Source organism: Nocardioides sp. (assembly GCF_964228225.1).
Taxonomy (GTDB): Bacteria; Actinomycetota; Actinomycetes; order Propionibacteriales; family Nocardioidaceae; genus Nocardioides.
In genome coordinates this window covers 1-41,441 of sequence record NZ_CAXQZB010000041.1, presented here as the reverse complement: position 1 = coordinate 41,441, position 41,441 = coordinate 1, and the positions used below count along the sequence as shown (strand labels likewise).

Sequence of the window (41,441 nt, the reverse complement as noted above, 5' to 3'; positions counted from 1 at the left end):
GGAGTTCAGACGTGTGCTCTTCCGATCTATGCACCGGTCAACAGCGTTGACCGGTGCATTCCGCTGGTGACAACGGGAGACGGCGAGCCTCAGCGGGCGTGGAAGTCGCGGGCGCGGGCGGCCACGGTGGTGGTGGCCTCCATCAGGGCCGGCACGAAGCGCTCGGAGGCGAGCACGCAGGCGGCGTGCCCGGCGTCGACGTCGTGCAGCGTGGCGCCGGGGATCGCCCGCGCCAGCCCGACCTGGCGGGCCGGCGGGATCACCTTGTCGCGGGTGGTGACCACCACCGCCGTGGGGGCGTCGATGCGGCCCAGCCACGGCCGGGAGTGGTGACGGCCCAGGGCGGCCCGGGCCTGGCCGACCGCCCACGGGCTGGTGGAGCGCAGCTCGGCCAGCGCCCAGGCCTCGATCCCGCTCGGCTCCAGCGGGGCGGCGGCCACCGCGGCCATCCGGCGTCCGGCGGCGGTGGCGGAGACGCCCCGCAGCGCGGCCATGCCCGTGCCCATGCCGGTGAAGAAGGTGCGCTCCAGCGGCGTGAGCTGGAAGCGGTCGGTGGTGGCGGCGAGCACCAGTCCGGCCACGCGCCGCGGGTGCTGGCGCCACACGCGCTGCGCGATCACCCCGCCCATGGAGTAGCCCACCACCAGGGCCCGCTCGACCTCGAGCACGTCGAGCAGCGCGGCGACGTCGTCGGCGGCCTCGTGCAGCGAGAAGTCCCCGCTGCGGATGCCCTGGCCGTGCCAGCGCTGGTCCAGGGTGATCACACGGAAGCGGGTGCTCAGGGCGGGCAGGGCGGGGAACCAGGTGAGCAGGCCGGTGCAGCCCAGGGCGTGCAGCAGGACGACCGTCGGGCTGTGCGGATCGGGCCCCGGGGTGTCGGTGACGTAGGTGGAGCCCCGACCGGGCAGCTCCACGCGCCGCCCCTCGGGCAGGCGCACGAAGGGCACGTAGACGCGGTTGCGCAGCGGCGCCAGGGCCAGGGACAGCGGGGTCACGGGGCCACCCTGACGGGTGACGGGCCCGGGCGCCTCACCGTCTCGCATGAAGAGGCGACCACGATCCGGGGCGGTCCATCGCCTTACGGGCAGGACTAGAACACGTTACAGTTTCGCCCATGGACGGCTTCCTCCCTCCCGACCCCGAGTCCCTCGACGCGGTCCGCGCGGTGGTGCGCGAGGCGCTCGACCGTGACGCCGACTGGGCGGCCCTGGCGGCCGCCGGCCTGCTCGCCCTCCCCGTGCCGACCGCCCAGGGCGGCGAGGGCCTGGGCCTCCCCGAGACCGCGGCCCTGCTGCGCGAGATCGGCGTCCGCGCCCGGCACCTGCCGGTGTGGGAGACCCTGATGACGGCCGTGCCCGTGCTCGCCGCCCACGGCGACGCCACGCAGCAGGAGCTGCTCGCCGGCGTCGCCACCGGCGACGTCGTGCTCACGCCGGCGCTGCGCGAGCCGGGTCGTGGTCCGGCCCAGCCGCCGACGACCCGCGTCGTCGAGGGCCGGGTGAGCGGCCGCAAGATCGGTGTCACCCATGCCGCCGAGGCCGCGCGGCTGCTCGTGACCGCCGTCGACGCCGAGGGTGCGGAGGTCGTGGCGCTCGTCGACCCGCACGGTCCCGGCGTCACCCTCGTGGAGTCGGGCTCCTCGGCGCGGCTCGTGCAGCACACGGTCGTGCTCGACGGTGCGCCCGCCGAGCTGCTCGGCGCCGGTGCGGCCCGCGCCCTCGTGCAGCACCACCTCGCCGGTGCCGCGGTGCTGGCCGCCGGGCTCGTGCGCGGCGCGGTGGACCTCACCGCCTCCTACATCAAGACCCGCGAGCAGTTCGGCCGCGCCCTGGCGCAGTTCCAGGCCGTCGCGATGCAGGCCGCCGACCTCTACATCGCCTCCCGCACGCTGGACCTGGTGGCCGACAACGCCGTGTGGCGGGTCGGTGCCGGGCTGCCGGCCGAGGACGACCTCGCCGTCGCCGCCTACTGGGTGTGCCAGGAGGCGCCGCAGGCGCTGCGCACCTGCCACCACCTCCACGGCGGCATGGGGGTCGACGAGACCTACCCGCTGCACCACTACTTCTCCTGGATCACCGACCTCGACCACGCCCTGGGCATGCGTGCCGAGGACGTGCCGGTGGAGGACCCCACCGCCAAGAACCTCGAGCTCTCGGCCTCCCAGCGCGCCCTCAAGGCCGAGGTGCGCAGCTACTTCCACGGCCTGGCCTCTCACGACGAGCACCTCGACATGGGCAAGGACCGCCACGGCCCCACCTACCAGCGCATCATCCGGCAGATGGGCGCCGACGGCTGGATGGGCGTGGGCTGGCCGCAGGAGTACGGCGGCCACGGCCTGGGCGAGATCGAGCAGACGATCTTCGCCAACGAGGCCCAGCACGCCGACGTGCACCTGCCCGCGGTCACGCTGCAGACCGTCGGTCCGACGCTGATCCGCTACGGCACCCAGAAGCAGAAGGACATGTTCCTCTCCCGGATCCTGGCCGGGGACGTGCACTTCGCGATCGGTTACTCCGAGCCCGACGCCGGCACCGACCTCGCCGCGCTGCGCACCACCGCACGCCGCGAGGGCGACCACTACATCGTCAACGGCCAGAAGATGTGGACCACCGGGGGCCACCAGGCCGACTACGTGTGGCTGGCCGTGCGCACCGACCCCGACGCCCCCAAGCACAAGGGCATCTCGATCCTCATCGTCGACACCCGCGACCCCGGCTACTCCTCGACGCCGATCATCACCGCCGACGGCTCCCACCACACCAACGCGACGTTCTTCTCCGACGTCAAGGTGCCGGTGGACATGCTGGTGGGGGAGGAGAACGAGGGCTGGCGGCTGATCACCACCCAGCTCAACCACGAGCGGGTCATGCTCGGCCCGGCCGGGCGCATCGAGGGCCTGCGCGACCGGGTCCTGGACTGGACGCTCAAGGCCGGGGTGGCCGAGCGCCCCGAGGTGCGCGAGGTGATGGGCCGGGTGACCGCGGCGTTCCGGGTCAACGAGCTGCTCAACTGGGAGGTCGCGCGCGCCGCGGCCGACGGCGACCCCTCGGTGGGCGACGCGTCGTCCTCGAAGGTCTTCGCCGCCGACCAGGTGCAGCACCTGCTGGCCGACCTCACCCGGCTCGTGCAGCGCTTCGGCGACCCCGCCGACGCCGAGACCCGCACGCTGCTGCAGTACCTCGACGACCAGGCCAAGCGGAACCTCGTGCTGACCTTCGGCGGAGGCGTGCAGGAGGTGCAGCGCGAGCTGATCGCGATGTTCGGCCTCGGCCTGCCGCGGGTGCCCCGCTGATGTCGACCCCGGCACCCGGGGCCGCCCCCGAGGCACCGCTCGTCGACCCCGCGGTGCACGAGGCCGTGATGGCGGCCGCCGACCGGATCCGCGCGCAGGGCGAGGGCGCGGAGCGCTACGCCCGCGACGAGGTGAACCAGCCGACCATCAACAACTGGCTCGAGGCGATGGGCATCGACAACCCGCGCTGGCGTGCGGGCGAGGCGCCGCCGGCGATGGCGCAGGTCTGGACGATGTACGGCCTGGGCGGCAGGCCCCCGGCCGACGACCCGTTGCACGGCATGATGCGCGAGCTCACCGACGCCGGCTTCACCGCGGTGCTCGGCACCAACTGCGAGCAGGAGTACCGGCGCCCGTTGCGGGTCGGGGAGCGGGTGCGCGTCACCACCGCGCTGGAGTCGGTCGTGGGCCCCAAGGCCACGGGCATGGGCGTGGGGTACTTCGTGACCTCCCGCAACACCTGGTACGTCGACCACGACGACACCGGCCCCGGGGCCGGTCGAGAGGGGGGCCCCGAGGTGGTGGCCACCATGCTGTTCCGGGTCCTCAAGTTCGTGCCCCGATCGCGGGAGGCCTCCTGATGGCCGTGCGCCCGATGGTCAACCGCGACAACGCCTACTTCTGGGAGGGCACGCTCGCCGGCGAGCTGCGGCTGCAGCGCTGCAACGCCTGCGAGGCGCTGCGTCACCCGCCGGGCCCGGCGTGCCCGGAGTGCGGCGCGCTGGACCGCGGCCACGTCGTGGCCTCCGGGCGCGGCACCGTCTTCAGCTACGTGATCCACCGCCACCCGCCCGTGCCGGGCAAGGAGCTGCCGATCCTGCTGGCCGTCATCGACCTCGACGAGGGGTTGCGGATGGTCGGGGAGATCGTCGACCTCCCCGAGGAGGAGCTGGAGATCGGTCTGCGCGTGCAGGTCGACTTCGCCCCCGTCGACGACGAGCTGTCCCTCCCGATCTGGCGAAAGGCCGCCTCATGACCGCCCGCTCCGGCGCGACCGAGCTCGAGGTCGGCACGGCGCTGCCGCCCTGGGAGCTGCCGCTCACCCCGACGATCATCGTGTCCACGGCCATCGCGACCCGCGACTTCCAGGACGTGCACCACGACCGCGACATCGCGCAGGCCGCGGGCTCGCAGGACATCTTCATGAACATCCTCACCTCCACCGCGCTGTGCCAGCGCTACGTCGAGGACACCCTCGGCCACGACGTCGAGATCCGCGGCATCGCGATCCGGCTGGGTGCTCCGGCCTACCCCTACGACACCCTCACGTTCTCCGGGGAGGTCACCGAGGTGGGCGAGGACGAGGTCGTGCTGAAGGTGACCGGCGCCGTGGCGCTCGGCGCGCACGTGATCGGCACCGTCCGGCTGGGGCGGCCGGCCGGAGCAGCCGAGGTGGCACGGTGAGCGCCCGGACGCTGTCGGGTGCGGCGGCGATCGTCGGCATCGGGCAGACGGAGTTCTCCAAGGAGTCCGGCCGCTCCGAGCTGCAGCTCTCGGTCGAGGCCGTGCAGCACGCGCTGCGCGACGCCGGCCTGACGCCCGCCGACGTCGACGGCCTGGTGACGTTCACGATGGACACCTCCTCCGAGATCGCGGTGGCCCGCGAGCTCGGGGTGCCGGAGCTGCGGTTCTTCAGCCGCATCAACTACGGCGGCGGTGCGGCCTGCGGCACGATCCAGCAGGCCGCCATGGCGGTCGCCACGGGCGTGGCCGACGTCGTCGTCGCCTACCGCGGGTTCAACGAGCGCTCGGGCAACCGGTTCGGGCAGTTCTCCACCGCCGTGGCCCAGCAGGTGAACACCAACGGTCTGGACAACGCCTGGACCTATCCGTTCGGTCTCGGCACGCCGGCGGCCACGGTCGCGATGCAGGCGCGGCGTTACATGCACGAGTACGGCGCCACGTCGCAGGACTTCGGCCGGGTGGCCGTGGCGGACCGGCGGCACGCGGCCACCAACCCCGACGCCTTCTTCTACGGCAGGCCGATCACGCTCGAGGACCACCAGGCCTCCCGGATGATCGCCGACCCGCTGCACCTGCTCGACTGCTGCCAGGAGTCCGACGGCGCCGTCGCGCTGGTCGTGGTCTCGGCCGAGCGGGCGCGCGACCTGCCCCAACCCCCGGCCAGCATCCTGGCCGCGGCCCAGGGCAGCGGTCGCGACCAGTTCGTGATGACCTCCTACTACCGCGACGACATCGGCATCCCGGAGATGGGCGTGGTCGGCCGCGAGCTGTGGCGGCAGTCCGGGCTGAGCCCGGCCGACATGCCCATGGCCGTGCTCTACGACCACTTCACCCCGTACGTGCTGATGCAGCTGGAGGAGCTCGGCTTCTGCGGGCGCGGTGAGGCGCCGGGGTTCATCGCCGACGGTGCGATCGAGATCGGCGGCCGGCTGCCGCTCAACACCCACGGCGGTCAGCTGGGCGAGGCCTACATCCACGGCATGAACGGCATCGCCGAGGCGGTGCGGCAGGTGCGCGGCACCGCGGTGAACCAGGTGGCGGCCGCGCAGGGCGGCCCGGTCCTGGTGACGGCCGGCACCGGGGTGCCGACGAGCGGTCTGATCCTCGGAGCCGCTGACTGACCCCGAGCCACCAATGAAGCTATGATCTTCAGATGGAGGAAATGAAGCATCTGGCTTCATGGGTCGTGATCGGTGACGTCGTCGCGAGCCGACGTCAGTCCGACCGCGCCGGACTGCACGCGCGGCTCGTCGCGCTCCTGGAGGAGTCGAACCGGCGGTGGGGCACCGACCTGCGCCTCACGGTGGGTGACGAGTACCAGGGCACCGTGCCCGGTCTCGGCGTGGCCTGTGCCCTCACCCTGCACCTGCGCCTGGCCCTGCTGCCCGACGTCGACGTGCGGCACGGCATCGGGTGGGGCGCCACGGCGGTGCTCGACCCCGGTGCCGGCATCGAGGACGGCCCGGGCTGGTGGGCCGCGCGCGCGGCGATCGAGGAGGTCGCGACCGCGCAGCGCACCCCCGCCACCCGGGCGGTGCGCACCGCCGTCCGTGCCGCCGAGGCGCAGGGGGCACCGCCGGCGGCCCTGCTGGCTGCGGTGTCCGCGGCGCTCCTCGGCCGCGACGCCCTGCTGGACGGCCTGGACGCCCGCGGGCTGTCGGTCGTGCGTGGTCTACTGCGCGGCATGACCCAGCAGGAGATCGCGGCCCAGGAGGGCGTCTCGGCCTCGGCCGTGTCGCAGCGGGTCCGCCGCGACCGGACGGGTCTGCTCGTCGCCGCCGCGCGGCAGCTGGAGGCGCTGTGACCTGGTGCGCGCTGCTGCTGCTCGGGTGGGCCGCCACCGACCTGGCGTTCTCGGCCACCCGGCGTCCCCGGCTCGCGGAGGCGCTCGGCGCCGCCACCGTGCTGGGCGGTGCCGCCCTGATCGGCATCGGCCCCGACTCCTCGGGCCCGCAGGTGGTCGCCGTGATCGTGCTCGCGGTGCTCGTCGTGGCGTGGGGTGAGTCGGTGACCCTCGGCTTCGGACGCCGCCGTCCGCTGCTGCCCCTCGCCGTCGCCGGTGGCTCGCTGCTCGGCGTGCTGCTGGTCGCCGGGCACGCCCCCGACGCCGGCGGCCCCTGGCGCACCTGGGTGCTCGACGCCGCTCCCCGGGTGATCGCCGACCTGGGCCCGGACCGGGCCCTGGCGGTGCTCGGCGCGGTCGCGGTGCAGTTCGCCACCGGCAACGTGCTGGTGCGCCTGGTGTTGGCGGTCTCGGGCACCACCCACCCGTTGCGCTCGGCCCACCACCCGCTGCCGGCGTCCCCGCTCAAGGGCGGACGCCTCCTCGGCCCGCTGGAGCGGGTCTTCCTGCTCGGCCTGGGCCTGGCGGGCGACCTCACCGCCGCCGGCGTCGTCATCGCGGCCAAGGGTCTGCTGCGCTTCCCCGAGCTCCAGGCCGCCCGCCGCCCGGCCCGCGGCAGGACCACCCCCGACATCCACGAGATCACCGAGTACTTCCTCGTCGGCAGCTTCGTCAGCTGGTCGGTGGCCTTCACCGCCCTGGTGCTCGTGGCCTGAGCCTCGCCCGCGCGCCCGCCCTCCTGCGACGAACCCCCGACGGCTCCGGTCACACTGGTGCCATGAGCTTGTCTGACCGAGCGGACGCACGACCGGGTGCCGTCCTGGGCCGGGTGGTGTCGCTGCACGTCGCCCCGGCGACGCGGTTGCCGATGCGGGAGGTGGCCGAGGTCGTCACCGAGACCGGCCGCGGCATCGTGGGGGACCGCTACCACGGCGCCCGGCACCGTCACGTCACCGTGCAGTCGGCGACGGCGCTCGCAGCGGCCGAGCGCGCGTGGGGCCGCCCGGTGCCCGCCGGGCTGACCCGCCGCAACATCACCCTCGACGACGGCGACGTCCCCACCACCCCCGGGGTGCGGCTCCGGCTCGGGGAGGCGCTGCTGGAGGTCGTGCGGGTCGCCGCGCCCTGCAAGCTGCTCGACGACACGATCGGGGTCGGGGCGCAGGAGGTGCTGCGACGCCGGGCCGGGACGGTGTTCCGTGTCTTGGAGGGCGGGGCGATCCGGATCGGCGACGCCGCCGTGGTCCTCGGCCCGTCCGACTGAGTCCGACTGAGTCCGCCCGATCAGGCCTCGCGCAGCCGCGCGGCGAAGAAGTCGAGGACGGCGTCGACGCCGGCCTGCTGCCGGTGGGTGGTCACCGTGGAGTGCTGGCGACCGGGGAACTCCACGCGGACGAAGCCGTCGCCGAGCTCGCGGGTGAGGGTCTCGAACCGCGTGCCGACCAGCTTGTCGCCGGTGTAGCGCAGCCCCAGGACGGCGCAGCCGTCGGCGACCCGCTGCTTGACGACGTCGAGGTCGGCGGGGGAGAGGCCGACGTCGGCGCCGAGGCGCGGCGTGACGGGGAAGGGCAGTGACGGCTGGCAGAGGACCGGGGCGGCCACGGCGTCGTCGAGCATCATCGCCAGCGCGAACCCGCCGGTGAAGCACATGCCGAGCGCCCCGACGCCCGGCCCGCCGAGCTCGGCGTGGAGGTCGCGCGCGAGCGCGCGCAGCCAGTCGGTGACCGCGGAGCGGCGGCCCGCGTGGAGGGTGGTGAACTCCTTGCTCACGCACCCCTTCGCGATCGCGCTGACCACCGGCCCGGGGCGCAGCCGCGTGGTGCCGCGCGGGCCGATGACCTGGGCCAGCACCACCGTGTAGCCCGCCGCCACGACCTCCTCGGCGAAGCCCATCACCTGCGGCGTGAGCCCAGGTACCTCCGGCATGATCACCACGCCGGGGCCGCTGCCCTTGCGGTGCGTCGGGTGCGTGACGCCGTCGTAGGTGAGGTCGCGTGCCACCCAGCCCTCGAGCAGATCCATGACCGCACGCTAGCCGCGATCCGGGTCGGTCGGACAGGGGTCCGCAGGGGTGAGTCGGGGCGCCGTAGCGTCGAGCCATGCCGCCCGCCGAGCCCGCCGACCCCGCCGGTTCCGCCGCACCGGTACGACTCGTCCTGCCCCACCAGCTGTTCGCGGAGCACCTGCAGGCGGCCCCCGGCACCCGGTTCGTGCTGGTGGAGCACGACCTGTTCTACCGCCAGTACCCCTTCCACCAGCAGAAGCTGGTGCTGCACCGCGCGGGCCTGCGCCGTCTCGCGACCCGGCTGGAGGAGGCCGGCTTCGAGGTGCACCACGTCCTCTCCGACGCCGCGGTGCCCACGCGCGAGGCGCTGGGCACCGTGCTGCGCGACCTCGGGGTGGGCCCCGAGCCCGGGGCGGTGGAGGTCTACGACGTCGTCGACGACTGGCTCGCGCGCGACCTCACCGCCACCCTGGCCGACGTCGGGCACGACCTGGTGGCCGCGGAGGTGCGGGAGAGCCCGAACTTCCTCACCACCCGGGCGCAGATCCGTGAGGTGTTCGGCAGCGGCAAGGCACCCCGGATGCAGCACTTCTACGCCTGGCAGCGGCGCCGCCTCGACGTGCTGATGGAGGGCGAGGAGCCGCGTGGCGGTCAGTGGAGCTTCGACGCCGACAACCGCCGCAAGCTGCCGAGGAACCACCCCGTGCCCGACCCGTGGTGGCCGCAGCGGCACGCCGAGGTGGAGGCCGCCGTCGCCTGGGTGCGCGCGGAGTTCCCCGACAACCCCGGCGACGCCGACGCGTTCCGCTGGCCCACCGCACCCGAGGAGGCCGAGGCCATGCTCGCCGACTTCCTCGACCACCGGTTCGGGGAGTTCGGTCCCTACGAGGACGCCCTCAGCGCCCGGCACCCGTTCGTCTTCCACTCCCTGCTGACCCCCGCGCTCAACGTCGGGCTGATCGATCCGCGCGTGGTCCTGGAGCGTGCCCTGGAGGTGGGGGAGCGCGACGACATCGCCCTGCCGAGCCTCGAGGGCTTCGTGCGCCAGGTGATCGGGTGGCGCGAGTACATGCGCGCCACCTACGTGCTGCACGGCCGCCGGATGCGCACCCACAACCGTCTCGAGCACGGCCGCGAGCTGCCCGAGGGCTGGTGGACCGGCCGCACCGGCCTGGCGCCGGTGGACCTCGCCGTCGAGCGGGTGCTCGCCCACGGTTACAGCCACCACATCGAACGGCTGATGGTGCTCGGCAACGCGATGTGCCTGCTGCGCATCGACCCCGACGCCGTCTACGAGTGGTTCATGGCGATGTACGTCGACGCCTACGACTGGGTGATGGTCCCCAACGTCTACGCCATGAGCCAGTTCGCCGCCGGGGAGGCCATCACCACCAAGCCCTACGTGTCGGGCAGCAACTACCTGCGCAAGATGGGCGACCTCCCCACCGGCGAGTGGACGGCCGACTGGGACGCGCTCTACTGGACCTTCGTGCGCGACCACCGCGACGTGTTCACGCGCAACCCGCGCTCCAGCATGATCGCGCGGCTCTACGACAAGCTCGGCGAGGACAAGCAGGCCGCCCACGCCGCGCGTGCCGCCCGCTGGTTGGGCTGAGCGGAGGCACCCGCGCTCAGTGCTCGAGGGCGGAGGAGCCGGTGAGACGGTGCAGCTCCCACACCCACGCCCGCGTCGGGGCGAGGTCGGGGAGCCGGTCCCGGGCCCAGGCGAGCGCCCGGTCGTCGGCGACCGCGACGGCGAGCTCGGCCTGGTGCCACCACCGGCACAGGGCGGCCAGGACGGCGGGGGTGGGGCGCGCCTCGTGCCGTTCGGCGAGCCGCCGCGCCTGCCCCAGCGCCTCGGCGCGCAGCGCCCCAGGCTCGGGGTCCGGGCACCACGTGGCGGCCGGGGGACCGGCCACGACCCGCGCCTCGTGCACCAGGCGCCAGCGCAGCGCCAGGGAGTTGACGGCGTCGTCGCTCACGAGGTCGCCCTCCGGGCTCAGGCCCCACCAGCGGCGCCCGAGCGTCATGGGCGAGCCGAGGTCGCCGCGCGGGGCGTACCAACGCCAGGCGTCGGCGTCGTCGCGACGCCGGGGTGCGGCGGTGCCGGCCACGACGACGACGTCGTGCTCGGGCAGCGCGTAGTGCCCCAGGGTGTCGTCGTGCCCCGGGGGGTCGGGGGTGGGCGTGGAACGGGCCGGGTGGTCGATCGCCACCCGGCCCATCCTGCTCGGCCGCCCGGTGGCGGCCCACACCCCGAGAGCGGGTCCGATCAGGACTCGAGCGCAGCGTCGAGGGTGATCTCGACCCCGGTGAGCGCCTTGCTGACCGGGCAGCCGGCCTTGGCGGCCTCCGCGGCGGCGGCGAAGCCGTCGGCGTCCAGGCCCTCGACCTCGCCGCGCACGGTGAGGGTGATCCCGGTGAGGCGGAAGCCACCGGCCGGGTCCGGGCCGAGCGAGACGTCGGCGGTCACGTCGAGGGCGATCGGCGTGCCGCCCGCCTCGGCGATCAGCGCGGAGAACTGCATCGCGTAGCAGGAGGAGTGGGCGGCGGCGATGAGCTCCTCGGGGGAGGTCGTCCCGTCGGCGTCGTCGGCGGCGCGCTTGGGGAAGGAGACGCTGTAGGTGCCGACGCCGGAACTGGTGAGCTCGACCTGGCCGGAGCCCTCGGTGAGCGTGCCGTTCCAGGCGGTGCGGGCGGTACGAGTAGGCATGGTGGGCCTTTCCTTAGGGTGGACTTGAGGTTACCTCGTGCTCAACTTAATCGTGCGCTAGTAATATTTCCACCGTGACCACCCCCGCAGATGGAGCGCCCGAGCTCGACCGGCTCGTGTGCTTCGACCTCTACGCCGCCTCGCGCGCCGTGACCGCCGCCTACCGTCCGATCCTCGGCAGGCTCGGACTCACCTACCCCCAGTACCTGGTGGTGATGGTCGCGGGAGCCCGTGGCGAGGTCACCATCAAGGGCCTGGCCGACGCCCTGCACCTCGACCACGCCACGCTCACCCCGCTGCTGCGGCGCCTGGAGCAGCACGGGCTGCTCACCCGCTCCCGCTCGGCTCAGGACGAGCGCGTGGTGCTGGTCCGCCTCACCGAGAAGGGCGAGGCGGTGCGCGCCGAGTTCGGCGACGTGCAGTGCCGCATCGAGGACGCCTTCGGTCCGATGCTCGAGCAGGCCGCGCAGCTGCAGACCCTGCTGCGCGACCTGGTCGGTCAGCTGGTCCCCTCGCGGGCCGGCTGACCCCCTGACGCCGGCGCCTGCGCGCGCCGGCGGGATCGTCCGTCGCTCGTCCCGCGGAGGGAGCCGGGCGAGCGACGGGCCACCACCCCGGACGGCCCCCGGCCCGAGCCGGGCACCGGACGCGCGGAGGGGACGCGCCCGGTGCCCGAGGCGGTCGTCGGGACGGCGGTGCGGCGTGGGCCGTGGTTCCCGGGGCGCGGGGATGGGAGGGTCGGGTGATGGACCACGAGGACCCCACCCCCCGCCCCGGCGAGCCCGACCCGGTGACCGACCCGGTGGCCAGCCGCCTGCTCGTCGACGCCGACCTGTCCGGCGGACGCTGGACCCGGGTCGACCTGCGCGGCGTCGTCGGACGCGGAGTCGACCTCGAGGGTGCCGACCTCGACAGCCCCTGGCTCGCCGACGGCGGCCCGGTGCTGATCAACGGCGTCGACGTCGTCGGCCTGGTGGAGGCCGAGCTCGACCGGCGCTTCCCCGGGCGCGCGCTGCGACGCGCCAGGGCGCTGGAGGGTCCGGACGGCCTGCGCGCGGCGTGGGCGGCCGTCGAGGCGGCCTGGGCCGACCTCGGGCGGCGCGCCGACGCCCTGCCGCTGACCGCGCTGGCGGAGTCGGTGGACGGGGAGTGGTCCTTCACCCAGACCCTGCGACACCTGGTGATGGCCACCGACGTCTGGCTCGGCCGGGGCATCCGCGGCCTGGGCGACGAGGCCTACCACCCGCTGGGCCTCCCGAACGCCGAGTTCGCCACCGACGGCTACGACCTCTCCGTGTTCGTCACCCATCCGCCGGCCCACGCCGACGTGCTCGCCGCCCGCGCCGACCGGCAGCGCCAGGTGCGCGAGTTCCTCGCTGAGGCGGACGAGGCCGACCTCGAGCAGGAGCGTCGCAACCCGTGGGCGCCGTCCCATCCCGAGACGGTGCGCTCGTGCCTGCACGTGATCCTCCAGGAGGAGTGGCAGCACCTGCGCTACGCCGCCCGCGACCTCGCCGTCGTGGCCGCGGCGCTCGAGGCGGGCTCAGGCCAGGTCGACGACGCAGTCGGCCAGCACGGGTGAGCCGTCGCGCGGCCCGCCGCTGATCACGGCCTCGGCCACGATCCGACCCTCCTCGCGCCACCCGCGCACCCCGATCGTCTCGCCGGGGAAGACGACGCCGGCGAACCGGGCCCCGAAACCGCGCACGCGCGCGGCGTCGGACTCGAGGAGGTGGTCGGTGAGCTCGCGCAGCACGAGGCCGTAGGAGCACAGGCCGTGCAGGATCGGTCCGGGGAAGCCTGCCGCCCGCGCGAACGCAGGATCGGCGTGCAGCGGGTTGCGGTCGCCGCACAGCCGGTAGAGCAGCGCCTGCTGCTCGGTCACGGTGTGGCTGCTGGTCGCGTCGGGGTCGCGATCGGGCAGCACCACCGCGCTGGAGGTGCCGCGGTCGCCGCCCCAGCCGCCCTCGCCGCGCACGAAGATCGAGGAGCGCACCCGCCACAGCTCGGTGCCGTCGGGGGCGGAGGCCACGCCCTCCTGCCAGATGACGGCCGCCTTCCCCTTGTCCCACACGTCGGTGAGGGTGGTGCGCAGCGCGGCGCTGCCGCTCGTCGGCACCGGCCCGGTCACGGTGATGGACTGCGAGCCGTGCACCACCTGGGCCAGGTTGATGTCGCAGCCGGGCAGGTCCAGCGGCGGCGGGTCGGTCTCGTGGAAGGTCGGGGCCACGACCGCGAACGAGGGCAGCACCTGCTGCCGGTCGTCGTCGAGGGTGTAGCGCAGCGCCACCGGGTCCAGGTGGTCGCCCGGACGGGTGCCGGCGCCGATGCCGAGGTGGTAGAGCAGGGCGTCGCTGGCGGACCAGGAGAACTCGCGGACGCCGAGGTCGGCGCCGATCGCGATCGCAGGATCGATGGGCATCAGGCGGCTCCGCTCGCGTCGGTCGTGGCCGGGGTGCCGGCGGCGGCCTGCGCGAGGTCCTCGGCGGCGAGGTAGCCGAAGACGAGCGCGGGTCCGATGGTGCCGCCGGGGCCGGGGTAGGTGCGCCCCATCACGGCGGAGGAGACGTTGCCCGCCGCGTACAGGCCGGGGATCACGGTGCCGTCCTCGCGCAGCACGCGCGCGCGGGGGTCGGTCACCAGCCCGCCCTTGGTGCCGAGGTCGCCCGGCACGATCTTGACGCCGTAGAACGGGCCCTTGGCGATCGGGGCGAGCGAGCAGTTCGGGGTGACCGTGGGGTCGGAGTAGTACTTGTCGTAGGCCGACTCGCCGCGGTGGAAGTCCTCGTCGACGCCGGTGGCGGCGAAGCCGTTGAAGCGCTCCACGGTGCCGGCGAGCGCCTCGGCGGGCACCCCGATCTTCTCGGCGAGGCCGGCCAGGGTGTCGGCGCGCATGACGACGCCCTCCTTGTACCAGCGGCCCGGGAAGGGCTGGCGGCCCGCGACGCCGGCGAACAGGTAGCGGTTGCGGTAGGTCTGGTCGAACACCATCCAGGCCGGCACGTGGCTGACGCCGGTGGCCTCGCCCTTGTAGATCTCGTGGGTGGCCTCGATGTAGGGCAGCGCCTCGTTCATGAACCGGCGACCTGCCGAGTTCACGATGATCGAGCCGGGCAGGTTGCGCTCGGCGAGGCAGAACCAGGAGCGGCCCGGCAGCGGGATCGTGGGTCCCCACCAGGCCTCGTCGAGCAGGTCGGTCGCGGCCCCGGCCGCGGTCCCGGCGAGCAGCCCCGCCCCGGTGTTGGAGGGTGCGGCGGTGGACCACTCGGTGGAGGTCGGCAGCGGCAGGAACTTCTCGCGCAGCTCGGCGTTGTGCTCGAAGCCGCCGGAGCCGAGGATCACGCCGCGGCGGGCGCGCACCTCGTGGCGGGCGCCGTCGCGCTCGACGACCACCCCGGTCACGCGGCCGTCCTCGACCAGCAGGTCGGTCAGCGGCGTCTCGTAGTGCACCGGCACGCCGGCGTCGCGCAGGCCCTGGCGCAGCGACACGGCGATGGCGTTGCCCATCGCGACCATCTTCCGGCCCAGCGCCATGGCGATCAGGCGCTTGACCAGCACCCGCGCCATCGTCAAGGGGCCCTTGAGGGTGCGCAGGCCCAGGCTGATCTTGCGGAAGTCGGCCTGGGTGACGATCAGGTTGGCCGGCGCCTTGGTGTACGGCGGGTGCAGCCGCTCCAGCTCGGCGCCGAGGAAGCGTGCGTCCAGCGGCACGGGCTCCACGGTGCGGCCCTTCGCGCGCCCACCGGGCTGCTCGGGGAGGTAGTCGGCGTAGTCGGGCACCCACACGAAGCGCAGCGGGGTCTTCTCGCGCAGGAACTCCAGCACCTCCGGGCCGCGGGCCAGGTAGGTGTCGCGCCGCTCCTTGGGCACCAGGTCGCCCACGATGGAGTCGAGGTAGAGCCGGGACGCCGCCTCGTCGCCGTCGTCGATCTGCCGCGCGGCCGCGAGGGCGTAGTTGCCCGGCACCCACACCCCGCCGCCGCTGCGCGCGGTGGAGCCGCCGAAGTAGGGGCTCTTCTCCAGCAGCACCGTCTCGAGGCCGTGGTGGGCGGCCGCGAGCGCGGCGGACATGCCGGCGCCGCCGGCACCGACCACGACGACGTCGACCTCGATGGGCAGCGTGTCCGTTGATGCACCCGTCATGGCGCAAAACTGTAACAGGTTCTAGTATCTCCGTGTGAGCTCCACGACCCCCACCGTCGCCCCGGATCTGATCGCCGCCGCGGTCGATCGCCTGGCCGACGCCGCCGCCCGCCGCACCCCGTGCGATCCCGTGCGCGACCTGATCGGCACCGACGACCTGCCGGCCGCCTACGCGGTGCAGCAGGGCCTGGTGCAGCGCCGGCTCGCCGCGGGCGCCCGGGTGGTCGGACGCAAGATCGGGGCGACCTCGGTCGCGGTGCAGCAGCAGCTCGGCGTCGACCAGCCCGACTTCGGCTACCTGCTCGACGAGATGGACGTCAGCGCCCAGGAGCCGATCTCGATGCGCACCCTCGTGCAGCCGCGCGTGGAGGCCGAGGTCGCCTTCGTGCTGGGCGCCGACCTCGACACCGCCACCGAGGAGGAGCTCACGATCGACGCCGTCCGGGCGGCGGTCGCGCAGGTGCTGCCCGCGCTGGAGATCGTCGACTCCCGCATCGAGGCCTGGAACATCGCGTTCACCGACACCGTCGCCGACAACGCCTCCAGCGGCCTCTACGTCGTCGGCACGCAGGGCCGTCCGCTGAGCGAGGTCGAGCCGGTGGACGTGGTCATGTCGCTGACCATCAACGACGACGAGCGCTCCAGCGGCACCGGCGCCGCCTGCCTGGGCGACCCGCTCGAGGCGCTGCGCTGGCTCGCCGTGCAGGCCCGTCGCTTCGGTGACCCGCTGCGCGCGGGCCACCTCATCCTGTCCGGGGCCCTGGGCCCGTTCGTGCCGTTCGCCCCGGGGGACCGGGTGACGGCGTCCATCAGCGGGTTCGCGCCCCTGAGCGTCAGCTTCGAGGAGTAGACCCGTGTCAGCACCCACCGGCCCCACCCCGTCAGCCAGCACCGGCCGCAAGGTCACCGCCGCCATCGTCGGCCCCGGCAACATCGGCACCGACCTGATGTACAAGCTGCTGCGCAGCGACGTCATCGAGCCGCGCTGGATGATCGGCGTCGACCCCGCCTCCGAGGGGCTGCGGCTCGCCACCGAGCGGGGCCTCACGGCCTCCCACGAGGGCGTCGACTGGCTGCTCAAGCAGGATGAGCTGCCCGACCTCATCTTCGAGGCCACCTCCGCCTACGTGCACCGCGAGTACGCGCCGCGCTACCAGGAGGCCGGCATCCGGGCCGTCGACCTCACGCCCGCCGCGGTCGGGCCGGCCGTGATCCCGCCGGTCAACGGCGAGGAGCACGTCGCTGCCTGGAACGTCAACATGATCACCTGCGGCGGTCAGGCCACCATCCCGATGGTCGCCGCGGTCTCGCGCGCCGCGGCGGTGTCCTACGCCGAGATCGTCGCCTCGGTCTCCAGCGTGTCGGCCGGCCCCGGCACCCGCGCCAACATCGACGAGTTCACCCGCACCACCAGCCGCGGCGTCACCGAGATCGGGGGCGCGGCGCAGGGCAAGGCGATCATCATCCTCAACCCGGCCGAGCCGCCGATGATCATGCGCGACACGATCTTCTGCGCGGTCTCGCCCGACGCCGACCGCGACGCCATCCTCACCTCGGTGTTCGCGATGGAGAAGGCCGTGCAGGAGTACGTGCCCGGCTACCGGCTGCTGCAGGAGCCCCAGCTCGACGAGCCCTCCGAGGCCACCCGTGGCCAGCTGAAGGTCTCGATCTTCGTGGAGGTCGAGGGGGCGGGCGACTTCCTGCCGCCCTACGCCGGCAACCTCGACATCATGACCGCCGCGGCGACCCAGGTGGGTCAGCACATCGCCCGCTCGATCCTGGCTGGAGCCTGATCCATGACCGACACCAACGCCCTGTCCCGCACCTGGTCGGCCACCCACGGCACCGAGCCGTTCGGCGACCTCGACCTGCGCCTGACCGACACCTGCCTGCGCGACGGCTCGCACCACAAGCGCCACCAGTTCACCGCCACCGAGGTCGAGGACATCGTGCGGGCCCTGGACGCCTCCGGCATCCCCGTGATCGAGGTGACCCACGGCGACGGCCTGGGGGGCTCCTCGTTCAACTACGGCTTCTCCCGCACCCCCGAGCAGGAGCTCATCAGGATCGCCGCCGAGACCGCGACCCGCGCCAAGATCGCGTTCCTGATGCTGCCCGGGGTGGGTACCAAGGAGGACATCCGCGCGGCGCAGGACAACGGCGGCCAGATCTGCCGGATCGCCACCCACTGCACCGAGGCCGACGTCTCGATCCAGCACTTCGGCCTGGCGCGCGAGCTCGGCCTGGAGACCGTCGGATTCCTCATGATGAGCCACACCCAGCCGCCCGAGGTGCTGGCCCGGCAGGCCCGGATCATGGTCGACGCCGGCTGCCAGTGCGTCTACGTCGTCGACTCCGCGGGCGCGCTGGTCATGGAGCAGACCGCCGACCGCGTCTCCGCCGTCGTCGCCGAGATCGGCCACCAGGCCGACGTCGGGTTCCACGGCCACGAGAACCTCGGCCTGGGCGTGGCCAACACCGTGATCGCCGCACGGGCGGGCGCCACCCAGATCGACGGCTCGGTGCGCCGCTTCGGCGCCGGCGCCGGCAACACCCCGCTCGAGGCGTTCATCGGCGTCTGCGACAAGCTCGGCTGGCGCACCGGCGTGGACTTCCTGCAGATCGTCGACGCCGCCGAGGACGTCATCGCCCCCGCCATGCCGGAGGAGTGCAAGCTCGACCGGATGACGCTGATGATGGGCTACGCCGGCGTCTACTCCTCCTTCCTCAAGCACGCGGGCAACGCCGCCGAGCGCTACGGCGTCTCCGGCGCCCAGATCCTGCTCGAGGCGGGCCGCCGCAAGCTGATCGGCGGCCAGGAGGACCAGCTCATCGACATCGCCCTGCGGCTGCGGGCCGAGCAGGACAAGGCGGCCGCCGACGCCGGCTGAGCCCCGCGCTCACACCGGCGGCGGGAGGCTCGCGAGCAGGGCCCGCGACTCCTCCCGGCCGTCCAGTGGTCGGGTCGTGCGGGCGGCGATGCGCCAGCCCGCCCCGGTGCGCACCAGGTCGATGCGGTTGGCGGCGGCGCGCCACACCTCGAACCCACCCTCGCGGTGGCGGAGGAGCAGGGAGTGGCACACGGCCACCGCGGTGTCCCCGTCGACCGTGACGGCCGGTGCCCCGAGCAGGTGGACGGCGCCGGTGGCGATGAGCCCCTGGTGGGCGGGGGAGGCGATCATGGCGGCGACGTCGGCCTGCGACCCCATGGCCCACCCCTCGACGTCGTAGCGGCCGTCCTCGGCCCACACCTGTGCGGCCCGCAGGTCGCCCGCGTCCACGAGCGGACCGTAGGAGGCCAGCAGGCCGACGATGGCGGCGTGGTCCTCCAGGTGGCGCACCCGGTCCTCGAGGGCGGTGAGGCGCTCCTGCAGCGGGGTCGGGTCGGCGGTTCCGGGGTCGACGGTCACGTCGTCGTCCTCTCCCGTCGTGGGCGTGCAGGGCCACCGGCGCGACCACGGACCGGGCGGGTGGGCCGCGCGACACCCCCGGGGCATCACTTCCCTGACGCACTGTCCGGGGGTTGCTTGCCAGCTGCTTGCAGAGTTTGCGCAAGATCGTTCCACCGGGGCCCCGGACGCGCTACTGTGACGCCGTGTCGCAGACAAAGACGTCCCGCCACGGGGCTCCCGCCACCTATCTCCGCGCCGGCCAGATCGGGCGCGGGGAGCCGGTGCTGCTGATCCACCCCTTCACCACCTCCCGCCACGTGTGGGACGAGGTCGTGCCCGGTCTCACCGACCGCTACGACGTCGTGGCCCCCACGCTGGCGGGCCACTGGGGCGGGCCGCAGGTGCGACGTCGCGACGTCTCGCTGCGCACCTACGCCGACGGCCTGGAGGCCGTGCTCGACGAGCTGGGCTGGGAGACCGCCCACCTCGTGGGCAACTCCATCGGCGGCTGGTTGTCCTTCGAGCTGGCCCGGCGCGGCCGGGCCCGCAGCATCACCGCCATCGCGCCGGCCGGCAGCTGGGACCGCTTCTCGCTGGCCAAGCTCGAGATCGCCACCCGGTTCCTGGCGATCTACCCCTTCGCGCTGCTCGGCCACGCCCTGGACGCGCGCGTGCTGTCCTCGCTGCCCGTGCGCCGCGGTGCCCTGGCGATCGTGAGCAGGCGCACCGGCCGGGTGTCGAAGGAGCAGGGCGCGGCGTTCGTCGCCGCCTCCACCCACTGCCCCTCGTTCTTCCCCTTCCTCGTCTCCGAGCTGCACCAGGACGCCGACCACCTCGACGTGGCGGGCCTGGACGAGCAGGTGCCGGTGCGCCTGGTGCTGTGCGAGCACGACCGGATCCTGCCGGTGGCGCGCTTCGGCGAGCCGTACGTGCGTGCGCTCCCGCACGCTGACGTCGTCCGGCTGCCGGGGGTGGGCCACATCCCGATGTTCGAGGACCCCGAGCTGGTCGTCGACGTGGTCCGCGAGCACCTCGACGCCGTCACTGCGCGCGGTGCCTCGCTGCCGGGCCGGGCCCGGCGCTCGCGCTCGGCCTGAGCCCTGGCCCGCCCCGGCGGGGGATCGCGGCGCGCCGCCGTTGCGGCAGAAATAGAACGTGTTCTAGTCTGATCTCCTGACCCCCCAGGAGGCCCGATGTCCGACCACGCCACCCGAGCCGGCGCCGCCGTGCTCGACGCGGTCCGCGACCTGCTCCCGACCCTGCGCGAGCGGGCCGACGAGTGCGAGCGGCTGCGCGTCGTGCCGGACGCCTCCATGAAGGAGCTGGGCGAGACCGGGTTCTTCCGGATGCTGCAGCCGGCCCGCTTCGGCGGTCTCGAGGCCGACCCCGTGGACTACTACACCGCCGTGCGCGACCTCGCCTCGGCCTGCGGGTCCACCGGCTGGGTGGCCAGCGTCGTCGGCGTCCACCCCTGGCAGCTCGCGCTGTTCACCGACGAGGCCCAGCAGGCGGTCTGGGGGGAGGACCCCACCACCCTGGTCAGCTCCTCCTACGCCCCCACGGGCAAGGCCACGGTGGCCGAGGGCGGCTTCGTGCTCTCCGGGCGCTGGAGCTTCTCCTCCGGCGCCGACCACTGCGCGTGGGTGCTGCTCGGCGCCCTGGTGCTCAACGCCGCCGGGCAGGTGGTCGACTTCCGCACCTTCCTGCTGCCCCGCAGCCAGTACGTCGTCCAGGACGTGTGGCACATGGTCGGCCTGGCCGGCACCGGCTCGAACGACATCGTCGTGGAGGACGTGTTCGTGCCCACCGCGTTCACGCTCTCGATGGGGGAGACCGGGCAGTGCAAGGGACCCGGTCAGGCGCAGAACACCGCCGAGCTCTACAAGCTGCCCTTCCACTCGATCTTCACCGGCACCATCACCACCCCGATCATCGGGATGGCGATGGGGGCCTACGACGAGCACGTCGAGCAGCAGACCCGTCGCACCCGCGCGGCCTACCTGGGGGAGAAGGCCTCCCTCGACCCCTTCGCCGCGGTGCGCATCGCCCGTGCCTCCTCCGACATCGACGCCGCCTGGGCGCTGCTCGTGGCCAACCTGCGCGAGGCGCAGGGCTACGTCGCGCGGGGGGAGCAGATCCCGCTGCGCACGCGGTTGAAGATCCGCCGCGACCAGGTGCTCGGCTCCCAGCGCGCCCTCGACGCCCTCGACAGCCTCTTCGAGGCCTCGGGCGGGCGCGCGCTGGCCAAGGGCACCGTCCTCCAGCGCGCCTGGCGTGACGCCCACGCCGGCCGAGTCCACGCCGCCAACGACCCCGAGCGCGCCCTGCAGATGTTCGGCGCCCACGAGTTCGGCCACAAGATCGATCCCGGGATGTACTGATGACCCAGACCAGCGAGCCCCTCCTGACCCGCGACGGCACGCGCCGCACGGCGTCCGCCAAGGACGTCACCCTCACCTACTACGAGGCCGGGGAGTCGCGCCCCGACGTCGGCGGCGGCCTGCCGCTCGTGATGCTCCACGGCGGTGGCCCGGGCGCCAGCGCCTGGTCGAACTTCGGACCCGCCCTCCCGCACTTCGCCCGGAGCTTCCGCACCCTGCTGGTCGACCAGCCGGGCTTCGGCTCCTCCGACAAGCCCGACGTCGTCGGCAACTACTACCGCCACGCCGCCGACCACGTCGTCGCGCTGCTCGACACCCTCGGCATCGAGCGCATCCACCTGCTCGGCAACAGCCTGGGCGGCGGCACGGCGATGCGCCTGGCGCTGGAGCACCCCGACCGCGTCGGCCGGCTGGTGCTGATGGGGCCCGGCGGACTGAGCCTCAACCTCTTCCACGCCGATCCCACCGAGGGCGTCAAGCGCCTCATGGAGTTCAGCGCCGACCCCAGCCGCGAGACGCTGCGCGCCTTCATCTCGACCATGGTCGTGAACCAGGCCCTGGTCACCGACGAGCTCGTGGAGGAGCGGTTCGCCGACGCCACCGCTCCCGGCGCCCAGGACGCCATGCGCCAGATGGGGTGGAGCTTCTTCAACCCCGAGACCGCCGAGGACGGCATGCTCTGGCGCGAGGCCCACCGGTTGCGCAAGCACACCCTGCTCACCTGGGGTCGCGAGGACCGCGTCAACCCGCTCGACGGCGCCATGGTGGCGCTCAAGCTGATCCCCAAGGCGCAGCTCCACGTCTTCCCGAACTGCGGCCACTGGGCCCAGATCGAGGCGGCGGAGGAGTTCGCCGAGATCACCACCGCCTTCCTGGCGCGCCACGTGGAGAGGTCCCGCGCATGATCGACATCAGGTCCATGGGCTACGTCCGCGTGTCCTCCACCGACCCCGAGGCCTGGCGCACGTTCGCCGGCAAGGTGCTCGGCCTCGCCGAGGGACGCGGCCCGAACCCCGCCCACCAGTACTGGCGCATCGACGCCGTGTCCGCCCGGCTCGTGATCGTGCCCGGCGAGCGCGACGAGCTGAGCGCCACGGGCTGGGAGCTGGCCGACCACGCCGCCCTGCAGGCGGCTCGCGAGCACCTCGCCAAGGCCGGGGTGGCCTTCGAGGAGGGCACCCGCGAGGAGGTCGACGAGCGCCGCGTGCAGGAGCTGGTGCGCTTCAGCGACCCGTGGGGCAACGTCTTCGAGCTCTTCCACGGCATCACCTACGAGGCCCGGCCGATCATCACCCCCTACGGTGCGCGGTTCGTCACCGCCGAGCAGGGCATGGGCCACATCGTCGTGCCGGTGCTCGACGACGTCGAGGCGCTGCGCTTCTACCGCGACGTGCTCGGCTTCCGGCTGCGCGACTCGATGAGCATGCCCGGCGAGTTCGTCGGCAAGGAGCCCGGCTCGAAGGTGTGGCTGCGCTTCCTCGGGGTCAACCCGCGCCACCACTCGCTGGCGTTCCTGCCGATGCCCAACCCCGCCAAGTGCGTGCACATCATGCTCGAGGTCGACAGCCTCGACCACGTCGGCCGGGCCCTGGAGCGGGTCCGCAAGCACGGCGCCCCGCTCTCGGCCACCCTCGGGCGGCACATGAACGACGAGATGGTCTCCTTCTACGTCCGCAGCCCCGGCGGGTTCGACGTCGAGTTCGGCACCGACGGCCTCACCGTCGAGGACCGCAGCTGGGTCGCGCGGGAGTCCACCGCGGTCTCGTACTGGGGTCACGACTTCAGCGGCGGGAAGTAGTCACTACCGTGAGCGCCGTGACCACCAGCGGCCCGGGACCCGAGGTCCCCGAGGGGATGCGGCCCGACGCGGCCGCCACGTGGCCGAGCCCGGACCTGATCCAGGACTGGCTCGGCGACGTCGATCTGGACCTGGACCTGGAGTGGCGGCCGGGCGAGAGCACCGGCATTCCCTCCGACGACCCCGAGGCGATGGCCGCCGCCCGCCGGTTCCGCGACGTGCTGGGGCGCTTCGCCTCCGGCGTGTGCGTGGTCACCGCGCTCTCGCACGACACGCCGGTCGGGCTGACCTGCCAGTCCTTCTCCAGCGTGTCCCTGGACCCGCCGCTGGTGCTGTTCATCCCGGCCAAGACCTCGCGCGCCTGGCCGCTGATCCAGCGCGCCGGCCGGTTCTGCGTCAACTTCCTCGCCGACGGCCAGGCCGAGCTGTCCAACCAGATGGCCAGCCGGGGCGGTGACAAGTTCGCCGGTGTCGACTGGACCCCGGCGGCCGTCACCGGATCGCCGGTCCTGCCGGGCACGCTGGGCCACGTCGACTGCACCGTGGAGGCCGTGCACGAGGCCGGCGACCACTGGGTCGTGATCGGCCGGGTCCAGCACCTCGAGGCTGCCGACGGCGACGTCCCCGAGGACCCGCTGCTGTTCTACCGGGGTCAGTACCGCACCACCCGATAGGGCCAGATCGACCCCAGGAACCGTCGGAGCGGCCCCCGGACCACCGGTCGCGCTCCTAGGCTCGGCCCACGCCCGGCCACCGCGGGCGCACGACCTGGGGAGGGGTGACGGCGATGACGCCGTGGGGAGGTCCGGCACGCCTGATCACGGGAGCGGTCGCGCTCCTCCTGGCCACCGGGGCGGTCCTCTCCCCGGTCCGGCCCGCGCGCGCCGCGGACGCCGGCGACCGGGCCGCCCCGGGACCTCCGCCGATCCCGGCGCCCGTCGTCCTGTCCGCGGCCCGGGCGCGGGCGTCGGGCCACGACGTCGCTGGGCCGGGCGGGTCGGGCGGGTCGGGGGACGTCACGACCCTGCACTCCCGTCCCGGCGCCCCGGTCACCGTGCTGCTCGACCTCGGCGGGGCCACGGTCAGCGGCACCGCCTACAACACCTGGGTCGGCGTGGATCCGCTGGTCGCGACCGGGTACGACCGTGACGGCGACCCGAGCACCCTCGACGAGCGCGAGCAGGACGAGGTGCGGCGCGCCTGGCGCTACGTCGCCGACAAGCTCGCGCCCTTCGAGGTCGACGTCACCACCGAGGAGCCCGCTCCGGAGGCGATGCGCCAGAGCGGTCCCGAGGACCCCACCTGGGGGCTGCGGGTCCTGTTCAGCGACCGCAACGAGCTCTGGTCCACGTGCGGGCCGTGCAGCGGCGTGTCGTACCTCGGCGTCGCCGGCCCGGCGGCCGGCCTGCAGGAGCTGCGCGACTCCTACGGCCTGTCCTGGGTGTTCGTGCCGGACGCCGCCACGGCCGAGGACCTCGGGGCGGTGGCCACGATCGACGTCGGTCATGCCGCGGGCCTGCGCGACCGCGGCTGTGTCACCCCCGAGGTCAGCGCACCCGTCTACGCCGGGACCGAGCTGTGGGCGCCGCTGATGGGCAACCCCTACCGCGCCGCGACGGCCACCTGGTCCGACGGGTCCTATCCCGGGGCGACCCCGGTCGGGCAGGACGACCTCGCCCTGCTCGACGTCGCCCTCGGCCGCCGACCCGACGACCTGCCCGACGCCCCGGGCCCCGGGACGCCCGCCGTCACCCCGGACTCCTCGGTGCTCGGCGACATCGGCGACGCCGACGACGTCGACGTCGTCACCGCGCGCCTGGCGGGGCCGGTGACCGTCACCGTCGCGCCGGTCTCGCCCACCTCCATGCTCGACGTCGACCTCGTCGTGCGCGACGCCGACACCGGGGCCGTGCTCGGCCGGGCGGCGCCGCCGACGGTCATGGCCGCGTCCTGGGCCGCGGTCGGGACCGGGGCCAGCGTGGACGTCGCGGCCGGCCCGACCTCTCCGCGCGAGGTCGTGATCGAGGTCCGTGGCGACGGCAACGCCGACCCGCGTCCGGCGGGCCGGACCGGCCCCTACAGTGCGCTCGGGCGCTACCGGGTGAGCCTCACCCCGGCCGAGGACCCGCAGCTGCTGCGGGTCGGGCGCGAGACCCCGCTGACCGCGGCCGCGGGGACGTCGGTGGTGGCGGAGGTGCACGGCGTGACCGGCGGCGTGGCGCCCGTGCGCACCGGAGCGCTCGAGACCCCGCCCGGGACGTCCTTCGACCCCTACTCCGGCTCCCTGATCGGGGTCGCCCCGACCGTGCCCGGCCGCTACCCGCTGCGGCTGGTCGTCGGCGACGCCGCCGGCACGACCCGGGTGCTCGAGACCGCGCTGGAGGTCACCCCCGGCCCCGGGGCCGGCCCGCCCCAGGTGCTGCCGCACGACCCCGAGGTGCTCGAGGTCGGGGTCCCGGTGCACGTGCAGGTCGGCGCGACCGGCGGCACGGGGGCCATCACCTGGTCGGCGGGCGTCCTGCCGCCCGGGCTGAGCCTGCGCCCCGACGGCGTGTTCACCGGGAGTCCGCAGGCGCCGGGGGAGTCCACCGTCTCGGTGCTCGCCACCGACGAGGCCGGCGCCCAGGGCAGCGGCACCCTCGCCCTGCGGATCGAGCCCCGGCTGCGCGCCGTCACGGCGGCGACGCTGCCCGCGGGGCGTGCGGGCCGGGTCTACCGCGCCACCCTCGCCGTCGACGGCGGCGTCGGGCCGCTCGTGTGGAGCCTGCGGAAGGCCGATCCCGGCGTGCGACTGCTGCCGGGCGCCACGCCCGCCCAGCGGGTCCTCACGCTGCGCCTGCCGGCCCGGACCCGCCGCCAGGGCGCCGGCACCGTGGGGGTCGGCGTCAGCGTCGTCGACCGCTGGGGGGTGAGCGTGGTGCGACGGTTCACCATCCGCGTCGTCCCCGCCGGTGCCGGGTGAGCCGTCTACACTGGCGGGGTGACCCAGGTACAGCCCGAGCGCCCCGCCGTCGGCGCGCACGAGCCCGACCCCGTCGGTGCGATGTTCGCGAGCCGCTCCCTGGCCGTGCACTACGCCCGGGGCGTGGTGGGCGCCGTGCTGCTGGTCCTCGCGCTCGCGCTGGTGCACCGCTCGGCGGCCTGGTTGCTGCTCGCCGTCGGCAGCGTCGTGGCCTGGCGGGGCTGTGTGTCCTGCTGGACGATCGGCCTCATGGCCACCCGGGCGGCGCGCCGCGACCCCGCAGCGCCCTGACCCGGACCGGAGGGGTCAGGCCTCGTCGGCGCGCAGCGCGGCGGTGAACGCCTGCAGGCGGCTGCGCAGGTCGGCGATCTCCGGGCCGGTCATGCCGGTGGCGCGCTCGACCCCGGTCTGCACCTCGCGCGTGCGCTCGCGCAGGGCCCGCCCCGCGTCGGTGAGGACGACGTCGACCTGGCGCTCGTCGTCGGAGCGGCGCCGCTTCTCCACCACTCCCATGGCCGTGAGGCGCTTGACCACCGGGGAGACGGTGGCGCTGTCCTGGCTCAACCGGCGGCACAGGTCGCCGAAGCTGACCTCCTCGGCCTCCCACAGGACGAGCATGACGGTGTACTGGGGGTAGGTCAGCCCGAGCTCGGCCAGCCCCGCACGGTAGGACGCCACCACCGCCCGCGCGGCGTCCTGCAGCGCGAAGCAGAGCTGGTCCTCCAGCACGAAACGGGTCAGCGGTGCACTCACATCACCGATCTTACGTCCACGAGGCATCTCCCCGGGGGCACCGACCGCTGCACGGCGTGGCCGTGGCACGCACGTCCCGGCAGCCGACCAGCAGCCGGGCGCGCGCACCGGAGCGCCGCCGGGGACTGCTAGGGTCCTCGGCAGCCCGAACGTCCTTTAAGCACCGTCCCGTGAGGCGGAGAAGGAGGTCGGCGTGCAGCCGCATGCCTCGACAGTCGACGCACCCACCGCCGCCGGAGGATCCCCCCTCCGCCGCTCGGCGATCCTGGTCCTGGAGGACGGCCGCACCTTCCGCGGCGAGTCCTACGGTGCGCCCGGGGAGACCTTCGGGGAGGCCGTCTTCAACACCGGGATGACCGGCTACCAGGAGACCCTCACCGATCCCTCCTACCACCGTCAGGTGGTGGTGATGACCGCCCCGCACATCGGCAACACCGGGGTGAACCTCGAGGACGACGAGTCCCGTCGGATCTGGGTGGCCGGCTACGTCGTGCGCGACCCCGCGCGCCGGTCCTCGAACTGGCGCGCCACCGGCGACCTCGACGACGCCCTGCGCGCGCAGGGGGTCGTGGGCATCAGCGGGGTCGACACCCGCGCCCTCACCCGGCACCTGCGCGAGCGCGGGTCGATGCGCTGCGGCATCTCCAGCACCGAGACCGACCCGGCGGCCCTGCTGGCCCGGGTGCTCGAGCAGCCCTCGATGAAGGGCGCCGACCTCGCCGGCCAGGTGAGCGCCGAGCAGGCCTACGTCGTGCCCGCCGAGCCGGGGGAGTGGGGCGCCAAGCGCTTCACCGTCGCCGCGCTCGACCTCGGCATCAAGGGCATGACGCCGGCCCTGATGGCCCGGCGCGGGATCGAGGTCCACGTGCTGCCCGCCACCGCCACGCTCGCCGACATCGAGGCCACCGGCGCCGACGGGGTGTTCTTCTCCAACGGGCCGGGCGACCCCGGCACCGCCGACGTCAGCACCCTGCAGGCGGTGCTGGAGCGCGGCCTGCCCTACTTCGGCATCTGCTTCGGCAACCAGCTGTTCGGGCGCGCGCTGGGCTTCGGCACCTACAAGCTCAAGTACGGCCACCGCGGGATCAACCAGCCCGTGATGGACCGCACCACCGGGAAGGTCGAGGTCACCGCCCACAACCACGGCTTCGCCGTCGACGCGCCGCTCGACCGCGCGACCACGACCCCCTACGGCGAGGCCACCGTGAGCCACGTCTGCCTCAACGACGACGTCGTCGAAGGCCTGGAGCTGCGCGACACGACCGGTGCCCTCAAGGCCTTCTCCGTGCAGTACCACCCCGAGGCCGCGGCCGGTCCGCACGACGCCGCCTACCTCTTCGACCGTTTCGTCGCCCTCATGGCAGGAGAGCTCTGATGCCCAAGCGCGAGGACATCACGTCCGTCCTGGTGATCGGCTCGGGGCCCATCATCATCGGCCAGGCCTGCGAGTTCGACTACTCCGGCACCCAGGCCTGCCGGGTGCTCAAGGCCGAGGGCCTGCGGGTCATCCTGATCAACTCCAACCCGGCCACGATCATGACCGACCCGGAGTTCGCCGACGCCACCTACGTCGAGCCGATCACCCCCGAGTACGTCGAGAAGGTCATCGCCAAGGAGCGCCCCGACGCCATCCTGCCGACCCTGGGCGGTCAGACGGCGCTCAACGCGGCCATCGCGATGCACGAGGCCGGCGTGCTGGAGAAGTACGGCGTGGAGATGATCGGCGCCAACTTCGAGGCCATCCACCGCGGCGAGAACCGCGAGCTGTTCAACGCCATCGTGCACAAGGTGGGCGGCGAGGTCGCCCGCTCGGTCATCTGCAACGCCGAGGACCTCCCGGCCGGCGACGAGCGCGCGCGCGTCGCGCACGCGCTGCAGAAGTGCCGCGACGCCGTCGAGCAGCTGGGCGGCTTCCCGGTCGTGATCCGACCCTCCTTCACCATGGGCGGCACCGGCTCCGGCATCGCCTACGACGCCGACGACCTCGAGCGGATCGCCGGCGCCGGTCTGGCCGCCAGCCCCACCACCGAGGTGCTGATCGAGGAGTCGATCATCGGGTGGAAGGAGTACGAGCTGGAGGTGATGCGCGACCGCAAGGACAACGTCGTCATCATCTGCTCGATCGAGAACCTCGACCCGATGGGCGTGCACACCGGCGACTCGATCACCGTGGCGCCCGCGATGACCCTCACCGACCGCGAGTACCAGCACCTGCGCGACCTCGCCATCGGCATCATCCGCGAGGTCGGCGTCGACACCGGCGGCTGCAACATCCAGTACGCCGTGAACCCCGTCGACGGCCGGGTGATCGTGATCGAGATGAACCCGCGGGTCTCGCGCTCCAGCGCGCTGGCCTCCAAGGCCACCGGCTTCCCGATCGCCAAGATCGCGGCGAAGGTCGCCATCGGCTACACCCTGGACGAGATCCCCAACGACATCACCGCCGGTCCCCACGGCGTCACCCCGGCGGCCTTCGAGCCGACCCTGGACTACGTCGTGGTCAAGGTGCCGCGGTTCGCCTTCGAGAAGTTCCCCGGGGCCGACCCCGTGCTCACCACCCACATGAAGTCGGTGGGCGAGGCGATGGCGATCGGGCGCAACTTCACCGAGGCGCTGCAGAAGGCGCTGCGCTCCCTGGAGAGCAAGGACGCCCCCTTCGACTGGTCCCACGAGGTCGTCGAGCTCGACAAGGCCGCGCTGCTCGCCGAGATCGTCAAGCCGCACGACGGCCGGCTGAAGAAGGTCATGGACGCCCTGCGCGCCGGGGCCACCGCCGAGGAGGTCTTCGACGCGACCCGGATCGACCCCTGGTTCGTCGACCAGCTGAGCCTGATCAACGAGATCGCCCAGGAGCTCATCGCCGCCCCCGAGCTGACGCCGGACCTGCTGCGCCTGGCCAAGCGGCACGGGTTCTCCGACGTCCAACTGGGCCGGATCCGGGGGATCACCCCCGAGGTCGTGCGCGGGGTGCGTCACGCCCTCGGCATCCGGCCGGTCTACAAGACCGTCGACACCTGCGCGGCGGAGTTCGCGGCGAAGACGCCCTACCACTACAGCTCCTACGACGAGGAGACCGAGGTGGCCCCGCGCGAGCGGCCGGCCGTGATCATCCTCGGCTCCGGCCCCAACCGCATCGGCCAGGGCATCGAGTTCGACTACTCCTGCGTGCACGCCTCCCTCGCGCTCTCGGCGTCCAAGGGCGGGGCGGGCTACGACACGGTGATGGTCAACTGCAACCCCGAGACCGTCTCCACCGACTACGACACCTCCGACCGGCTCTACTTCGAGCCGCTCACGCTCGAGGACGTGCTCGAGATCGTGCACGCCGAGCAGCAGGCCGGCCCCGTGGCCGGTGTCATCTGCCAGCTCGGAGGCCAGACGCCGCTCGGGCTCGCCCAGGGTCTGGCGGCCGCCGGCGTGCCGATCGTGGGCACCTCCCCGGACGCCATCGACCTGGCCGAGGACCGCGGCGCCTTCGGCCGTGTGCTGGCCGAGGCCGGGCTGGTGGCGCCCAAGCACGGCACCGCCACCTCCTACCCCGAGGCCCGGCGCATCGCCGGCGAGATCGGCTACCCGGTCCTGGTGCGTCCCTCCTACGTCCTCGGCGGGCGCGGCATGGAGATCGTCTACGGCGACGACGCGCTGGAGACCTACCTGGAGAAGTACGTCGCCGCGGGGCTGATCAGCCACGAGGCGCCGGTGCTGGTCGACCGGTTCGTCGACGACGCCGTCGAGGTCGACGTCGACGCACTCTTCGACGGCGAGGAGCTGTTCCTCGGCGGGGTCATGGAGCACATCGAAGAGGCCGGCATCCACTCCGGCGACTCCTCCTGCGCGCTGCCGCCGATCACTCTCGGCGCCCACGAGATCCAGCGCATCCGCGAGGCCACCCTGGCCATCGCCCGGGGCGTCGGCGTGCGCGGCCTGCTCAACATCCAGTTCGCTCTCGGCTCCGACATCCTCTACGTGCTCGAGGCCAACCCGCGTGCCTCCCGCACGGTGCCGTTCGTCTCCAAGGCCACCGCCACGCCGCTGGCCAAGGCCGCGGCCCGGGTGATGCTCGGGGAGTCGATCGCGCAGCTGCGCGCGGCCGGCGTGCTGCCGGCCACCGGCGACGGCGGCGTGCTGCCCCCGGACCAGCCGATCGCGGTCAAGGAGGCCGTGATGCCCTTCAACCGGTTCCGCACCCCCGACGGCCAGCAGGTCGACACCGTGCTCGGCCCGGAGATGAAGAGCACCGGCGAGGTCATGGGCTTCGACCGCGACTTCGGCCGGGCGTTCTCCAAGTCCCAGGCCGCCGCCTTCGGCGCGCTGCCGCTGGAGGGCCGGGTGTTCGTGTCGATGGCCAACCGCGACAAGCGCTCGATGATCTTCCCGGTCAAGGTGCTGGCCGACCTCGGCTTCGAGATCCTCGCCACCCAGGGCACCGCCGAGGTGCTGCGCCGCAACGGCGTGCCCGCCAGCGTGGTGCGCAAGCACCACGAGGGTCCGGGCCCGAACGGCGAGAAGACCACCGTGCAGCTGATCGGCGACGGCGAGGTGGACCTCATCGTCAACACGCCCTACGGGGCCGGCGTGGGGTCGGGCAGCGTGCGCCTGGACGGCTACGAGATCCGCACCGCCGCGGTGAAGGCCAACGTCCCGTGCATCACCACCGTGCAGGGGCTCGGCGCCGCCGTGCAGGGCATCGAGGCGCGCCGGCGCGGCGAACTCGACGTGCGCAGCCTGCAGGACTGGGCGCGCGTCATCACCGGCGCGGGTCCCTCCGCCGCCCGCGGCGACTGAGCCGGTCCACGATGGCACGCGACACGGGCCGGGCCTACCAGCAGCTGTTCCGCCACGGCTTCCGCCGCCTCGACGCCGAGCGGGCCCACCACCTGGGCTTCGCGGCGGTGCGGGCGGCGGGGCCGGTGCTGCGGTGGCGGCGCCCGGTCGGCACCCCGGTCGAGGCGCTCGGACTGCGGTTCCCGCACCCGCTGGGCCTCGCCGCCGGGTTCGACAAGAACGGCGTCGGCATCGACGCCCTCGGGGCGCTGGGCTTCGGCCACGTCGAGAGCGGCACGGTCACCGGGCAGGCCCAGCCGGGCAACCCCCGGCCCCGGCTGTTCCGGCTGGTCGAGGACCACGCCGTCGTCAACCGGATGGGGTTCAACAACGAGGGTGCCGCCGCGGTCGCCGCCCGGCTCGCCGCGCGTGGCCGTCCGGCAGGCGCCCCGGTGCTCGGCATCAACATCGGCAAGACCAAGGTCGTGCCCGAGGACGACGAGGCCGCGGTGCTCGCCGACTACGGCGTCTCGGCGCGCCTGCTGGCCCCCCACGCCGACTACCTCGTGGTCAACGTGTCCTCGCCGAACACCACGGGCCTGCGCTCGCTGCAGGCCGTGGAGCGGTTGGAGCCGCTGCTCGAGCACGTGCGCGCCACCGCCGACGCCGCCGCCGCGCGCCACGTGCCGCTGCTGGTGAAGATCGCCCCGGACCTGGCCGACGAGGACGTCGTCGACGTCGCCGCCATGGCGCGGCGGATCGGTCTGGACGGACTCATCGCCACCAACACCACCATCGCGCGCGACGGCCTGCGCAGCGCCCCGGCGGAGGTCGAGCGGATCGGTGCCGGCGGTCTCTCCGGGCGGCCGCTCACGCACCGTGCCACCGAGGTGCTGCGGCTGGTGCGCGCGGAGGTCGGGGCCGACCTGGTGCTCATCGGCGTCGGCGGCATCACCACCCCGGAGGAGGCCCGTGAGAGGCTCGCCGCCGGGGCCACCCTCGTGCAGGGGTACACCGCCTTCATCTACGAGGGCCCCGGCTGGCCGCGACGCGTGGCCGCCGGCCTGGCCTGAGCACCGTCCCACCGCCCCGAGGAGGCACCCGCATGGCGTTCGGCGACTACCAGATCGAGCTGTACCTGGGCGCGTTGGGCGGTGTCCTGCCGGCCCACCCCTTCGACCACGCCGAGCGGGAGCGCGTCGCCCTCGCCACGCTGCCGCCCGAGCTGCGCACCTACGTCGCCGGCGGGAGCGGCACCGAGGGCACCCAGCGGGCCAACGCCGAGGCGTTCGCCCGCTACGCCCTGATCCCGCGGATGCTGCGGGCCACCACCGAGCGGGACCTGTCGGTCGAGCTGTTCGGGCGCCGGCTGCCCTCGCCCCTGCTGATGGCACCCGTCGGCGTGCTCGGCCTGTGCACCCCCGACCAGCACGGCGACATCCACGGGGCGGAGGTGGCCGCGGCCACCGGAGTGCCGTTCATCGGCTCCACCTTGATGAGCGACCCCCTGGAGGACGTCGCGGCGGCCCGCGGCGACACCCCCGCGTGGTTCCAGCTCTACACGCCCAAGGACCGCGCGCTGGCCGAGAGCTTCGTGCACCGCGCCGAGGCCGCCGGCTACGAGGCGCTCGTGGTCACCCTCGACACCTGGGTGCCCGGCTGGCGCCCGCGCGACCTCGCCAGCGGCAACTTCCCGCAGCTGCGCGGCAAGGCCCTGGCCAACTACACCTCCGACCCGCGCTTCGCCGAGATGACCGGCCCCGACCCCGACCCGGGCACGACCGTGATGACCTGGGTCGGCACCTTCGGCCACCCGGTCACCTGGGACGACCTGCCCTGGCTGCGCTCGCTCACCGACCTGCCGATCGTCCTCAAGGGCATCTGCCACCCCGAGGACGCCCGCCGGGCGCTGGACGCGGGCGCCGACGGCATCTACGTCTCCAACCACGGCGGCCGGCAGGCCGACGGCGGGGGAGCGGCGCTGGAGTGGCTGCCCGACGTCGCGGCCGCGGTGGACGGCCGGGCCCCGGTGATCTTCGACTCCGGGGTGCGCACCGGCTCCGACGTCCTCAAGGCGCTCGCGCTGGGTGCCGACGCGGTCGCGATCGGCCGTCCCTACGTCTACGGCCTGGCCCACGGCGGCGTGCCGGGTGCGGTGCACGTGCTGCGCTCGCTGCTGGCCGAGACCGACCTGATCATGGCCGTCGACGGGTATCCCACGCTCGCCGACCTCACGCCCGAGGCGCTGCGGAGGCTCGCGTGAGCACGACCGGCTTCGGGGCGCGCCTCGCGGCCGCCACCGCCACGCACGGCCCGCTGTGCGTGGGCATCGACCCCCACGCCTCGCTGCTCGCCGCCTGGGGCCTGCCCGACGACGTCGCCGGCCTGGAGCGGTTCGCCCGGACGGCCGCGGAGGCGCTGGCCCCGGTCTGTGCGGTGGTCAAGCCCCAGGCGGCCTTCTTCGAACGTCACGGCGCGGCGGGGGTGGCGGTGCTGGAGCGCACCCTGGCCGACCTCCGGGCGGGCGGCACGCTGAGCCTGCTCGACGTCAAGCGCGGCGACATCGGCTCCACCTCCCAGGCCTACGCCGACGCCTACCTCGATCCCGCGAGCCCGCTCGCGGCCGACGCGATCACGGTCAGCCCCTACCTCGGGTTCGGCTCGCTCGACCCGTTCGTCGCCACCGCCCGCCACCACGGCGGCGGGCTGTTCGTGCTCGCGCTCACCTCCAACCCCGAGGGGCCGCAGGTGCAGCACGCCCGCACCGCGAGCGGTGCCACCGTGGCCGCCGAGGTGCTCGAGGCGCTGCGGGCGCTCAACGCCCCCGAGCGGGCCGTGGGCGCCCTGGGCAGCTTCGGGGCCGTCGTGGGCGCCACGATCACGCCCGGCGGGCACGACCTCGGCATCGACGGGCCGCTCCTCGCGCCCGGCTTCGGCGCCCAGGGCGGGACGGTGGCCGACCTCCACCGCGTCTTCGGCGCGGCCTACCCCCAGGTGCTGCCGTCGTCCTCGCGCGAGGTGCTCTCGCGCGGACCCGACGTCGCCGCGCTGCGCGAGGCGGTCACGGCGCTGCAGGAGCAGCTGCGTGGGTGAGCCCCGCACGCCGGTCCGCCATCGGGACGCGGCGGGCGTGCTGCTCCTCGCGGGGCTCGTCCTGGGTCCGCTGCTGGGCGGCTGCGGCGACCCGGAGACCTCGCCGCGCGAGGCGTACTGCGCGGTGGTCGGCACCGAGCAGGGGCGGATCGCGGAGGTCACCGGGACCGGCTCGCCGACGGCGCTGCTCGACGTCCTGCCCTCCTTCGAGCGACTCGAGGCGGCCGCACCGGAGGACCTGGTCGACGAGTGGTCGGTGGTCGTGACGCGGGTGCGGGCGCTGCGCGACGCCCTCGCGGCGGCGGAGGTCGACGCCGGCGACTACGACCCCGCCGACCCTCCGGCCTCGGTCACCCCCGCGCAGCAGGATGCGATCAGCGGCGCCGCCCGGGCGCTCGCCACCCCCGACGTCGCCGCCGCCCTGGACGCGGTACAGCAGCAGGCGCGCGACGTCTGCAAGACGCCGCTGGGCCTCCCGGGCGCTGGCTGAGCCGGGGGCGCGACGGCCGCGGGCGACCCTGATTGCCGCGCGCGCACCGGCGTGACTAGATTGACCACCGGTCCGCCCCCGCCCGGGCGCGGTGCCGAGCCGAGGGCCCCCGGGCCCGCCCGGACCGACCTGCACGACGACCGAAGGACCACGACGTGGCACTGCCCCCCTTGACCCCCGAACAGCGCCAGGCGGCGCTCGAGAAGGCTGCGGCCTCCCGGCGCGAGCGCGCCGAGGTCAAGAACCGGCTCAAGAACTCCGGGGCCTCGATCCACGACGTGATCCTGGAGGGGCAGACCAACGACGTCATCGGCAAGATGCGCGTGGTCGACCTGCTGCAGTCGATGCCGGGTCTGGGCAAGGTGCGCGCCCGCCAGGTCATGGAGCGGCTCGGCATCGCCGAGTCCCGCCGGGTGCGCGGTCTGGGCAGCAAGCAGATCGCCGCGCTCGAGCGCGAGTTCGCCCCGGAGTGAGCGGCCCCGCCCCCTCGCGCCGTCTCGTCGTCCTCGCCGGACCCACCGCGGTCGGCAAGGGCACCGTGGCCGCCGCCGTGCGCAGCGACCACCCCGAGGTCTGGATCTCGGTCTCCGTCACCACCCGGGCCCCGCGGCCCGGCGAGGTGGACGGGGTGCACTACCACTTCGTCGACGACGCCGCCTTCGACGCGATGATCGCCGAGGGCGAGCTGCTGGAGTGGGCCGTGGTGCACCGGGCCGCCCGCTACGGCACGCCGCGCCGGCCCGTGGTCGAGGCGCTGGCCGCCGGACGACCCGCGATGCTCGAGATCGACCTCCAGGGCGCCCGCCAGGTGCGCGAGACCATGCCGGAGGCGGTGTTCGTGTTCCTCAAGCCCCCGTCGTGGGAGGAGCTCGTGCGCCGGCTGGTCGGTCGCGGCACCGAGGACGAGGCCGAGCGGGAGCGCCGGCTCGAGACCGCGCGGGCCGAGCTGGCCGCGGAGTCGGAGTTCGACGTGACCATCGTCAACCGTGAAGTACACCTCGCGGCGGCGGAGTTGGTAGCCTTGATGACTGGCCATGACGCCGACGGGTCCGCTCCACGTTCCTGACCCCGCCGCCGTCGTTCGAATCCCGTAGTGAGGATGTGCGTGTCCGCGCCCAACACCGCCGCCGAAGGCGTGACCAACCCGCCGATCGACGACCTGCTGACCAAGACCGACAGCAAGTACAAGCTGGTGCTCTTCAGCGCCAAGCGTGCGCGCCAGATCAACGCCTACTACAGCCAGCTCGGCGAGGGCCTGCTGGAGTACGTCGGCCCGCTGGTCGACACCCACGTGCAGGAGAAGCCGCTCTCCATCGCGCTGCGCGAGATCAGCGAGGACAAGCTGGTCTGCGAGGACGTCGACCCCGCCGAGCTCGCCGCTGAGCAGGCCGCCGCCGCGGCCGCCCTGGCCGACGGCGCGTCCGTCGACGAGTGACCACGGCGATCCGGAGGTGACCACCCCGGTTCCCGGGGAGGCGCCCCGGGTCGTCCTCGGCGTCGCCGGAGGGATCGCGGCCTACAAGGCCTGCGAGCTCCTCCGGCGGCTGCGCGAGTCGGGTCACGACGTCACCGTCGTGCCCACGGCCGCGGCGCTGGAGTTCGTCGGCGCCCCCACCTGGTCGGCGCTGTCGGGCAAGCCCGTCTCCGCCCAGGTGTGGGACGCCGTCCACGAGGTCCCGCACGTGCGCATCGGGCAGGGCGCCGACCTCGTCGTCGTCGCCCCGGCCACGGCCGACCTGCTCGCCAAGGCCGCCCACGGCCTGGCCGACGACCTGCTCACCAACACCCTGCTCACCGCCCGCTGCCCGGTGGTGCTCGCGCCCGCGATGCACACCGAGATGTGGGAGCACCCCGCCACGGTCGCCAACGTCGCCACGCTGCGCTCGCGCGGCGTGCTGGTGGTCGAGCCCGCCGTCGGTCGCCTCACCGGCGCCGACTCCGGCAAGGGCCGCCTGCCCGAGCCCGAGGCGCTGGCCGCGCTGTGCCAGGACGTGCTCGACCGCGGCGCGTCGGCGGGCGTGCACGACCTCGGCGGTCGTCACGTCGTGGTGTCGGCCGGCGGCACCCGCGAGTACCTCGACCCGGTGCGCTTCCTCGGCAACCGGTCCTCCGGACGCCAGGGCCACGCCCTGGCCCGGGCCGCCCTGGCCCGCGGTGCGCGGGTGACGCTCGTGGCCGCCAACGTCGCGCTGCCGGCCCCGGCCGGCGCCGACGTCGTCGCGGTCGAGACCACCGCCCAGCTCCGCGAGGCGGTGCTCGCCGCGGCCGCCGACGCCGACGCCGTCGTGATGTCCGCCGCCCCGGCCGACTTCCGCCCCGCGCAGGTCAGCGAGGCCAAGATCAAGAAGGACGAGGACGGCTCGGCCCCGTCGATCGCCCTGGTGCAGAACCCCGACATCCTGCGCGAGCTCGTCACCACCCGGGGCGCCGGCGACACGGTCGTCGTCGGGTTCGCGGCCGAGACCGGTGACGCCCGCGGCTCGGTGCTCGACCACGCCCGCGCCAAGCTGGCCCGCAAGGGCTGCGACCTGCTCGTGGTCAACGACGTCAGCGGGGGCGCGGTGTTCGGCAGCACCGAGAACGAGGCCGTGCTCCTCGACGCCGACGGCGGCCAGCGGCCGGTGCCGCGCGGCAGCAAGGAGTCGCTGGCCCACGCCATCTGGGACGCCGTCGTCCCGCGCCTGGCCTGAGCCCACCGATTCACGACACGAGACGGGCATCTTGCATGCTGGTCCGACGCAGTCCGTAGGCTGCCCCGGTCCGAACGATCGGTGACGCATCGATCGCATCCCGACTGACCCACCCTGCACGAGAGCGAGATTCACCGTGGTTGGACGCCTCTTCACCTCCGAGTCCGTGACCGAGGGGCACCCCGACAAGATCGCCGACCGCATCAGCGACTCGGTCCTGGACTACCTGATGACCCACGACCCCGACCGCGAGAACCTGCGGGTCGCGGTCGAGACGCTGCTCACCACCGGGCTCGTCGTCGTCGCGGGCGAGGTGCGCACCAACGTCTACGCCCCGATCGCCGACATCGTGCGCGGTGCGATCAAGGAGATCGGCTACGACCACTCCGACAAGGGCTTCGACTACGCCACCTGCGGTGTCAGCGTCGCCATCGGCGGCCAGTCCGCCGACATCGCCGCCGGGGTCGACCACGGCCTCGAGTCGCGCGTGGGGTCCTCGGAGGACGAGCTCGACCAGCGCGGCGCCGGCGACCAGGGCCTGATGTTCGGCTACGCCTGCGACGACACCGCCGTGCTGATGCCGCTGCCGATCGTGATCGCCCAGCGGCTCGCCGAGCGTCTCACCGACGTGCGCAAGAACGGCACGCTGCCCCACCTGCGTCCCGACGGCAAGACCCAGGTCACCATCGAGTACGACGACCAGGACCGCCCCGTGCGCATCGACACCGTCGTGCTCTCCACCCAGCACTCCGAGGACACCGACCTGGAGAAGCTGGAGGGCGAGATCAAGCAGCACGTCATCGACCCCGTGCTCGCCACCTTCGACCTGCCCTCCGAGGGCTACCGGCTGCTGGTCAACCCCACCGGTCGCTTCGTCGTCGGCGGCCCCATGGGCGACGCCGGCCTGACCGGTCGCAAGATCATCGTCGACACCTACGGCGGCATGGCGCGCCACGGTGGCGGCGCGTTCTCCGGCAAGGACCCGTCCAAGGTCGACCGGTCGGCGGCCTACGCCATGCGCTGGGTGGCCAAGAACGTCGTCGCCGCGGGCCTGGCCCGCCGCTGCGAGGTGCAGGTGGCCTACGCCATCGGCAAGGCCCAGCCGGTCGGCGTGTTCGTGCAGACCTTCGGCACCGGTGTGGTCTCGGACGAGGAGATCCAGCGCGCCGTCCTCGAGGTCTTCGACCTGCGTCCGGCCGCCATCCTGCGCGACCTCGACCTGCTGCGCCCGATCTACGCCGCCACCTCCGCCTACGGCCACTTCGGTCGTGAGCTGCCCGAGTTCACCTGGGAGCGCACCGATCGCGCCGAGGCGCTCAAGGCCGCCGCCGGGGTCTGACCCCCGGCGCCGCACGGCGCCCGCGACCACGACGACGCCGCCCCGGGGAGCTCCCGGAGGCGGCGTCGTCGTGTCCCGGGGTCGTCGAGGGGGAGGCGGTGCGTGCGGTGCGTGCGGGGACGTCGGTGCCGACTGGTAGACAACGGCTGTGACGCCGCCGGACCCCACCCCGCCCGCGCAGCCGGGGCTGCCCGGGCTGCGGGCCACGGTGCGCGAGTCGCAGGCGAAGGCCCGCGCCAGCCGCGAGCGGGCGCGGGCCGAGGCCGAGCCCGCGCCGGTCGACCCGGTGGCCCGGGTGCTGGTCGACGTGCCGCTGGCCCACCTGGACCGGACCTTCGACTACGCCGTGCCGGCCGCGCTGGCCGAGGCCGCCGTGCCGGGCGTGCGGGTGAAGGTCCGCTTCGCGGGTCAGGAGGTGGGCGGCTACCTCCTGGAGCGTGCGGCCACCACCGACCACGCCGGCCGCCTGGCGCCGCTGCGCCGGGTGGTGAGTCCCGAACCCGTGCTCAGCCCGGCGGTCGCGGCGCTCGCCGCCGACGTCGCGGCGCGCTACGCCGGGGTGCGCAGCGACGTGCTGCGACTGGCGGTGCCGCCGCGCCACGCCACCGCCGAGAAGGCCGCCTCCGTCCCCGCGCCGCCCGTGCCCACCGACCTCGCCCGTCCCCACCACGACTGGTCGGCCCACCCGGCGGCCCCCGCGCTGCTGCGCCACCTCCACGACGGCGGGGCGCCGCGTGCCGTGGTCGGGGTGCTGCCGGGGGAGCCCTGGCCGGCGCTGCTGGCCGACCTCGTGGCCGCCACGCTCGCCGGCGGGCGCGGCACGATCGTGTGCCTGCCCGACGGCAAGGACGTCGCCCGTCTCGACGCCGCCCTGACCCAGCGCCTCGGTCCCGACCAGCACGTCGTGCTGGCCGCCGACGCGGGCCCGGCCCGGCGCTACCGCGACTTCCTGGCCGTGAGCCGGGGCGCGCGACGCGTCGTCATCGGCACCCGCAGCGCCGCCTTCGCCCCCGTCCACGACCTCGGTCTGGTGGTCGTCTGGGACGACGGCGACGACCTCCACGCCGAGCCGCGTGCGCCCTACCCCCACACGCGCGAGGTGCTGCTCCTGCGCGCCGAGCGGGAGGGCACCGCCGCGGTGCTCGCCGGCTTCGCGCGCAGCGTGGAGGCCGACCACCTGCTCGTCACCGGCTGGGCGCACGAGGTCGGCGCGCCGCGCGAGGTCGTGCGGGCGCGGTTCCGGGTCGACATCGCCGGAGCCAGCGACCCCGCTCGCGGGCGCGACCCCTCCGGCGTCGGTGCGCGGGTGCCGCGGGAGGCGCACCTGCTGCTGCGCGAGGGCCTCGAGCGCGGTCCCGTCCTCGTCCAGACCCCGCGCGGGGGCTACGCCGCCGCCCTGGCGTGCGAACGCTGTCGCACCCCGGCCCGCTGCGCCGCCTGCGCCGGCCCGCTCGCCCTGCGCGGGCCGCTGCAGCCGCCCACGTGCCGCTGGTGCGGCACGCCGGACCCGGCCTGGGCCTGCGCCGAGTGCGGTCACCACGGCCTGCGGGCGCCGGTGGTGGGCGACGCCCGCACGGCCGAGGAGCTGGGCCGGGCGTTCCCGAAGGTGCGCGTGCTGTCCTCCGCCGGCGACCACGTGCTCGCCACCGTGCCCGACCGTCCCGCCCTGGTGGTCGCCACCCCCGGTGCCGAGCCGGTGGCGGCCGCCGGCTATGCCACGGTGCTGCTGCTCGACACCTGGGCCCCGCTGGCGCGCGAGGACCTGCGCGCCGCCGAGGAGGCGCTGCGGCGCTGGAGCAACGCCGTCGGTCTGCTGGCCCCCGGCGGGCGGGCCCTGGCCGTCGGCGACCCGGCGCACCCGGCGCTGCAGGCCCTCGTGCGATGGGACCACGGCGGGTTCGCCGCGCGCGAGGCCGCCGAGAGGCGCTCCGCCCACCTGCCCCCCGCCACCCGCGTCGCCACCCTCACCGGCGAGCCCGGCGCCCTCGACGACGCCCTCACGCTGCTGCCGCTGCCCCCGGTGGCCGAGGTGCTCGGTCCGGTGCCGGTCCCGTCCGCGGGTCCCCGCGGCCCCGGCGGGGCTCCGGAAGAGGCCGAGGAGCAGGTGGTGGTCCGCACGCCGCGCGTCCACGGTGCCGCCCTCGCCGCCGCCCTGGGCGAGCTCCAGCGGGTCCGCTCGGCCCGCAAGCTGGACGCGGTGCGCGTCCGCCTCGACCCGCCCTCGCTCTGAGGCCCCGCCACCGCTCACTAGACTGGGCTCGCTGTTTCCCGTCGTCACCAGCGGAATGCACCACTTCGGGCCCCGATCCGGTGCATTCC

The 41,441-nt window shown here is 74.2% G+C and carries 41 protein-coding genes; 33 read left to right on the top strand and 8 right to left on the bottom strand.

What is annotated here, in order from left to right; all coding sequences use genetic code 11:
• Positions 1-89 precede the first annotated feature (89 nt).
• The gene (locus ACERUJ_RS09115; RefSeq protein ID WP_370248203.1) at positions 90-995 is read right to left on the bottom strand and encodes an alpha/beta fold hydrolase; all 906 of its coding nucleotides are present in this window, start codon (positions 993-995) and stop codon (positions 90-92) included.
• Between the two features lie 119 nt (positions 996-1,114).
• Here ACERUJ_RS09115 and ACERUJ_RS09110 point away from each other — a divergent pair, with 119 nt between their 5' ends.
• From ACERUJ_RS09110 to ACERUJ_RS09075, 8 genes are all read left to right on the top strand, one after another.
• Complete coding sequence (locus ACERUJ_RS09110) at positions 1,115-3,292, top strand: acyl-CoA dehydrogenase (protein ID WP_370248202.1); 2,178 nt, start codon at positions 1,115-1,117, stop codon at positions 3,290-3,292.
• Positions 3,292-3,873 carry a MaoC family dehydratase N-terminal domain-containing protein gene (locus tag ACERUJ_RS09105; RefSeq protein ID WP_370248201.1) on the top strand — a complete coding sequence of 194 codons (582 nt, stop codon included), beginning with the start codon at positions 3,292-3,294 and terminating at the stop codon, positions 3,871-3,873. The genes ACERUJ_RS09110 and ACERUJ_RS09105 overlap by 1 nt, the downstream gene beginning before the upstream one ends.
• Positions 3,873-4,268: a Zn-ribbon domain-containing OB-fold protein gene (locus ACERUJ_RS09100; protein ID WP_370248200.1), complete on the top strand. Its 396-nt coding sequence runs from the start codon at positions 3,873-3,875 to the stop codon at positions 4,266-4,268. The genes ACERUJ_RS09105 and ACERUJ_RS09100 overlap by 1 nt, the downstream gene beginning before the upstream one ends.
• Positions 4,265-4,696, top strand: a complete 432-nt coding sequence (locus ACERUJ_RS09095; RefSeq protein WP_370248199.1) for a MaoC family dehydratase — start codon at positions 4,265-4,267, stop codon at positions 4,694-4,696. The genes ACERUJ_RS09100 and ACERUJ_RS09095 overlap by 4 nt, the downstream gene beginning before the upstream one ends.
• A complete protein-coding gene (locus ACERUJ_RS09090; protein ID WP_370248198.1) occupies positions 4,693-5,877 on the top strand; it encodes a lipid-transfer protein in 1,185 nt (394 codons plus the stop codon). The genes ACERUJ_RS09095 and ACERUJ_RS09090 overlap by 4 nt, the downstream gene beginning before the upstream one ends.
• Before the next feature lie 32 nt (positions 5,878-5,909).
• Positions 5,910-6,560, top strand: coding sequence for a SatD family protein (locus tag ACERUJ_RS09085; RefSeq protein WP_370248197.1), 651 nt, complete (start codon positions 5,910-5,912; stop codon positions 6,558-6,560).
• Positions 6,557-7,315, top strand: a complete 759-nt coding sequence (locus ACERUJ_RS09080) for a hypothetical protein (RefSeq protein ID WP_370248196.1) — start codon at positions 6,557-6,559, stop codon at positions 7,313-7,315. The genes ACERUJ_RS09085 and ACERUJ_RS09080 overlap by 4 nt, the downstream gene beginning before the upstream one ends.
• A gap of 62 nt (positions 7,316-7,377) precedes the next feature.
• Positions 7,378-7,863 (top strand): MOSC domain-containing protein, encoded by a 486-nt coding sequence (locus tag ACERUJ_RS09075; RefSeq protein WP_370248195.1) that lies wholly within the window; start codon positions 7,378-7,380, stop codon positions 7,861-7,863.
• A 20-nt stretch (positions 7,864-7,883) separates the two neighbouring features.
• Here the strand turns inward: ACERUJ_RS09075 and ACERUJ_RS09070 are convergent, their stop codons facing one another.
• Positions 7,884-8,621: a dienelactone hydrolase family protein gene (locus ACERUJ_RS09070; protein WP_370248194.1), complete on the bottom strand. Its 738-nt coding sequence runs from the start codon at positions 8,619-8,621 to the stop codon at positions 7,884-7,886.
• A gap of 77 nt (positions 8,622-8,698) precedes the next feature.
• On the opposite strand from ACERUJ_RS09070, the gene ACERUJ_RS09065 reads away from it, so the two are divergent.
• Positions 8,699-10,219 carry a cryptochrome/photolyase family protein gene (locus ACERUJ_RS09065; RefSeq protein ID WP_370248193.1) on the top strand — a complete coding sequence of 507 codons (1,521 nt, stop codon included), beginning with the start codon at positions 8,699-8,701 and terminating at the stop codon, positions 10,217-10,219.
• Between the two features lie 16 nt (positions 10,220-10,235).
• On the opposite strand, the gene ACERUJ_RS09060 is transcribed toward ACERUJ_RS09065, so the two are convergent.
• Positions 10,236-10,820, bottom strand: a complete 585-nt coding sequence (locus tag ACERUJ_RS09060; protein ID WP_370248192.1) for a hypothetical protein — start codon at positions 10,818-10,820, stop codon at positions 10,236-10,238.
• Positions 10,821-10,876: 56 nt separating this feature from the next.
• Positions 10,877-11,317, bottom strand: a complete 441-nt coding sequence (locus ACERUJ_RS09055; RefSeq protein ID WP_370248191.1) for an OsmC family peroxiredoxin — start codon at positions 11,315-11,317, stop codon at positions 10,877-10,879.
• 74 nt (positions 11,318-11,391) lie between these two features.
• Here ACERUJ_RS09055 and ACERUJ_RS09050 point away from each other — a divergent pair, with 74 nt between their 5' ends.
• Entirely contained in the window at positions 11,392-11,844 is a 453-nt protein-coding gene (locus tag ACERUJ_RS09050) for a MarR family winged helix-turn-helix transcriptional regulator (RefSeq protein WP_370248190.1), read from the top strand.
• A 218-nt stretch (positions 11,845-12,062) separates the two neighbouring features.
• Complete coding sequence (locus tag ACERUJ_RS09045; protein WP_370248189.1) at positions 12,063-12,899, top strand: DinB family protein; 837 nt, start codon at positions 12,063-12,065, stop codon at positions 12,897-12,899.
• On the opposite strand, the gene ACERUJ_RS09040 is transcribed toward ACERUJ_RS09045, so the two are convergent.
• Together ACERUJ_RS09040 and kstD are read right to left on the bottom strand one after the other, a co-directional pair.
• Complete coding sequence (locus ACERUJ_RS09040; RefSeq protein ID WP_370248188.1) at positions 12,861-13,739, bottom strand: MaoC/PaaZ C-terminal domain-containing protein; 879 nt, start codon at positions 13,737-13,739, stop codon at positions 12,861-12,863. The two genes, ACERUJ_RS09045 and ACERUJ_RS09040, sit on opposite strands and share 39 nt — an antisense overlap.
• The gene (gene kstD, locus ACERUJ_RS09035; protein WP_370248187.1) at positions 13,739-15,460 is read right to left on the bottom strand and encodes a 3-oxosteroid 1-dehydrogenase; all 1,722 of its coding nucleotides are present in this window, start codon (positions 15,458-15,460) and stop codon (positions 13,739-13,741) included. Before kstD ends, ACERUJ_RS09040 begins: the two co-directional genes overlap by 1 nt.
• 34 nt (positions 15,461-15,494) lie before the next feature.
• On the opposite strand from kstD, the gene ACERUJ_RS09030 reads away from it, so the two are divergent.
• The 3 genes from ACERUJ_RS09030 to dmpG are packed head-to-tail and all read left to right on the top strand — an operon-like array spanning position 15,495 to position 18,351.
• Positions 15,495-16,310 (top strand): 2-keto-4-pentenoate hydratase, encoded by an 816-nt coding sequence (locus tag ACERUJ_RS09030; RefSeq protein WP_370248186.1) that lies wholly within the window; start codon positions 15,495-15,497, stop codon positions 16,308-16,310.
• A 4-nt stretch (positions 16,311-16,314) separates the two neighbouring features.
• Positions 16,315-17,253, top strand: coding sequence for an acetaldehyde dehydrogenase (acetylating) (locus ACERUJ_RS09025; RefSeq protein WP_370248185.1), 939 nt, complete (start codon positions 16,315-16,317; stop codon positions 17,251-17,253).
• Positions 17,254-17,256: 3 nt separating this feature from the next.
• Positions 17,257-18,351 carry a 4-hydroxy-2-oxovalerate aldolase gene (gene dmpG / locus ACERUJ_RS09020; protein WP_370248184.1) on the top strand — a complete coding sequence of 365 codons (1,095 nt, stop codon included), beginning with the start codon at positions 17,257-17,259 and terminating at the stop codon, positions 18,349-18,351.
• A gap of 9 nt (positions 18,352-18,360) precedes the next feature.
• On the opposite strand, the gene ACERUJ_RS09015 is transcribed toward dmpG, so the two are convergent.
• On the bottom strand, positions 18,361-18,870 hold the full coding sequence (locus tag ACERUJ_RS09015) for a nuclear transport factor 2 family protein (RefSeq protein WP_370248183.1): 510 nt from the start codon (positions 18,868-18,870) through the stop codon (positions 18,361-18,363).
• A gap of 185 nt (positions 18,871-19,055) precedes the next feature.
• Here ACERUJ_RS09015 and ACERUJ_RS09010 point away from each other — a divergent pair, with 185 nt between their 5' ends.
• From ACERUJ_RS09010 to ACERUJ_RS08980, 7 genes are all read left to right on the top strand, one after another.
• Positions 19,056-19,949, top strand: coding sequence for an alpha/beta fold hydrolase (locus ACERUJ_RS09010; protein WP_370248182.1), 894 nt, complete (start codon positions 19,056-19,058; stop codon positions 19,947-19,949).
• Positions 19,950-20,045: 96 nt separating this feature from the next.
• Positions 20,046-21,233, top strand: coding sequence for a 3-hydroxy-9,10-secoandrosta-1,3,5(10)-triene-9,17-dione monooxygenase oxygenase subunit (gene hsaA / locus ACERUJ_RS09005; RefSeq protein WP_370248181.1), 1,188 nt, complete (start codon positions 20,046-20,048; stop codon positions 21,231-21,233).
• Entirely contained in the window at positions 21,233-22,138 is a 906-nt protein-coding gene (gene hsaD / locus ACERUJ_RS09000; protein ID WP_370248180.1) for a 4,5:9,10-diseco-3-hydroxy-5,9,17-trioxoandrosta-1(10),2-diene-4-oate hydrolase, read from the top strand. The genes hsaA and hsaD overlap by 1 nt, the downstream gene beginning before the upstream one ends.
• Positions 22,135-23,031: an iron-dependent extradiol dioxygenase HsaC gene (hsaC, locus tag ACERUJ_RS08995; RefSeq protein ID WP_370248179.1), complete on the top strand. Its 897-nt coding sequence runs from the start codon at positions 22,135-22,137 to the stop codon at positions 23,029-23,031. Before hsaD ends, hsaC begins: the two co-directional genes overlap by 4 nt.
• Before the next feature lie 17 nt (positions 23,032-23,048).
• Positions 23,049-23,705, top strand: coding sequence for a flavin reductase family protein (locus ACERUJ_RS08990; protein ID WP_370248178.1), 657 nt, complete (start codon positions 23,049-23,051; stop codon positions 23,703-23,705).
• Between the two features lie 113 nt (positions 23,706-23,818).
• On the top strand, positions 23,819-25,993 hold the full coding sequence (locus ACERUJ_RS08985) for an Ig domain-containing protein (RefSeq protein ID WP_370248177.1): 2,175 nt from the start codon (positions 23,819-23,821) through the stop codon (positions 25,991-25,993).
• Between the two features lie 18 nt (positions 25,994-26,011).
• On the top strand, positions 26,012-26,284 hold the full coding sequence (locus ACERUJ_RS08980) for a hypothetical protein (RefSeq protein ID WP_370248176.1): 273 nt from the start codon (positions 26,012-26,014) through the stop codon (positions 26,282-26,284).
• A 15-nt stretch (positions 26,285-26,299) separates the two neighbouring features.
• Here the strand turns inward: ACERUJ_RS08980 and ACERUJ_RS08975 are convergent, their stop codons facing one another.
• Positions 26,300-26,746 carry a MarR family winged helix-turn-helix transcriptional regulator gene (locus ACERUJ_RS08975; RefSeq protein WP_370248175.1) on the bottom strand — a complete coding sequence of 149 codons (447 nt, stop codon included), beginning with the start codon at positions 26,744-26,746 and terminating at the stop codon, positions 26,300-26,302.
• A gap of 262 nt (positions 26,747-27,008) precedes the next feature.
• On the opposite strand from ACERUJ_RS08975, the gene carA reads away from it, so the two are divergent.
• The 12 genes from carA (at position 27,009) to ACERUJ_RS08915 (ending at position 41,352) form a co-directional block, all read left to right on the top strand.
• A complete protein-coding gene (carA, locus tag ACERUJ_RS08970; RefSeq protein WP_370248204.1) occupies positions 27,009-28,121 on the top strand; it encodes a glutamine-hydrolyzing carbamoyl-phosphate synthase small subunit in 1,113 nt (370 codons plus the stop codon).
• Positions 28,121-31,531 (top strand): carbamoyl-phosphate synthase large subunit, encoded by a 3,411-nt coding sequence (gene carB / locus ACERUJ_RS08965; protein WP_370248174.1) that lies wholly within the window; start codon positions 28,121-28,123, stop codon positions 31,529-31,531. The genes carA and carB overlap by 1 nt, the downstream gene beginning before the upstream one ends.
• Positions 31,532-31,542: 11 nt before the next feature.
• Positions 31,543-32,583: a quinone-dependent dihydroorotate dehydrogenase gene (locus ACERUJ_RS08960; protein WP_370248173.1), complete on the top strand. Its 1,041-nt coding sequence runs from the start codon at positions 31,543-31,545 to the stop codon at positions 32,581-32,583.
• A 32-nt stretch (positions 32,584-32,615) separates the two neighbouring features.
• Entirely contained in the window at positions 32,616-33,773 is a 1,158-nt protein-coding gene (locus ACERUJ_RS08955) for an alpha-hydroxy-acid oxidizing protein (protein WP_370248172.1), read from the top strand.
• The gene (gene pyrF / locus ACERUJ_RS08950; RefSeq protein ID WP_370248171.1) at positions 33,770-34,603 is read left to right on the top strand and encodes an orotidine-5'-phosphate decarboxylase; all 834 of its coding nucleotides are present in this window, start codon (positions 33,770-33,772) and stop codon (positions 34,601-34,603) included. The genes ACERUJ_RS08955 and pyrF overlap by 4 nt, the downstream gene beginning before the upstream one ends.
• On the top strand, positions 34,596-35,093 hold the full coding sequence (locus ACERUJ_RS08945) for a hypothetical protein (protein ID WP_370248170.1): 498 nt from the start codon (positions 34,596-34,598) through the stop codon (positions 35,091-35,093). The genes pyrF and ACERUJ_RS08945 overlap by 8 nt, the downstream gene beginning before the upstream one ends.
• A gap of 155 nt (positions 35,094-35,248) precedes the next feature.
• On the top strand, positions 35,249-35,566 hold the full coding sequence (gene mihF, locus ACERUJ_RS08940; protein WP_370248169.1) for an integration host factor, actinobacterial type: 318 nt from the start codon (positions 35,249-35,251) through the stop codon (positions 35,564-35,566).
• Positions 35,563-36,159, top strand: coding sequence for a guanylate kinase (gene gmk / locus ACERUJ_RS08935; RefSeq protein WP_370248168.1), 597 nt, complete (start codon positions 35,563-35,565; stop codon positions 36,157-36,159). The genes mihF and gmk overlap by 4 nt, the downstream gene beginning before the upstream one ends.
• Positions 36,160-36,198: 39 nt before the next feature.
• Positions 36,199-36,528 (top strand): DNA-directed RNA polymerase subunit omega, encoded by a 330-nt coding sequence (gene rpoZ / locus ACERUJ_RS08930; protein ID WP_370248167.1) that lies wholly within the window; start codon positions 36,199-36,201, stop codon positions 36,526-36,528.
• A 16-nt stretch (positions 36,529-36,544) separates the two neighbouring features.
• Entirely contained in the window at positions 36,545-37,783 is a 1,239-nt protein-coding gene (coaBC, locus tag ACERUJ_RS08925; RefSeq protein WP_370248166.1) for a bifunctional phosphopantothenoylcysteine decarboxylase/phosphopantothenate--cysteine ligase CoaBC, read from the top strand.
• A 136-nt stretch (positions 37,784-37,919) separates the two neighbouring features.
• Positions 37,920-39,122 (top strand): methionine adenosyltransferase, encoded by a 1,203-nt coding sequence (gene metK / locus ACERUJ_RS08920; RefSeq protein ID WP_370248165.1) that lies wholly within the window; start codon positions 37,920-37,922, stop codon positions 39,120-39,122.
• Between the two features lie 148 nt (positions 39,123-39,270).
• Entirely contained in the window at positions 39,271-41,352 is a 2,082-nt protein-coding gene (locus ACERUJ_RS08915; protein WP_370248164.1) for a primosomal protein N', read from the top strand.
• Positions 41,353-41,441 lie beyond the last annotated feature (89 nt).

Bases quoted from the DNA above. Each gene is read 5' to 3' on its own strand.
- ACERUJ_RS09110 (WP_370248202.1), top strand. From the start codon at position 1,115: ATGGACGGCTTCCTCCCTCCCGACCCCGAGTCCCTCGACGCGGTCCGC.
- ACERUJ_RS09105 (WP_370248201.1), top strand. From the start codon at position 3,292: ATGTCGACCCCGGCACCCGGGGCCGCCCCCGAGGCACCGCTCGTCGAC.
- ACERUJ_RS09100 (WP_370248200.1), top strand. From the start codon at position 3,873: ATGGCCGTGCGCCCGATGGTCAACCGCGACAACGCCTACTTCTGGGAG.
- ACERUJ_RS09095 (WP_370248199.1), top strand. From the start codon at position 4,265: ATGACCGCCCGCTCCGGCGCGACCGAGCTCGAGGTCGGCACGGCGCTG.
- ACERUJ_RS09085 (WP_370248197.1), top strand. From the start codon at position 5,910: ATGGAGGAAATGAAGCATCTGGCTTCATGGGTCGTGATCGGTGACGTC.
- ACERUJ_RS09075 (WP_370248195.1), top strand. From the start codon at position 7,378: ATGAGCTTGTCTGACCGAGCGGACGCACGACCGGGTGCCGTCCTGGGC.
- ACERUJ_RS09070 (WP_370248194.1), bottom strand. From the start codon at position 8,621: ATGGATCTGCTCGAGGGCTGGGTGGCACGCGACCTCACCTACGACGGC.
- ACERUJ_RS09065 (WP_370248193.1), top strand. From the start codon at position 8,699: ATGCCGCCCGCCGAGCCCGCCGACCCCGCCGGTTCCGCCGCACCGGTA.
- ACERUJ_RS09055 (WP_370248191.1), bottom strand. From the start codon at position 11,317: ATGCCTACTCGTACCGCCCGCACCGCCTGGAACGGCACGCTCACCGAG.
- ACERUJ_RS09045 (WP_370248189.1), top strand. From the start codon at position 12,063: ATGGACCACGAGGACCCCACCCCCCGCCCCGGCGAGCCCGACCCGGTG.
- ACERUJ_RS09040 (WP_370248188.1), bottom strand. From the start codon at position 13,739: ATGCCCATCGATCCTGCGATCGCGATCGGCGCCGACCTCGGCGTCCGC.
- kstD (WP_370248187.1), bottom strand. From the start codon at position 15,460: ATGACGGGTGCATCAACGGACACGCTGCCCATCGAGGTCGACGTCGTC.
- dmpG (WP_370248184.1), top strand. From the start codon at position 17,257: ATGACCGACACCAACGCCCTGTCCCGCACCTGGTCGGCCACCCACGGC.
- hsaA (WP_370248181.1), top strand. From the start codon at position 20,046: ATGTCCGACCACGCCACCCGAGCCGGCGCCGCCGTGCTCGACGCGGTC.
- hsaD (WP_370248180.1), top strand. From the start codon at position 21,233: ATGACCCAGACCAGCGAGCCCCTCCTGACCCGCGACGGCACGCGCCGC.
- hsaC (WP_370248179.1), top strand. From the start codon at position 22,135: ATGATCGACATCAGGTCCATGGGCTACGTCCGCGTGTCCTCCACCGAC.
- ACERUJ_RS08985 (WP_370248177.1), top strand. From the start codon at position 23,819: ATGACGCCGTGGGGAGGTCCGGCACGCCTGATCACGGGAGCGGTCGCG.
- carB (WP_370248174.1), top strand. From the start codon at position 28,121: ATGCCCAAGCGCGAGGACATCACGTCCGTCCTGGTGATCGGCTCGGGG.
- ACERUJ_RS08960 (WP_370248173.1), top strand. From the start codon at position 31,543: ATGGCACGCGACACGGGCCGGGCCTACCAGCAGCTGTTCCGCCACGGC.
- ACERUJ_RS08955 (WP_370248172.1), top strand. From the start codon at position 32,616: ATGGCGTTCGGCGACTACCAGATCGAGCTGTACCTGGGCGCGTTGGGC.